Origin of the sequence: Streptacidiphilus jiangxiensis (assembly GCF_900109465.1) — a bacterium.
In the GTDB taxonomy this organism is placed as follows: Bacteria; Actinomycetota; Actinomycetes; order Streptomycetales; family Streptomycetaceae; genus Streptacidiphilus; species Streptacidiphilus jiangxiensis.
In genome coordinates, this window is record NZ_FOAZ01000009.1 from 1 (window position 1) to 55888 (window position 55888).

Sequence of the window (55888 nt, forward strand, 5' to 3'; positions counted from 1 at the left end):
GGCGGCGCCGATCGTGATCGGCCGCGACCACCTGGACTGCGGTTCGGTGGCCTCGCCGTACCGGGAGACCGAGGCGATGCTCGACGGCTCGGACGCGATCGCGGACTGGCCGCTGCTGAACGCGATGGTGAACGTGGCGTCGGGTGCGTCGTGGGTGTCGATCCACCACGGTGGCGGTGTCGGCATCGGGCGTTCGATCCACGCCGGTCAGGTGACGGTCGCGGACGGCACGAAGCTGGCGGGCGAGAAGATCCGCCGGGTGCTGACCAACGACCCGGGCATGGGCGTCATCCGCCACGTCGACGCGGGCTACGACCACGCCGTCGACGTCGCCGAGAACCTCGACGTCCGCATCCCCATGCGGGAAGGGGACGTGTGATGCCCGCCGTCGCCACGGCCCCCGTCGACGTCGCGCCGACCGCCTGGTCCGGCCGCGACGACGGTCCCGGCGCCGAACACCTGCGCTGGCACCACGTCGTCAGCGTCGACCCCGCCGCCGTCACCGCCGGTGACGTCGCGTTCGTCGGCTTCCGCAGCGACGAGGGCGTGCGCCGGAACAAGGGCCGCCCCGGCGCGGCCGACGGCCCGCGCGCGCTGCGCGCCGCCCTCGCGTCGATGGCGCTGCCGTCGCGTCAGCGGGCCCTGGACGCGGGCGACATCGAGGTCGCCGACGGTGACCTGGAGGGCGGCCACGCCCGACTCGGACGCGCGGTCGCCGACCTGTTGGACGACGGCCACCGCGTCGTCGTCCTCGGCGGCGGCCACGAGGTCGCCTACGGCAGCTATCTCGGGCTGACCGGCAGCGGCCTGCTGGACGACGACACCCGGCTGGGCGTGCTCAACCTCGACGCCCACTTCGACCTGCGCGACGAGCCGGTGCCCAGCTCCGGCACGCCGTTCCTGCAGATGGCCCGCGACGAGCAGGCGGCCGGTCGGCGGCTGAACTACTGGGTTCTCGGCGTCAGCCAGCCCAGCAACACCACCACGCTGTTCCGCACCGCCGACCGCCTCGGTGTCCGGTACCTGACCGACACCGAGTGCGGCACCCTCGACCGCGAGCGGGTGGACGCGTTCGTCGAGGAGTTCCTCGCGAGCTGCGACGTCGTGCACCTGACGATCGACCTCGACGTGCTCCCGGCCGCCGCGGCCCCGGGAGTCAGCGCTCCGGCCGCCTACGGCGTGCCGATCGAGACGGTCGAACGCGTCTGCGCGGCGATCGCGTCGAGCGGCAAACCGCTCCTGGTCGACGTGGCGGAGCTCAATCCGTCGCTCGACGTCGACCAGCGCACCGCGCGCGCGGCCGCCCGTCTGGTCCACCGACTGCTGGTGACCTCGGCGGCGGCTCCGGTCCGGGCCACGCCCGAACTCCCGGAGCCTCAGCGGCCCGAGACGGACTGAGATCCGTCCCCGCCCCTGAACCGGTCGCCAGGCTGTGTGACCCGGACAGCAGCCACAGCCTGGCGACCACCAGTCCCTCGGCCCCTTGACCCCTCGGCCCCTTGACCCCTTGACCCTCAGTCCCTCTGTCCCTCACTCCTGGTGCGGCTCCAGCGGCTCCAGCGGCCGCAGGCGCGGGGGCCACGGTGCTCCGGAGAGCCTGGTGTCGACCCCGGGTGAGCAGCCCCGGCTCGTGCGCCCGCTGGGCGGAAGGATCTCGATGGGCAGCAGGGCCGTCGTACGAGGCCGTCGCCATCGTGCTCCGGTACGGCGTCAGAAGACCAGAGCGCACCAAGGCCCGCTCGGCTAGGGTCTGCTGCCATGAGACCGCCCGAAGAGGTCGACCGTGTCGAGTGGGCAACGTTGTCCGACGCGATGGGCGAGGCCGAGCTGGTCCCGCAGTACCTCCGCACCGTCTACGCGACCTACGGGGAGCCGGGGGAGGCGAGCGAGGACGCCCTCAGTGATCTGCTGAGCTGCCTGTGCTGCGACTGGCGGGACACGAAGCCCTTCCCGATCGCCGTGGAGCTCGTCCCCTTCCTGGCGCACACGGCGTTGCACCTGCCGTCGCGTCGGGAGGACGTCCTCTTCGGTCTGGCCACGGTGGCCGAGCAGACCCAGCGGCCCAGCCCGTTGTCGGGGCCGGTGGCCGCCGTCCTGCGGGAGGCCGGAGCCGAGCTGCTGCCCTGCCTGGCGGACCCGGATGTGATGGTGCGTCTGGCGCTGTTGCGCCTCCTCGCCCTGGTGGGCGGGCCGGTGCCCACCGCGGTCGTCGACGCGGTGCGGGGCGTGCGCGAGAACGACGACGAGGAGGAGGTCCGCGCGACGGCGTTCGGCGCACTGGCGCGGTTGGACCCCGACCCCGGGCGGGGACTCGCGCGGGAGCGCGAAGCGCTCGGCGACCCTTCACCGTCCGTGCGGCTCACCGCGTCCCTCGCCGCCCTGCGCCGCTCCGGCCCGCCCTACCCGGAGGATGTGCTGGCCGAGATAGCCTCCACCGGAGCGAAGGCCGACGAGCCGGGCCACCGCACGCACTTCCTCGGCGGGCCGGGCCGCCGCCGGCAGACGATCGACACCCTGACCTCGGACCCCGATGCCGCCCTCGCCGTGGCGGAGCGGTGGATCGCGGGCGGAGACCTGGACCGGCGGGGGTCGTCGCTGGCCGAGTCCGTGGACCACGTCTGGCGCGATCGCGAGGCGGAGGTGGTCCCGCTGCTGGTCGCCGCCGTCGGACAGGCCGGGAAGCGGGAGGAGCTGTACCGCGGGATCGTGGCTCTCGGCCGTACCGCCGGGCGGCTGGCCGATCCTGGGCCCCAGGTGCGCGAGGCGCTGATGTCCTGCACCGACCACGCCGATCTCCACGTCAGGGATGCCGCGCTCACGTCTCTCGCGCGGTTCGGCGACGAGCGGGTGCTGAGCGAGCGTTTCGCGCTGCCCTCCTCCGCGTTGGTGCCCTTCGCCGGTCGGCTCGACGCCCTGCCGCAGATCGGCGCGGCGCTGCTGCACGCCTCGAGAGAGGTGCTCGGCAACCCACCCGAGGACACCGGCGGGTGGCCGAACGAGCGGTCGCGATACCTGGCCGAGCAGAAGGCGGTCGTCGAGCTGGTCCAGGCGCTCGCGCCCGAGCCGGCCGCACGGCTCGTCCCCGAGCTCACCGACCTGCTCGGCCACTGGTCCGTGAAGGAGGCCGCGGCCCAGGCACTGGGCGGGATCCGGATGAGCGGGAACCGGGCGACCGCACCGGAGCTCATCGGGCTGCTGCGGACACTCGGCAGGGCGACGCGCCCGGACAGGACGGGCGGTCTTCGTGTCGCCGCGGCCGTCGCCGTCGCCAGGCTGGTCGACCGGACCATGCCGGACGGGGTCCACGGCCTCCGGGAGGGCGGCGCGGGCGCTCGTGACCAGGCCCTGGCGTTGGTGGGCAAGCTCGTGGCGGGCGAGGTCTCCCACGAGGTCCGGGCGCTGGAACAGGTGCACCGGTTGGGCGCGGTCGGGCTGCCGCTGCTTCCGGTGCTCCGCGACCGCCTCGCGGCCAACTCGGGCAAGACTCGTCTTGCTGCCGCCGTCGCCTACTGGCGGATCAGCCGCGATCCCACGCACCCGACCCCGGTCGCCACGGCGCTGGTGGAGGAGGCGCTGTTCCATGTCGGTGTGACGCGACAGTCGGGAGACATCGACACGGCGCTCGGGGCGCTGGAGCTGCTCGCGGAGATGGGCGAGGCGCCGGAGCAGCTGCGGGAGCGGCTCGACCGGGCCGTCACCGCGCCCGGCCGGTTCGTGCAGCCGATCGCCGACAGGCCTCTGGGCGCCGAGCTGGACGAGCGCCTGCGCTCGGCGGGGCGACTGCTGTTGGAGGAGTAGTCGGCCCGCCCGGCTCCCGCGCCCGATTTAAGTGATATCTCTATAATGGCGCCATGGGGGCCCGCGGCATCCGAGCGCGCGGGCGGGCGGTGGAAGCGAGGCGGGCCGGAATGGACGGGGCAGGGGCGATCAGCGAGCGGGTGGCGCGCAGCGTGACCGGGGCCGTGATGCTGCCCGTCGGGTTGGCGGTGGCCGGTGTCGGGGTCGCGTTGCTGTCGACCTCGCGGCCGGCCGGTGGGGTGCTGGTCTTCGTCGGGGTGCTCGTGCTCGCCGGCCTGGTGGCGGTCGCGCCCGGACAGGCGCGGGTGGTCTCCCTCTTCGGTCGCTACGACGGGACGGTGCGGACGACCGGGCTTCGCTGGGTCAATCCGCTGACCAGGCGGCAGCGTGTCTCGACCCGGATCCGCAACCACGAGACGGCGACCCTCAAGGTCAACGACGCGGACGGCAACCCGATCGAGATGGCCGCCGTCGTCGTCTGGCAGGTCGCCGACACGGCCAAGTCCGTCTACGACGTCGAGAACATCGTCTCCTTCGTGGCCACGCAGGCCGAGACGGCCGTCCGGCACGTCGCCGGGGCGTACCCGTACGACGCGCGCGGCGAGGAGCGGCTCTCGCTGCGGGAGAACGCGGAGGAGATCACCTCCCGGATGTCCGCGGAGATCGCCGATCGGGTGGCCCTGGGTGGCGTGGCGGTGGTGGAGTCGCGGATCACCCGGCTCTCCTATGCTCCCGAGATCGCGCAGGCGATGCTGCGCCGCCAGCAGGCCGAGGCCGTGGTCGACGCGCGGCGCCGGGTGGTCGAGGGCGCCGTCGGCATGGTCCGCATGGCACTGGACCAACTCGCCGAGGAGGATCTGGTGGACCTGGACGAGGAGCGCAAGGCGGCCATGGTGTCCAACCTGCTCGTCGTGCTGTGCAGCGAGACCGCGACCCAGCCGGTGGTCAACACCGGCACGCTCTACCAGTAGGCGCCCCGTGGGGGAGCGCAAGAACATCCTGCTGCGGCTCGATCCGGCGGTGCACGACGCGCTGGCCCGCTGGGCCGGCGACGAGCTGCGCAGCACCACGGCCCAGATCGAGCTGCTGCTGCGCCGCGCGCTCGCCGACGCCGGTCGGCTGCCGGGCAACGTCGGTACCCTGCCGCGGCGCGGCCGCCCGCCCAAGCGCGCCCCGGCCGACGAGGCCGCGGCTGAAGGAGCTGCGGTTGAGGAGGAGGGGCCGACCGAGGGCTGATCGCTGACGGCGGGCCATGGACCTGCCGCCGACAAAGTGATATCACTTTAATTGTGACCGTTGAATCAGACAGCGCCGCGACGCGCACCCGGGCGGTCCCGACCGGACCCGCCATCGTCGTGGACGGATTGACCAAGCGCTTCGGGCAGCGCACCGCGTTCGCCGACGTGACCTTCTCGGTCGACTACGGCGAGGTGTTCGGCTTCCTCGGGCCGAACGGGGCAGGCAAGACCACGACCGTCCGCACGCTCGGCACCCTGCTCGCGCCCAGCGCCGGCACGGCCACCGTCGCGGGCCTGCCGCTGACGGAGGCCAACGGCGTCGCCATCCGCAGCAGGATCGCCGTCATGCCCGAGCAGCCCGGCCTGTACCTGCGCCTGAGCGTCGCCGAGAACCTGGACTTCTTCGCCGGCCTCTACGAGCTGGACGACCGGCGCGGGCGCATCGAGCGCGCGCTGCGGGCCGTCAACCTGCTCGACCGCGCCGACGACCCCTGCCGCTCGCTCTCCAAGGGCCTGCGTCAGCGCGTCGGCCTGGCCCGCGCCCTGCTGAGCGACCCGCAGATCCTCTTCCTGGACGAGCCGACCTCGGGTCTCGACCCGCTGGCCGCACGCGACGTGCACGACCTCGTCGACGGCCTGCGCCGCCGCGGCGTCACCATCTTCCTGACCACGCACCGCCTCGCCGAGGCGGAGGCGCTGTGCGACCGCGTGGGCATCATGAACACCACGCTGCGCACCATCGGTCGTCCCGACGAGCTGCGCGAGCGCCTGTTCGCCAAGACCCTGCAGGTCGCCACGGCCGCCCCGCTGGCCGATCCCGACCGCGTCCTGGTCGGCCTGCCCGGCGTCGAGGGCTGGCACGCGAGCGAGCAGGGCTACGTCCTGGCCGTCACCGACCCGGACCTCGCCGCACCGGCCGTCGCCCGCGCAGTGATCGGCGCCGGAGCCGACCTGCTGGCGCTGACCCCCTCGCGGCACTCCTTGGAGGACGTCTACCTCCAGCTCATCGACGAGGACGTGGAGGCACAGGCGCGATGACGACCGACCAGAAGCTCAGTTGGACGAGGATCCGGGCCCTGGTGCGCAAGGAGGTCAACGACTTCCGGCGCAACCGCTTCATCGCGACCACGATGGCGGTGCTGCCGCTTCTGTTCATGATCGAGCCGGTGATCTCCGTCTTCAAGCTCCCCGCGGACGCACCGGCGGGGAAACTCGACGCCCTCGTCGGGGTCTCCACGCTGGAACTCATGCTGATCCCCGCGCTGATCCCGGCGGTGGTCGCCTCCTACGCCGTGGTCGGCGAACGCGAACAGGGCACCCTCGAACCGGTGCTGACCACCCCGATCCGCCCGGCCGAGTTCCTGCTCGGCAAGGCGCTCGCCGCGTTCCTGCCCACCGTGGTGATCGCCTACGTCATGTACGGCGTCTTCCTGGGCGCCGTCGGGCTGTTCGCCCACCCCAACATCGCCCATGACATCTTCGAGCCCTCGCGGGTCCTCACCCAGCTCCTGTTCACCCCGGTGGTGGCGGGCTGGGCGATCTGGGCGGCCATCGCCATCTCCACCCGCACCAGCGACGTCCGCGTCGCCCAGCAGTTGGGCTCGCTGGCCAGCCTGCCGCCGGTGGCGGTGATCGCGCTGATCGGCTTCGACGTCATCCAGCCGAGCGTCGGACTCGCCGTCGGCCTGGGCGCCGGCCTGCTCGTGATCGATCTGATCGCCTGGCGGTTGGTGGCCGCCATGTTCCACCGCGAACGACTCGTCACCGGCGCCCGAGCCTGAGCATGAGCCTCGGCCGAGCCCCGGTGGACCCGGTCACCAGCGGCGCTTGCGCCGACTGAAGAACCAGCCCGCCGGCGGCTTGTCCGACCGCCACGGCTGCGGCGCCGGCGCCTCCCGCCGCCACCGGGCGGCCAGCATCCGCGCCCGCGCCGACGGCTCACGCTCCGCCGCGCCCCGGACGAACCCCTCGTCCAGGACGACCGCGTCCCAGTCGTCCTCCTGCATCCGGCCCTCCCACTGACTCACCCGTTGCGGCCAGTGTGCAGGAGCGCCCGTCAAGCCCGCGTGAAGCCCGGCCCACCGGGTTGGCGACCGACGCGCCCCGCCCCGTCAGGGCACTTCGGTCGTACCGTCGAGGGTGTGAGGACCTCATCGGGATCCGGCCCGCCGCGGCGAGGTCGGGCGCGTGGAGCGTGGCGCGTGCTCGTGATCGTCGTGGCGGTCGCGTGCTTCGTGCTGCTGCGGGCCTGGTGCGTGATGCTCGGCCTGGCCGCCGCCCTGGTGCTGGTACCGCTCGCCGTCGGCCTCGTGGCGAGGGCCCGTCGGCGTCCCTGACCGCGCCCGCTCACTTGCCGGGGTGACACGGAGATGGCAGCCTGGCCCGTCATGATCATCGGATGGAGGGGGACACGATGACGGTCATCGCCATGGGCGGCGGCGGGTTCTCGATGGAGAGCACGCCGTGGCTGGACGACCTCGTCCTGGAGGAGGCGCGGCGCCGCAACCCGCGGCCGCGGGTCGCGTTCCTCGGGACCGCCTCCGGCGAGAGCGAGAACTACCTCCTGCGCTTCTACCGAGCTTTCGGCGCGCGGGCGGGCTCCGTGCAGGACATCTCGCTGTTCCGGCGCACGGGTGACCTGCGCTCACAAATCCTGGAGCAGGACGTCCTCTACGTGGGCGGGGGCAACACCGCCAACATGCTGGCGGTCTGGCGCCTGCACGGCGCGGACGCGATCCTCGCGGAGGCCCACGCGCGGGGGGTCGTCCTGGCCGGGGTGAGCGCCGGAGCGATGTGCTGGTTCGAGGGCGGCGTCACCGACTCCTTCGGTGATCTGGCCGTCTTCGAGGACGGCCTCGGCCTGCTCCCCGGCGGGCTGTGCCCGCACTACGACGAACCGGGCCGCCGCGAGCTCTTCCACGCCTGGGCGGCGAAGGGCCCCCGCACCGGCCACGCCGCCGACGACGGCGCCGCACTGGTCTTCCGCCCCGACGCCGCCCCCGAGGCGGTGGCCACACTCCCGCACGCCGCGGCCTACCGGGTCACGGCCGACGCGTCCGGCACGGTCACCGAGGAGCGGCTGCCCACTCGGCAGTTGGGCTGACGCGACAGGACGGCTCGATTCCGGGAACCGCACCGCCGCCCGAAATCGACTCGCGGACGCGGGCGGTGGCGGGCAGGCTGTCCGGCGATGACCGACGACCACCCGACCACCGCTGACCGCACCTCCCGAGCCCGCCTGTCCGCCGCCCGGGACTCACTGACCGGCCTCGCTGCCGGCGACGCCTTCGGCGCCCAGTTCTTCGTGCCCGACAACCACCGCGCGCTGCAGGCGCGCCGACTCCCGTCCCCGCCATGGCCGTGGACCGACGACACCGAGATGGCCTGCTCCGTCGTCCACGTCCTGCGTGGCCACGACACCGTGGATCAGGACGCGTTGGCGCGCTCGTTCGCCGCGCGCCACGACGTGGATCGCGGCTACGGCCCCGCGACCAACCGCATGCTGCGCCTGGTCCGGCAGGAGGGCGGTGACTGGCGCGCCCTTGCTGCAGGGCTGTTCGACGGGCAGGGGTCGTGGGGGAACGGCGCCGCCATGCGGGTCGCCCCGCTCGGAGCCTGGTTCCGCGACGACCTCGCACGCGCGGTCCGGGAGGCCGAGCTCTCCGCACGGGTGACGCACACGCACCCCGAGGCCGTCGCAGGTGCCGTCGCCGTGGCCGTTGCCGCGGCCGTGGCGGCATGGGAGTCCGGGGCGCCGGCAACGGGGGAGGAACTGCTGCGGCTGGTCCTGCAACTGACACCGCACAGCCGCGTGCGCGACGGTCTCGCGGAGGCGCTGGACCTCCTGCCCCAACCGCACCCCGCGTTCGCGGCCCACCGCCTCGGCAACGGCCGACTGGTCAGCGCCCCCGACACCGTGCCGTTCGCCCTGTGGTGTGCGGCCCGGCATCTGGACCGCTACGAGGACGCGCTGTGGGCGTGCGCCTCGGCCGGGGGCGACGTGGACACCACCTGCGCGATCGTCGGCGGGATCGTCGCGGCGCGCGTCGGCGCCGGAGGCGTGCCTGCCCGCTGGCGCGAGGCGACGGAGGAGCTGCCGTCCTGGCTCGACCGGGGTTAGCGGCTGAAGGCGATGAGCCGCATGCCCCGGTCGAGGGGCGGAGGTGCGGTCAGACCGCCGACCAGCCGTCGTCGACCGGCAGGATCACGCCGTTGATGTCGCCGGCCGCGTCCGAGGCGAGGAAGACGATCGCGGCGGCCTGCTCCTCCGGGGAGGCCATCCGGCCGATCGTGGCGCCGATCAGCGCGCCGACGACCTTCGGGCCGTGGGCCTCGGCGTCGGCCTGGACCTGGATGTTCGTCATGGTCGGGCCCGGGGCGATGGCGTTGGTGCGGATGCCCTGGCCGCGGTACATGACCGCGAGGTTCTTCACCAGGCCGACGATCGCGTGCTTGGACGCGGTGTAGGCGGCGCCCGCCGCGCTGCCGCGCAGGCCGGCCTCGGAGGCGGTGAAGACGATCGCGCCGCGCCCGGCCGCCTGCAGGTGCGGGAGGACGGCGCGGGTCAGGCGGAACGGTGCGGTGAGGTTCACGTTGATGACGCGGTCCCACTCGGCGTCGTCGGTCTCGCCGAGTGCGGACATCCGGTCCATCACCCCGGCGTTGTTGACCAGCACGTCGACGCCGCCGAAGGCCTCCACCGCGCCGGCGACGACCCGGTCCACGACCTGCTGGTCGCTCAGGTCGCCGACGACGGCGACGGCGGTGCCGCCCGCGTCGGCGATCTCCTTGACGACCTGCTCGGCCGCCTCCGCGTTCAGGTCCGCGACCAGGACCCGGGCGCCGCGCCCGGCGAAGGCGAGGGCGGCGGCCCGGCCGATGCCGGAGCCGGCTCCGGTGACGACGACGCTGCGGTCCTCGAATCCGGTGGTGATCATTGAGCTACTCCTTCGAGCTTTCGAACGGTGCGCACGGGTGGGTGCGGTGGGTCAGCGGGCCTCGCCGGCCTCGGCGGGGACGTGAGCCGGGTCGTTCGCCCCGTCGGTGGCGTCGGTGGCGTCGGCGGTGGGCGTGGGTCGTCGCAGCGGGATGCAGGCGGCGACCGCCGCCGCGACGACCGCCACGCCGCATCCGATGAGCATGCCGGTGCGGAAGCCGTTCAGCGACGGCAGGGAGTACGGGCCGAACCGGGTGGTCATGTGGGACAGGACGACACCGACGACCGCCGCGGACAGCGTGGTCCCGATGGAGCGCATCAGGGTGTTGAAGCTGTTGGCGGAGCCCGTCTCGGAGAGCGGCACGGCACTCATGATGAGCGCCGGCATCGCGCCGTAGGCGAGAGCCACGCCGCTGTTGGTGACGATCGAGACGACCAGCAGGCCCCAGACCGAGCCCATCAGGGCAAGGGACGAGCCGTAGCCGGCGGCGATGACGAGGCTGCCGACGACGAGCGTCGTCTTCGGGGTGCGGGCGGCGGAGAGCTTGGCGCCGAGCGGGGAGACGAGCATCATCATCAGGCCCGCCGGGGCCATCCACAGACCGGCGGCCTGCATGGACTGGCCCAGGCCGTAGCCGGTGGCCTTGGGCAGCTGCAGCAGCTGAGGGGAGATCAGGGCCGCGGCGTACATGGCGAAGCCGACGACGACGGACGCGGCGTTGGTCAGCAGCACCTGGCCGCGCGCGGTGACCCGCAGATCCACCAGCGGGGACGTCGAGCGCAGCTCCCACCAGCCCCACCCGAGCAGCACGACGACCGCGGTCGCGAGCAGCCCGAGGGTGGTGCCGCTGGTCCAGCCCCAGTCGGCGCCCTTGGAGATGGCGAGCAGCAGGCAGACCAAGCCGGTGCCGAGGCCGAGCGCGCCGGGCAGGTCGAAGCTGCCGGTGGCGCGCGGCGGCACGGCCGGGATCAGCGTCCAGACCAGGGCGGCGACGAGGAGGCTCAGGGCGGCGGCGGCCCAGAACAGGACGTGCCAGTTGGCGTGCTGGGCCACGGCGGCCGAGATCGGCAGGCCGAGTGCGCCGCCGATGCCGAGGGAGGAGCTGATCAGAGCGATCGCGGAGCCGAGGCGCTCCGGCGGCAGCAGGTCGCGCAGGATGCTGATGCCGATCGGGACCATGCCCGCGCCGATGCCCTGCAGGCCGCGTCCGACGATCATGGCGGCCAGCGAGCCGGCCGTCGCGCAGACCACGGAGCCCGCGATCAGCGGGACGGTGCATGCGATGAGCATGCGCTTCTTGCCGTGGAGGTCGGCCAGGCGTCCGATCGCGGGGGTCGTGACGGCGGCGGCCAGCAGCGTGGCGGTGACCGCCCAGGAGGCGTTGCCGGCGGTGGTGTGCAGCAGTGTCGGCAACTCGCCGATCAGCGGCACGATCAGCGTCTGCATCAGCGAGGCGACGATGCCTGCGACTGCCAGCACACCGACGACGACGCCCGGGCGGGGTGCCGGCTGTGAGCCGTCCATGCGGTTCTCCTTGCGATGAGGTGCGGCGGTGCGAATGGGAGAGATATGCACAGTACATATCGCGTGCACAATGCACAATGCGCGCATCGCCGCGCTTCGGCGGCGCAGGACGGCCGAGTGAGGGAGTTGCTGCCCATGTGGAGGTTTGTGGGAGCTTGCATAACGATGCAGCTGACCGCCCGGTAAGGATCTTGTGTGCCATGGCGACGGAGCCTTAGGTTCCGGTGTCGTGTTCAGCTCACCCCTCATCAGCGTCATCGTGGCCGCTCACGACCTCCAGGGAGGCCTGACGACCTGCCTCCAGTCGGTCCTCGCCCAGGGCTTCCGCGACATCGAAGTGATCGTCGTCGCCGACGCCTCCCCTGACTGCCCCTCCGGCGTCATCGGAGCGGCGGAGTCGGACGACGACCGCGTCACCGTCGTGCGCCTGGACTTCGTCGCCGGAATCGGCGCCCTCCGCAACGCGGGCGCCGAGCGGGCCAGAGGGAGCTACCTGCTCTTCCTCGACAGCGACCACGTGATCTGGGACGGCATCCTCGAGGCGATGGCCGACCGCGTGCGCACCCTGGACAGCCCCGACGTGCTGCTCTTCGGGCACACCCGCCTGCACCGCGGCCGCTCCTGGCCCGGTGGGGCCGCCGAGGTGCTCTCCGTGCAGGACGCCAAGCCGTTCTCGTCCGTTGAGCAGCCGCAACTCTTCGGCGTCCCCGCCTACATCTGGGACCGCCTGATCCGCCGCGAGCTGTGGACCGCCACCGGGGTGGCCTTCCCCGACGGCATGCACGAGGAGATCCCCGTCGTGCACCGGCTCATGCTCGACGCCGCGAGCGTGGGCGTGCTCAAGTGGGACTGCGTCCAACTCCGCCGCCGGCACACCGTCCACCCCGCAGGCGGCCCCGAAGGCAGCCAGTTCGACGTGTTCGGCCGCTATGAGGAGAGCTTCGCCTTGCTCGCCGAGCACGGCCGGGTCGACGCCGTCCCGTTCCTGTTCACCCGGATGGTCCGTCAGTACCTGTTCCTGCTGAACCTGTCGGGTTGCCTCGGACGGTCGGAGCGGTCGCGCTTCTTCCAGCGGGCCGCCGAGCACTACCAGCGCTTCCAGCCCGAGGGCTACGAGCGCCCGGCGGGTCGCGAGGGCGTCAAGTTCCAGCTGCTGGGCAACGGCGGGTACGCCGCGTTCCAGACCGCCCGACTCCCCAATGTCGCCCGGGGCGTGCTGTCGCGGTCGTGACCTGTCCGGGCGCGTGGGCGCCTCAGTCGCCGACGCAGGCCGGGGCCGTGTCCGACCGGTGTGCGCTCGCGTAGGCGACCGCGGCCGCGGCGACGTCCAACGCAGCGTGTCCGGTCGACTTGAAGACCGTCAGCTCCGCGTCGTCACGGCGACCGGGGTGGGTGCCGTCCAGGACGGAGCCGAGCAGGGTGACCCGCTCGGGCGGAAGGCCCTGCAACTCGTGGGCGCCGGCGGGCGGCGCGGCGCCCGCCGCCCCTGGCCACTCGGCGAACACGGAGGCGTCGCGGATCGTCCCGGCGTCCAGCTCGGGACCCTCCGAGCCGCCGACGGACCCGACATGGGCCCCCGGGGCCAGCCACTCGCGTCGCAGCACGGGGGCGTGCGCGCCGGTGCAGCACAGCACGGCGTCCGCACCACGCACCGCCGCCTCTATGGACTCCGCCGCCCGCACCCCGAACCGCTCGGCCAAGGTGGCGACCTGAGCGGCCGTCCGGCCCGCGAGCACGACCTCGACGTCACCGGGGGCGCCACCGGCTCTCGGGGCGCTCTGGCCGACCGGGCCGCGCGTCAGCAGGGCGAGCTGGGCGGCCGCCTGCGTGCCGGTGCCGATCACGGCGATCCGGCGGGTGTCGCGGCGGGCCAGTGCGCGCAGGGCGAGCGTGGCCGTGGCGGCGGTGCGCAGCGCCGTCAGCGGTTCCGCGTCCAGGATCGCGAGCAGGCGGCCGTCCTGCTCGTCGAAGTGGGCCACCAGGCCGCGGTGACTGCTGCGGCCGGGCCGCGCGGGGTCCGGGAACACCGTGATCAGCTTGGCGGCCAGACCGAGCCCCGGGACATGGCCGGGCATCGCGCCGAGCAGCCCGTGCGGCGACCGTGCGGCGATCCGCGGCGGGCTCGACGCCTCCCCGCGCGCGATCGAGACCAGCGCGCGCGTCAGCGCGGCACCGAGCGCCCCGGCATCGGCGAGCGCCGCCTCGGTGCGGGCGCGGTCCAGGACCAGGAACGGTTCGGTGGTCATGCGTTCCCCTCGGCGGAGGCGTCGCTCCCGAGCCGGGTGGCTGTCGCCCCCGGCGCGGTCAGCCGCAGCAACTCGTCACCCAGGCGGTCGGTGGCCTCCCGCAGCCGGCGCTCCAGCGCCGTCAGCCCCTCGTCGTCGAATTCGCCCACCGGCCCGACCAGGGTGATCGCGCAGACCGGCGGCGCGTCGGGAGTCGGTCGGACCGCCCGACCGACCGAGGCGATGAGCCGCTCGGCGCGCCCGCGTTGGACGGCGAAGCCGGTCGCCGCGGCGCGGTCCAGCGCGTCGAGGAGCCCGTCGGGCCCCTCCATCTGGTAACCGTCCGCCCGGGCCGGGCCGAGGTAGGGGGCCCGGGCCTCCGGGGCGAGGGCGGCCACCAGGGCCAGTGGGCCCGCGAAACGGTGGACGGGCAGCAGCTCGTCGCGCAGATCGCTGATCATCTCCAGCCGGTTCGGCCGGACCACGTCCACCACCCTGGCCCGATCCGCGGCCAGGACCTGGAGGTTCACCATCATGCCCGTGCCCTGGGCGAGCTCCTCCAGCACCGGCCGGGAGACGCCCGCGAGCGACGTCGCGGCGGCCGAGCGGGAGAGCCGCAACACCGCCGTCCCGGGCAGGTAGTGGTCGCCCACGCGCATCACCCAGCCGCGGCGGACGAGGTCCACCAGGACGCGGTAGGCGGTGCCGCGGTGCAGCCCCACCCGGTCCGCGATCTCGGCCAGGCGCAGCGGACGGTCCGAGCCGGCGACGGCCTCGATCAGGTCGAGCGCCTTGTCGACGGCGGAGCTGGAGGACGCGGGCACGGCGCTCCTTTCGGGTCGCGGCGGACTGTCCGGTTGTCGGAGGGGTCCGTTAGGGTGTGAACCACTGTTGCAAGTATTGAACCAGATGTTTCAGCTGATGCAACAGTCTTGATGCAGCAGTCACTCGATCGAGTCTGTGGACAACCGGAACTGGAAGGGGAGGCCATGCAGGTCGCATACCGCGGCGCCACGCTCCTGGACGGCACGGGCGCGCCCGCCCGCGCCGGCGTCACGATCCTGGTCGTGGAGGGGACGATCGCGCGGGTGGCACCGGACGCGCAGTTCACCGCGGCCGACCTCGACGGCGTCGAGGTCCTCGACCTGGGCGGGCGGCACGTCATCCCCGGTCTGATCGACGCCCACCAGCACATCGCCACCCCGCCCGACCGCCCCCTGGCCGAGGCCACCCTGCGGCGCGACTTCTTCGGGGGCGTCACCGCCACCCGGGACATGGCCGACGACCTGCGTCAGGTCGCGGACATCGCCCGCGCCGCGCTGGTCGGCGAGCTGGCCGCCCCGGACATTCACTACGCCGCGCTGATGGCCGGTCCCAGCTTCTTCGCCGACCCGCGCACCTGGCAGGTCTCCCAGGGCGCGACCCCGGGTGAGGTCCCGTGGATGCAGGCGATCACCGCCGAGACGGACCTGCCCCTCGCCGTCGCGATGGCCCGCGGCACCTACGCCACCGCCGTCAAGATCTACGCCAACCTGCCCGGCGAGCTCGTCGCCGCGATCACCGCCGAGGCACACCGCCAGGGCCTGGCCGTCTGGGCCCACGCCGCCGTCTTCCCGGCCACTCCCGGCCAGGTCGTCGCCGCCGGAGTCGACTCGGTCTCGCACGCGCACCTGCTCGTCCACGAGGCCGCCGACCGCCCGCTGACCACGTACCAGGACAAGCCCCCCGTCGACTTCGCCCGGTTCGCCGGCGCGGACGACGCCGAGCTCGGTCTCCTCCTCGCCGAGATGCGCCGCCGCGGCACGGTCCTGGACGCCACGGCGAGCCTGTGGGCGACGCTGGGCCGCGAGGCGGCCGACAAGGAGAGCCGCGCCCGCGCCGCCGAGCTCGACGGGCTCAACGCCGCACTGACCACGCAGGCTCTGCGCGCCGGTGTGTCGGTCTGCGCCGGCACCGACCGCGATCCGGATCCGACCGACCCCTGGCCCCCGCTCTTCGACGAGCTCGACTACTTCGTCGACCGCTGCGGGCTCACCCCCGTCGAGGCGCTGCGCTGCGCCAGCCACGGCGGCGCGCTCAGCCTCGGTGCCCAGGAGCGCCTCGGCACCGTCGAGCCCGGCAAGCAGGCCGACTTCGTGGTCCTCGACGAGGACCCGGCCCACTCCCTGGCCGCCCTGCGCAGCGTCGTCCACGTCGTCAAGCGCGGACGGCGGTACGACCGCGCCGAGTTCGACGCCGAACGGCGCTCCGCCTCGACGGCCGGCACCACCCTCGCGAACGGAGCCCCCGCGGTATGAGCACCACGAGCAGCAGTGCCACCAGCCCCGGACGCCCCGGGCGCCGCACGCTGGGCTTCCCGGTCGTCAACGCCCTGGGCGGCCTGGAGAACCCGAACGCCGTCCCGGAGTCCGCCGCGCAGCTCCAGCAGACCAGCGAGGAGCTCGTCGTCGACGAGCGGGCTCTCGCCGAGGCGCACGCCTCCGGTCTGACGGCCGTCAACATCACCCTCGGGTACACCCTGGGCGACCTTCCGCCCTACCCCCACACCCTGCGCGAGCTCGACGTCTGGGACGAGATCATCGCGGCCCGCCCCGACGACCTGGTCAAGGTGGTGCGGGCCGACGACATCCGGCGCGCCCACGCCGAGGGGCGCGTCGGCGTGATCTACGGATTCCAGAACGCCGTCCAGGTCGGCGAGGAGCCCGAGGTCATCGCCGAGCGGGTGGGCCGGTTCGCGCGGCGCGGCGTCCGTGTCGTCCAGCTGACCTACAACCAGGCCAACCATCTCGGCGACGGATCGATGGCCCCGGAGAACCGAGGCCTGACCGATCTCGGGCGTGCCACCGTCGAGGCGCTCAACGAGCACCGCCTGATGGTCGACCTGTCCCACAGCGGTGAGAACACCTGCCTGGAGGCCGCTCGGGTGTCGCGGCAGCCGGTCTCCATCAACCACACCGGCTGTCGGGCCCTGGCCGACCTGCCGCGCAACAAGACCGACGAGGAGCTGCGCCTGGTCGCGGAGCGTGGCGGCTTCGTGGGTGTCTACTTCATGCCCTTCCTCACGCTCTCCGGTCACGCCGGTGCCGCCGACGTGGTGGAGCACATCGTGCACGCGGTCGACGTCTGCGGCGAGGACGCCGTGGGCATCGGCACGGACGGGCCGGTCACCGCCATCGACGACCTCGACGCCTACCGCGTCCTGCTCGCGGACCAGGTCGCCGAGCGGGCCCGCGCCGGAGTCGGCGCGGCCGGGGAGCGCAGCGACACCCTGCCCTTCGTCGAGGACCTGCGGGGAGTGGACCAGTTCCGCGACCTGGCCCGCCTGCTGGAGCAGCGTGGCTACGGCGAGGAGCGCATCGCCAAGATCATGGGTGGCAACTTCCTGGCCTACGCGGACCGCGTCTGGGCGCCCTGACGCGGTCCGCCGCTGCGACCGGCCGGCCGGTCAGGATGCCAGGTGGCAGTTGGTCAGGCGCATGCCCAGGAACGACGGCATGACGGCCGAGGCGCCGTCGATGTCCGTGGTCTGGACCGTGGCGGTGGAGTCGGAGTCGCCGACGTTGCAGACGTACGTCTGCGACTGCGAGCGGTTGTCGCCCGAGTCGGCGGACGCCGTGGTGGGCAGGGTCGTCAGGCCGACGATGGTCAGCAGCAGCCCGCCCGCCAGCACGGTTCCAAGACGACGGATCATGACCTAGACCTCTCAGGAGAAAGAACGGAGCAAAGCGAGGAATCGGTCAAATCTTGCTGGTCGGCCGGGGGCAAACGACCGTGCGACACGGGTGAACCTCACCCGGATGGAGTTGACGGTCGGACGATCCGAAGAGCGGACCCGGACCGCCCCGGCTCACTCCTCGGCGTCCTCGTTCTCGCCGTCCTTCGCCTCTTCGGCGTCCTGGTCGGCGTCCTCTTCGATCGCCTTTTCGGCGGTTGCTTCGACCGTCTCCTCGGCGGCGTCCGACGAAGCCTCCGCCGGGGCCTCGTTCGGAGCCTCGTTCGGGGCCTCTGCCGCCTCGGTGGCAGGCGTGTCGGCGACGGCGTCCCTGGCGACCAGAGCGGCACGGATGCGCTGCAGCAGGGTCTCGTCCACCGGCGACGCGTCGCGCAGGGACGCGGCCTCGGCGGGGGTCATGGGGGAGTGCGAGGAGTCGTGCATTCGTGCACTCTACCCAAGCAAACCTGCTGTTCAGCGACCCGGGTGCGGAGAAGCCGTGCGCTGCCCGTGGAGATGCCGCGCACCCGCACCAGGTCGCCTCGCTAAGGGTGGATTTGCCGCTTCCGCGTGAACGCAAGAGCGGTTTCAGCCATGGTTCAAGCCATCGGCACCAGCACCTGGTCCAGGAACGGGCTGCCGAAGACGCCCCCGGGGTCGAGTGCGGTGAGCGTCGCCACCGCCGCGTTCCAGCCGTCACCGGAGGCCTGGCCGTCGGTGAAGGACGCCGGGATCGCGCTGCCGATCGCCGTGGTGTCCGTCCAGGCACCCGAGGGGCTGTTGGCCCACTCCTTGGGCCACTCGTGGTGGACCGCGCCGACGCCCGCGTAGTGCGAGCGGAACCACGCCTCCATCTCGCCCGTGAACTGGTGGCAGCCCGGCGTGATCGGCACCGTGGTCATGTCGAACCAGACCGCCGTGTCCCACTCCGGGTGGTCGGTACGGGGCCGCAGCGGCGAGAGCTGCGCGCCGAGGGCGCCCGGCACGTTGCAGTCGCCGGTCTGGTCCAGGCCGGTGACCCGGATCTCCAACGGGGCGTTCATCGGGTAGAGGCCCTGGGCGGCGTAGGCGGCGAGCTTCGCGCTGTACTCGGCGTAGAAGTCGCTGACCACCCGCTGCACGTTGGCCCGGGTCGTCACCACGTTGCAGCAGGTCGAGGTGATCCGCAGGGTCGTCGGGCGGACGTAGAGCAGGACGTCGCTGGACCAGCCCCAGATGTCCCAGGTTCCGGTGGCGACCAGGCCGGCGCTGATCGCGTCCATCTGCGCGGCGGTGAACTGCGGGGTCGCCGCCGCGTCACCGGCGACGATCTGGGAGAGCAGGTCCGAGACGTTCTTCGGGACGATGTCGTTGAAGGTGAAGTCGTACGGACCGGTCACCGCCCGGGACACCCACGGCTGATTCGGGGTCGGGGTGAACAGCCGCAGCCAGGGCGAGCTGGTGAAGGGGAACCAGATGCAGACCACCCGCCCGCACTGGTCGACGTAGGAGGCCAGCGACTTGGACCCGGCCGAGGCCGGCGGGGCGAACAGATCGGTGGCGGCCACGTTGAACCAGCTCTGGCAGCGCAGACGCTGGTCCGGGCCCACCCGCAGGGTCGCCTCGGTGACCAGCACCCGCCCGAGGTTGACCAGCAGCGCCTGGATCTGCGAGTCGGTGCGCTGGAAGGTGCGCAGTGCGTAGGCGCCCTGAGCCGGGTCCCAGACGACGGCGGTGAGGCTGGTGATCAGGTTGCTGACCGAGCCGTAGGTGTGTCCCGGCAGCCGGGTCTCGCCCACCGCGGGCACGCCGGTGCCGCGCCCGCCGGTCGCCAGCACGCCGCCGACCGTCGCCGCGCCGAGGACGGGGAAGCCGGTCAGGCCGAGACCGGCCGACTTGAGCGTGCCCAGCACGTTGTCCATCGTCGCGCCGGGTTGGACGGTGACGCTGGCCTGGCCGGAGGAGGCGCCGGTCGCGTTCACGCTGATGCCGGTCAGATGGGTCGTCGTGTCGACGAGCAGCACGTTCGCCGGGGTGCCGGCCGGGGCGACCAGCGGTGACCAGCTGTAGCCGCCGCCGCGGGGCCGCAGCCGCCAGCCGTTGGCGTGGGCCCAGTTGGCGAGAGTCACCACGTCGGCGGCGGAGGCCGGCGAGGCGCTCCACAGCCCCTCGACGACGACCTCCTCCGACCAGTTCTGGAAGGTCTGCTGGTAGAGCGCGATCCCTGCCGGGAACTGCGGCGGAGCGGGGATCGTCGTCGCCGCGCTCGCGGCGGCGATACGCCCGAGGGGCGTCCACTGCGCCGCGGTGGCGGCCAGCGCCGCGGCGCCCGCGCCGAGCAGCGCGCGGCGCGAGAGCGTGGGGGAGTCCGGGTGGTCCGAGTCGTTGCGCACCTGTCCCATGGGTTGCCTCGCCGTCCCTCCTGAGGGGCCGCGCCGGGCTGTGTGCGGTCAGCTGACTGCGGGGGCCGATAAAATCTGATGGAGCGTCAGACGGTACGGTGGGGCGGGGTGGACGAGAAGTCAAGAGTCCCCCGATGGTGGGATCCTTGCGTGCTTCCCCTGCTGACCGGCCGCGGCCGGGGCCATACTGGTTCGTGTGCGTGTGGCGTTGATGACGGCGGGATCGCGGGGCGACGTCGCCCCCTACACGGGCCTCGGCCATGCCCTGGCGCAGGCCGGTCACGAGGTGACCTTGGTGACCCACGAGCGGTTCGCCGTCCTCGCGGCCGAGGCGGGCCTCGCCTTCCACGGGCTGCCCGTCGACCCGCGCGCCGAGCTGGAGTCGGCCGCCGGGCGGGGCCTGCATCGCAGCAGCACGGGGCTGGGCAAGCTGGCCAGGATGATCGCGATGGCGCGCGCCCACGTCGCCGAACTCGCCGACGCGCTCGTCGCGCCCGCGCAGCAGGCCGACGTGCTCCTGCTCTCCGCCGTCCTCGCACCCCTCGGGCACGTCCTGGCGGAGGGGTGCGGCCTGCCCAGCCTCGGCGTGTACCTCCAGCCGCTCGCGCCCACGGCCGAGTTCGTCGCCCCTGTCACCGGCACGCGCTCGCTCGGGTCGGCGGGCAACAGGCTCAGCGGCCGGGCCGTCAACGCCGGCCTCGACCTGATCTTCATCGAGTCGGCCCGGGACCTGCGCCGCCGCCTCGGCCTGCCGCCCGGCGGCGTCCGCGCGACCAGGCAGGCGCGCGAACGACGTCAGTGGCCGGTTCTGCACGGGTTCAGCCCGCTCGTCGTCCCGCGCCCGCGCGACTGGCGGGCCGGCCTGGAGATCTCCGGCTACTGGTGGCCCTACTGCCCGCCGACGGCGCAGCTGCCGCCCCAGGTCCGGGACTTCATCGCGGCCGGCCCGCCGCCGGTGTTCGTGGGCCTGGGCAGCGCCACCGTCCCCGATCCCGCCCGCACCAGCGCCACCCTCGTCGCGGCGCTGCGCGCGGCCGGGCTGCGCGGGCTGATCCAGCGCGGCTGGGCGGGCCTGCGGGCCGACGGGGACGACATGCTCACCGTCGACGAGCTGCCGCACGCCCTGGTCTTCCCGCACACCGCCGCCGTCGTCCACCACGGCGGCGCCGGCACCACGGCGGCCGCGCTGCGCGCCGGGGTCCCGGCGGTCCCCGTGCCCGTGCAGTTCGACGCCGCGTTCTGGGCCGCCCGGCTGCGCGCGCTCGGCGTCTCCCCGGGCGCGGTCCCCCTGCGCGGCCTCGACGCACGGGCGCTCGCGCGCCTGCTGGAACAGGCCGCCCGCGCCGACCGCTTCCGTGACCGCGCCCGCCACTTCGGCACGCTGATCCGCGCGGAGAACGGCTACGCGTCCGTCCTCGCCCACCTGGACCGCCTCGCCTGAAGCCGCCGACCGACGTCCCGCTCGCTCGCCGGTCGCCCCGCCGGGAGGGCCGTTCGGCTCCCGCCGGGCGCTGTCAGTGCCGTGTGCCACGATCTGGCCATGATCGACGCAGCCCCGGTCGCCGGGATCCCCGACAACAGCGTCCTGGACGCGGTGCGCGCGGCCGCGCTGGCCCGGCTGCCCTGGCTTGCCGACTTCCTGACCGAGCGTCTGGCCGACCCTCGCGACGGCTTCACTCCCTGGCCCGGCGACGCGGTCCACACGGAGCTCCGCGCCCGCAAGGAGGCGGGCTGGGCCGAGGTCGGGCGGCGGCTCGCGGTCCTTCCGGAGGAGGAGCTGCGCGCCGCGGTGATCGCCGTGGTGACCTGCGCGGAGCTCCACCATCTGGACCAGGGTCCGGCCCGCGAGGTGGTGGCCCCGCTGGTGCCGCTGATCGACGGCTGGACCACGGACGAGGTCGGCGTGCTGCTGCGCCACGCCTGCGCCCGCCGCTGTCCCTTCCACAACGGTCAGGACCTGGCGCTCGCCCTCGACGCCGCCGCGCGACTGGACGCTGACGGCTGCCGCGCGGTCACGCCGTGGCTGCGCCGAGCCCACGAGGAGGCGGTCGAGTTCGAACAGCACCAGCGGGACCGGGAACAGCTCCTCGCGCGGTTGCAGGCCCTGCTCGGTCGGGCGGACGGCACGGAGGCCCTGCGGGCGCTGATTCCGGCTCAGGCCCTCTGGGCCGCGCCGCTGCGCGACGAGGTCGACCGTGCGCCCACTCCCGCCTTCGCGGCGCTGGTCGACCATCTGCGGAGGCTGTCGAGCCCCCGTCCGACGCAGCGGTGGCGACGTACCTGCGTCGAGCTCACCGACGCCGTGTCCGGGCGCGTCCGGCTCACCGAGGTGCTGCGCTCCATGGCCGAGGACGAGCCGCTGTGCAGCGAGCGGAGCGGTCCCCACGATGCCCACATGGGCGCGGGGTACCACTACCACTACCTCGTCCGGCAGGACGACGGTGACCTGGCCCGGGGCCTGGTCTGGGCCGCGGCGCTCACCGGCGGCGCGGCCGCCGTGCCGCACCTCACCGCGCTCGCGCTCCGCGTCGGCCTGCGCGGCGGCGGCGTCTTCGAGGACCCCAAGCTGGCAGGCGCGGCCGTCAACGCACTCGCCGGGGTCGAGGACGAGTCGGCGCTGGAGGCCCTGTGGCGGCTCCAGGCCCGGATCAAGAACCGCGGGCTGCGCAAGCAGGTCGACACCGCCCTGGTCACCGCCGCCGAGCGCCTCGGCGTCACACCCGAGCAGCTCGTCGAACGCAGCGTGCCCCACCACGGCCTGGCCCCGGACGGCTCTGTCGAACGCGTCGTGGCCGGCGGTCACCGCATCCGCCTCGCCATCGAGTACGGCAAGGCCGTCCGGGTCACCTTCACCGCCCCCGACGGCCGGGTCTCCCGCACCGCGCCCGCCGTCGTCAAGGAGCAGAGCGCGGACGAGCTCACGGCGATGAAGGCCCTCGCCAAGGAGGTCCGCAGCACCCTGTCCAGTGAACGGGCCCGGCTGGAGGCGCTGCTGTCCACGGAGCGCACCTGGCCCCATGACGACTGGCGCCGCCACTACCGCGACCACCCCGTCACCGGTGTGCTGACCCGAGGCCTGATCTGGGAGTTCGCCGACGCCAAGGGCGTCTGGACCGCCGCCGCGCCCGGCACCGGTCCGGCGCGGTCCGCCGTCCGCGTCCGCCTGTGGCACCCGCTGCGCGCTTCCGTCGACGACATCCGCGCCTGGCGTGAGCGGATCGTCGCCGACGAGCTGCGGCAGCCCTTCAAGCAGGCTTTCCGTGAGGTCTACCTGCTGACCCCGGCAGAGGTGGAGACGGGCACCTACTCCAACCGGTTCGCGGGGCACATCGTCCACTACCAGCGCCTCTACGCCCTGATGAAGGAACGCGGCTGGCAGGCCACCTACCTCTCCAACCACGACGGCGGCTTCGACGGCGAGGCCCGGGCCGTGCTCGCCGGCGGGGCCTGGCGGGTGTGGTTCCACCACCAGCCCGCCGACCTGGAGTTCCGATACAGCCCCGACCACGCCACCACCGACCAGGTCCGCTTCGACCGCCGCGTCGGCCGACGCTGGGAGCCCGCCCCCGTCGCCGAGGTGCCCGCGGCGGTGTTCAGCGAGGCCATGCGCGACGTCGACCTCTTCGTCTCCGTCACCTCCATCGCCGCCGACCCGACCTGGTCCGACCGCGGCGAGGACCGCCACTCGGCGTACTGGCATGCGGCGAGTACGGCGGAGCTCACCGCGTCCGCCCTGGTTCGTCGTGAGGTGTTGGGGCGGATCGTGCCGCGTCTTCGGATTGCGGGGCGTTGTGTGGTGGAGGCGCGGCATCTGGTGGTGCGGGGTGAGTTGGCGACGTACCGGATCCATCTGGGGTCGGCGAACGTGGTGATGGAGCCGAGTGGGGCGTACGTGTGCATCGTGCCGTCCGCGGGCGCGGGTGCGGGGAGGGTGTTTCTGCCGTTCGAGGACGAGCGGTTGTCGCTGATCCTGAGCAAGGCCCTGTTGCTCGCGAACGACACCAGGATCACGGACGAATCCATTCTCGCCCAGATCCGCAGGGGCGCCTGATGGTGGACCACACATCTCTTCCGGCCGGTCCCGTGGACCTGTCGCGGGTCTCCGACGAGGAGCTGGGCACTCTCCTCGTGGCCGTCCAAGAGGCCAAAGGAAGGGGCGACCTCGGCTACTCCCCGGTCCGCTACGCCATCGAGACCGCCGTGCGTGAGCGGCAGCCCCGCTACACACCGGACGCTTGCCGCCGCCTCTTCGAGGCGATCGTGACGCGTGGGCCCGACGCCGGAGGGCTCAACCTGACACAAGCCGCGGGTGCGCTCCTGCGCTGCACCGGTCCCTTGCCGTCGGATCTCGTGCCCCTCGCCGACGCCCTGGTCGCAACCGCCCTCGAAGCCGGCCATCGCGGTGCCCCCTACGCCCTGCTCGCCTGGCGGGGCTGGCGGGGGAGTCCCGGCTGCACCAGGTGACGGAGCGGCTCGGCACCGGCGCGGGCCCCATCGTCGTGGACGAGCTGACGGCGCTGGCAGCGCTCACGCCTGAGCAGCAGGCTCTGCTGTGCGAGGCCGCTCGGGACCGCCGGTACAGCGCGCCGCCGCAACTCCCCGACGTCTGGCCCAGGCTCTCCGCGGCCGACGGCTACGTCGAGTACGCCCGACACGCACTGGAGACAGCCGCCCGGCACATCGAGGCGATCCACGCCGGAACGGTCCCGTACCGCGCGGACAAGGCCTTCACCGCGCCTGAGGTCGATGCGCTCGGCAACGCCGTTCGTGTCGCGCTGCTGCGCGACGAACCGTGGTTGCCGTCACTGCTCGATCGCCTGCTGCCGGGTGTCGTCGTCGCCCCCACTGCTGCCAGGACCCTGCCGTCGCAGGCGCTGCTCTACGAGATCGCCAGGGCGGGGGAGGAGTTCCCCACCCCCGAGCTCGTGACAGCCCTCCGCTCGGCACGCGCGACCACCCGGCATGCCGGGGTGCCGAAGCAGCTCGAACGGACACTGCGGCGCGTCGAGGCGGCCCTCGCGGAACGCACTGACGTCGCGCTGCGCCTGCCCGACTTCCAGCTCGACGCGGACGGAACGCTGCGCCGAGAGGTGGGCGGTTGTGCCGGAGTCGTCCGGGTCACCACTCGCGCCGAGCTCGGCTGGGAGCGGGACGGACGGACTCTGCGCAGCGTTCCCGCCACCGTCCGACAGGGCCATCCGGACGTGGTGCGGGAGCTGCGCGACCTGGTGAAGCGGCTGAACACCCATCTCGACACCCTGACCCGCGCCCTGGAGGGCGGCTACGCCGTCGACACGGTCCATCGCTACGACCGCTGGCGCGCCCACCTCGTCGGCCACCCCGTGGCCGTGGCGGTCGCCGGTCGGCTCGTCTGGGAGGTCGAGTGCCGCCCCGGGGTCTGGCAGGCGGTGCTGCCCGCACTGGACGAGCTACCGGACGCCGCCGCGCAGGCGTCCGTGCGCCTGTGGCATCCACTGCGCTCCGAGCCGGAGTCGGTCCTGTCCTGGCGGGACCGACTCGTCTCCGCCGAGCTGCGCCAGCCGTTCAAGCAGGTCTTCAGGGAGAGTTATCCGCTCACCGCGGCCGAGCGCGCCTCGGGCGACCACTCGCTGCGGTTCGCCGCCCATCTCGTGCACTACCGGCGCCTGTTCGCGCTCTTCCGCGCCCGCGGCTGGCGCAGCAACCTGCTGGGCCCTTGGGACGGAGGCGGCGACGACACGGCCAAGCGGACGTTGGCAGGCGGTGCCTGGCAGGTCCGTCTGGCCCACGCCCTCTCGGACGACGATCCGGAGCTGGCCGTCACCGGCCGGGTCCGCTTCGCGCGCCGTACGCAGAGCGGTTGGTGTGACGCACGGCTGGAGGAAGTGCCGCCGCTGGTGTTCAGCGAGGCCATGCGCGACGTCGACCTGTTCGTGGCGGTCACCTCCATTGCGGCGGACCCCGATTGGATCGATCCCGACGGACCCGATGCCGAGCGGCGACGCAGCTACCGTGAGCGGTTCGGCCTCGCCGAATTGACCGCGTCCGCCCTGGTTCGTCGTGAGGTGTTGGGGCGGATCGTGCCGCGTCTGCGGATTGCGGGGCGTTGTGTGGTGGAGGCGCGGCATCTGGTGGTGCGGGGTGAGTTGGCGACGTACCGGATCCATCTGGGGTCGGCGAACGTGGTGATGGAGCCGAGTGGGGCGTACGTGTGCATCGTGCCGTCCGGGGGCGCGGGTGCGGGGAGGGTGTTCCTGCCGTTCGAGGACGAGCGGTTGTCGCTGATCCTGAGCAAGGCCCTGTTGCTCGCGAACGACACCAGGATCACGGACGAATCCATTCTCGCCCAGATCCGCAGGGGCGCCTGATCCGTCCAGCCGTGCACGACCCTTTCGGGTGGGTTCCGGCGCGCCCTAGCCTTGACGTCGCACGACTCTCCGCTCCACCCGGCCCAGCGAGGAGTCAGATTTGGCCACCACACAGCCGTCCCAGCCGCCGCAGTCATCCCTCTCCCACCCTCCCGCTCCGGGCCTGCGCCGTGAGGCGGTCGGGTTGCGGGAGGTGCTGTTCCAGAGCGTGACCTCGATGGCCCCGGGCGCGGCCATCGCCGCGTCCATTCCGGCAGGCGCCGCGTTCGCGGGCGGGAGTCTGCCGCTGTCGGTGCTCATCGCCCTGGTCGCGTGCCTGTTCACCGCTTCCTGCGTCGCCGAGTTGGCCCGCCATCTGCCGGCGGCGGGGTCCGTCTCCGTCTATGCGGCGAGCGGGCTGCATCCCGCCGTCGGCTTCGTCGTCGCCTGGGGATACGTGTTCGTCGAGGCGCTCGTCCCGACCCTGCTCCTGCTCCAACTCGGCTTCACCACCGCGACCACCCTCCACCAGGAGTGGCCGGGCTACCCCGCCGACCTGTGGTGGCCCTGGGCGCTGCTCGGTGCGGCGATCATCGGCCTGGCCGGCCTCTACGGGGTACGGGCCTCGGCGCGGCTCGGCACGGTGCTGGGCGTCTTCGAGATCACGGTCTTCGTCCTGTTCGCGTTCCTGTTGATCGGCAAGGCGGCCGGACACAACACCGTCTCCGTCTTCGGCACCGGCCATGTCGCCGCCGGGCAGAGCGCGCTGGGCGGGGTCGTCGCCGGGTCCGTCTACACCGTCCTGGCCTTCGCGGGCTTCGAGGCCGCCGCGCCGCTGGCCGAGGAGGCGCGTGACCCGCGACGCACCGTCCGCCGCGCGGTGCTCGGGGCGACGATCGGCATCGGTCTCGTCTACGTCCTGACGACCTATGCCATGTCCGTCTACTTCGGCCCCGACAAGCTCTCCGGCTTCGGCACGACCGGTGCCGCGTCCTGGGAGGGCGTGGCGCGCGCCTCCTTCGGGCTCTTCTGGGTGCTCGTCTTCTTCGCCGTCGTCAACTCCACCATCGCCAACGCGAACGCCGGTCTGGTGGTCTCCACCCGCACCGCGTTCGCGCTCGGTCGCATCGGCGTCCTGCCGCGCGCGTTGGCCCGAGTCCATCCGCGCCACCGCTCGCCGGTGGTCGCCGTCGCCGCGCAGACGGTCGTCGCCGTCGGCGCGACGCTCGGGTTGGGCCTCGCCTACGATCCGACGACGGCGTTCAACCTCGTCGCCACCGTCATCGTGATCGTCGTCGTGTGCGTCTACATCGTCACCAACCTCGCCTGCGCGGGCTACTTCCTGCGCCGGCGCCGGGCCGACCTGCGGCCGGTGCGGCACCTGCTCTTCCCGCTGCTCGGCATCGCGGCCTTCGTCCCCGCGTTGCTCACCGCAGCCGGCATCCCCGCCTTCTCCTTCGTCAGCAAGCTGACCACACCGGTCTCCTATGCCGGCCCCATCGCCGGCGTCTGGACGGCGGCGGGCCTGCTCCTGCTCGCCGTCCTCTGGCGACGCAACCGCGCGGCGGTGCTGGCGACCGCCCAGGTCCACCTCGACGACCCCGAGGAGGTCCTGACGGAACCGGGCTCGCCGACCGCTCCGTGACCGGCCCGACCGAACGGTCTGCGTCCGCCGGTAGGGTCCCGTTATGGCTTACTCCGCTGTGGTCTTCGACTTCTTCGGCACGCTGACGCCGAGCACTCCGGCCGCCGTCTGGGACGAGCACGCGGCGCGCAGCGCGGCGCCGTTGGGGATCCCCGTGCCGGAGTGGCGGCGGGTCCTGGACGAGTCCTTCCCCGAGCGGGCGGTCGGAGCGCTCGGGGATCTGTCGCAGACCTTTCGCGTGCTGGCCCGGCGCTGCGACGCGGAGCCCACCGAGGCCGCGCTGGCGGCGTCTGTCGCTGCACGCCTCACCTCCCAGCGCGAGCTGTTCGTGCTGCGTGCCGACGCGATTGCGACGCTGATGCGGCTGCGCGAACACGGGCTTCGGGTGGGCGTGGTGAGCGACTGCACCGTCGAACTGGAGCAGAGCTGGCCGACGCTGCCGCTGGCACCGCTAGTCGACTCGGTCGTGCTGTCCTGCCACGAGCGGCGCCGGAAGCCGGACCCGGAGCTGTTCCGCCAGGTGGCTCGCGAGCTGGGTGTGACGCCGAGCGCCTGCCTCTACGTCGGCGACGGCGGCGGCAGCGAACTGACCGGCGCGACCCGCGAGGGCATGACGGCTGTGATGCTGCGCGCGGACGACTGGGCCTCCAACGACGCCCACGCCCGCGAGGACTCCTGGGGCGGCCCGTCGTTCTCGTCCCTCTCCCAGGTGGTGGCCGTCGCAGTGGCTTCTGCCGGCTGAGGCGGCACAGGGCAGGCGCGCCGGTGCGCCCCTCCCGGTGGGGCAGCGGGTGTGCGATCGTCGGAGCATGGAGACGATCAGTGGCGTGGAGCGGCCGCAGGTGGTGGTGGTCGGGGCCGGGGTGATCGGGCTGACGACGGCGGTGGTGCTGGCGGAGGCCGGCCTGCAGGTGCGGGTGGATGCCGAGCGGCCGCCCGGAGGGACGACATCCGTGGCGGCCGGGGCGACCTGGGGGCCGTTCATGATCGGGCCCGCCGAGCGGGTCGCGGACTGGGCACGGGTGAGCCTGGCCGTCTTCGGTGAGCTCGCTGAGGAGTCGTCGGAGACCGGCGTCCGGCTGATGACCGGCAGTCACCAGTCGCTCGCGCCGCTGGCGGCGCCGGAGTGGGCCGTGGCGGTCGGGGCGCGGCCCTGCGAGAAGGGCGAGCTGCGCCCCGGGTATATCGGCGGGTGGCAGTTCCGGGCCCCGGTCCTCGACATGCCACGTTACCTCGAGTGGCTCCGCAGACGGTTCGAGCGGGCCGGGGGACAGGTGCGCGCCCACCGGTACGCCGACCTTGCCGAGGCCCGCACGCAGGCGCCGGTCGTCGTCAACTGCACCGGTGCGGGCGCCCGCACGCTCGTGCCGGACCCCGAGGTGACGCCCGTGCGCGGGCAGGTGGTCGTCGTGGGCAGCGGTGCACTGCGGGAGTTCTTCGTCGACGAGACGCCCGACGCGGAGCTGCTCTATGCGTTCCCCCACGGCGACACCGTCGTGCTCGGCGGCACGGCCGACCGAGGCGACGCGAGCCTCGCGCCTTCGCCGGAGACGACCGAGGCGATCCTGCGGCGCTGCACGGCCGTCCTTCCGGAACTGCGCGGCGCGGAGGTGCTGGGCACCCGCGTCGGCCTGCGTCCCGCGCGCGAAGAGGTCCGTCTGGGGACGGAGCGCGGGCCCGACACCGCCAGGAGTGGGCTGCTTGTGCACAACTACGGGCACGGCGGTGCGGGCGTCACCGTCTCCTGGGGCTGCGCCGAAGAGGTGCTCGGTCTGATCAAGGCCGACGGCGCCGACGCGTAGTCAAGACCGCCGGCCGACGGGGCCGAAGGGTCGGCGCCGTCAGCCGGTCAGCTGGTGCACCGTCACGCCTGCGGCGCGCCGAAGTGCGCGAGGTAGTGCCAGACCTTCTTCAGCGCCTGCGGATCGTCCGCACCGGCCCGCACCGCGTCGCCGACGACCCGCGGATCCAGCACGCCCGCCTCCGCGATCCGCGCGCCGAGCTCGACGAACCGGGGCCCGCGGTAGTCGGGATGGCGCCGCAGCTCGGCCACCGTGAGGCGGAAGCCGCCGTGCCACTCCAGCGGCACCGGCAGCAGCCGGGCCCGGGCCTCCACCTCGGTGTCTCGGAAGCACGGATCGAGCACCAGCGCCTCGACGTCCCGTTCCAGCAGGACCGGGCCGTGAACCTGCGCCTCCACGTAGCCGTCCATCGGATCCGTCTCGACCGCATCCGCGAGGGCCGCCTCGACCACGGCGGACCCGGCGGCGGCGACCCCGAAGGTCGACGGTTCGTAGAAGCTGTCCGGGTAGCAGAACGTCGCCCGGCCCACGGCCTCGGCGGTGAGCCGCAGGTGGGCCGAGCCGAACCGTGGTGCGCCGCCGACGCTGCGACCGCGCACGTTGAGCGCTCCGTAGACCGGGCGCGCCGTGTCCGGCTCGGTGTCGTAGGCGCCGCCGAAGATCCGGCTCTCCCAGCGCCAGCGGTCCCCGCCCGGGTGGGCGGTGAGGCCGCCGTTGCTCGTGCCGGTGACGAACTGGGAGTGGTAGACGCCGTCCTCGGCCAGCCTCGCCAGCAGCGGCACACCAGTGGCGGTCAGCCGGTCGGGGTGGAAGTTCAAGGTCACCCGCAGCGTGTCGTCCACGGCCGCGCCGAGCGAAAGCGCCGCGACATGGGCCATGGCCCGCTCGACGGCGTGGTCGTTGCCGTCGGCGGTGGTGGACGGTGCGTGGTGGTGATCGTCTCCGCTCATGGGCCCTTCCTACCAGGGGCCAGGACGGGGAGGCCAGGGAATCCGCGGGCCCGGCCCGGGACGGGTCGTGTCCGATCAGGCCCGGCCCGGCCCGATCGGACACGACGCTCACAGGGGCCGGATCACACCAGCCGTTCCAGGTAGCCGTTGTCCACGAGCCAGAGGACGTTCAGCCGGGCGGGCGCTCCGGGCACGAGCGTGGAGTCGAGCTGGTACTGCCAGCCCAGGCCCGGCTGGTCGAACCACGGCGCGACGGGGCCGCCGTCCACCGTGAACGGCTTGAGCACCTTGTAGGTGTGGTAGTTGCACCCGGCGGGCGGCTGGCCGTCGAGGCTCTGCGGCGGGATGGAGCGCGAGGCGTAGGCGGAGCCCTCGGGGGCGAGGAAGGCGCCGTACTCACTGCCGTACCGGTCGAGGTCCTGGCCGGGGGCGAGGCGCTCGTGGGTCTCGATGGGGGAGCCGTCGGGCCGCAGCAGGTAGCCGTTCTGCGGAGGGTAGATCCAGCCCCCGGTGCCGCCGTTGGCCGTCGGATCCCAGAACTGGGCGAGGAAGGACGGCACGGAGGCGCCGCCCGTACGGTGGTACCCGTGCAGCTCGCGGCCGACCGGGCCGACCGTGGGCAGGTGCGCGGGGCCGAGGCGGGCGTCTCCGTTCTCGAAGGCGGCGGAGCAGGAGTCGCTGGGGTGGGAGTCGGTGTGCGCGGCGGCCGGCGTGCCGGTGAAGGCGCAGGTCGCGGCGAGCAGGGCCAGGCCGGCGCCGAGTTTCGCGAGGTTCTGAACAACCGTCATGTCAGTGATCCAACCGCCCGGTCGGCCGCTCCGCGCACGAATTGAACTTCGATCACTCGAAAGAGTGCGCGGCCCGGCCGGGGCGCCCGTGTGGGCGTGCCCGGACGGGCCGCGTCGGTGCGTCCGTGGGTCGGCGCCGGTCAGCCGCGGTGCTCGACCAGCGGGATCCGCCCGTTCGCGCCCTTTGCGTAGCCGACCGCCCACAGCTCGCCGTCGGGTGCGGCTGCGACACCGCCGAGGACAGTGTCGCCGGAGCCCGGATCGGGCGCGGCGAGCGCGCGCCAGGCGCCGTCCGCGCCCGGCCTGGCGACCAGCGGGGTCTGGTTGCCGGTCGCGGCGTCGTACCAGCTGCCGACCAGGTACGGCACGCCGTGCGAGAGGGCCACCCCGGTGACGTTGCTGAAGCCCGAGCCGAGCCCGGAGGGCTGCTGCGCGGACCAGCGGTGACCGTCGAAGTGGACCACCAGCGGACGGGCCTGGTGCCTGGCGTCGTCGCTCTGGCCGACCGCCCACACCTGGCCGCCGGCGCCGAGCGCCACGCCCTGCAGCAGCGCACCGGTCGTGCCGGCCGCCGGGACGTCCACCACCGACCAGCGGTGGCCGTCGAAGTGCAGGACCAGCGGCCCGTCACCCGCGACGCCGTCGCGCTGCCCGACCGCCCACACGTCGTCCGCGCCACGCGCGGTGACGCCGTACAGGTGGTTCCCGGTCGCGCCCGGGTCCGCGACGGGGACCACCGACCAGACGCGGCCGTCGAAGTGCTCCACGAGGTTGCCGAAGGTGCCGTCCGCGTTCTCGCGGTCGCCGACGGCCCACACGTCGTGCGCGGAGACGGCGGTCGCGGAGTAGAGCGTGTCGTGGACCGCGTCCAGCTTCGGCAACGCGACGGGGTGCCAGGCGTGGCCGTCCCAGGCCTGCACCAGGCTGTGGGTCCGGTCGTGCGCGTCCACGGCCACGCCCACGGCCCAGGCCCGGCCCGGGACGGCCGCGACGCCGAAGAGCGTGTCGAAGTTGCTGCCCACGTCGCCGATCGGCGTGGAGGTCCAGCGGGTGCCGTCGAAGTGCGCCGCCTTGTTCAGCGTGGCGTCCTGGTTGCTGTCCGGCGTGTCCGGCATGAAGTTGCCGACGGCCCACACGTCCGTCGGCGAGACGGCCGCGACGGCGCCGAAGGAGTTGTCGGCCGTGCCGAGCATCGGCGCGGGCTGCTCGGTCCAGCCCGCGGCGGAGGCGCTGTCGGTGGTCATGGTGACCGGCTCGGGTGGCAGCGGCGAGGGCGTCGCGTACGAGGGCACGGGACGCGGCCGGAACGCCTGCGCGGGCGACCCGTGGCCGGTCACCGCGTACAGCGGTCCCATCGACGCGGTGGCCGCGTCGCACGAGTGCTGGAGGCAGGCGACGCCGAAGTCGTCCTGAAGGGTGCGCAGCAGCGAGTAGTGGCTGTACGCCGTCGCGTCCTGGACGTGGCGCGGGCCGTGGCTGGTGACGACGACGTTCACCGTCCGCCCGCCGCCCGCGCCGCCGTTGTCGTCGCCCTCGTCGTAGACGATGTCGATCGCGTTGTTCCCGTGGGCCCAGAACGAGGCGCCGGTGATCTGCGCGACCAGGTGTCCCAGTTCCGCGTCTCCCTGGGCGACCAGGCGCTGGTCCTGCGGGTCGCCGCCACCGGTGTTGCCGGAGTCGATGCAGAACGGCGGGTCGCCGTGCTGGTCCTGGCACTCGCTCGGGATCACGTACCCGAAGGCCGGCACGTGGCCGCTGTGCAGGTCCTGCGCCAGCTGGTCCAGCGGGACCTGGCGGGCGCGGTCGGCGGCGTTCCACGAGGAGGTGAAGTTGGTGATCCCGTTGTGCTTGGAGACGTACAGCGGGTCCTTGTCGGGGGAGCCGTTGCAGTTGGCCGGGTAGCAGATGCCCTGGTAGCCCGGGTGCGGCAGGTTCTGCAGGTAGGCCTTCCAGCCGACGTGGGCCCTGTCCAGCTCGCTGATCAGACTGGGCGCGTGGACCTGGTTGACGTAGTACGGGTTGTCGTCCTGCACGCCGAAGGTGCTGCCGCCGAGCATGGCCACGTAGTTGGGCTCGCTCGGGTGCGTGACGGCGCTGTAGTCGGTCGCCGAGCCGTAGGTCGTCGCCAGCGCGTTGAGGTTGGGTGCGGCCGGGTTGCCGATCACGTCGGTGTAGCCGTGGTTCTCCTCGACCACGACGAACACGTGGTCGTAGTGCGGCGCGCCGGGCGCGTGCGCGGCCGGGGCGGTGCTCTGCGCGGACGCCTGGGGCGCCAGCAGCAGCCCGGCGACGACCGCGCCGGTGGCGCACAGGGCCGCGGCGGCCCGCCCGTGCGGGCGCGCCCGTGTCGCTGTCGGAGCTGTTGTGGTCGCCGTCCTTGCCGTGGGTGCAACGGACATGGTCCGATCCCCTCCGTACCGTCGGATGCCGTGCCGGACTCGTGCAAGCGATCTGTGAGCGATCGGTGAGCGAGGCTGAGCGATCTGCGAGCGATGTCGGTGCGGTTCGGCATCATGGCGCCGGGAAGGGTCGCCGCGGGCGGCCGGGGCGCGCCCGGGCGGCGAACTCTTCGTGAACGCAGGGGTCCTGTCCTGCCGGGGCGAGCCGGGCGCCGAGCAAGGCGCCGAGCAAGGCGCCGAGCCGCGCACCGAGCAGGGCCCGGCAGGGCCGGGCACAGGCGAACAAGGACGAACAAGGGCCTGCCGGGGCGGGGCCGGGGCCGGGGCCGGGATCGGGCCGGGTCAGCCCATCCAGTCGAAGGTGTCCGGGTCCGGGCCGATGCGGCCGCCGCGGTCGAGCTCGGCGATCGCGGCCAGGTCCCCGGCGTCCAGGACGAAGTCGAACACGTCGATGTTCTGCCGGATGCGCTCCGGGGTGACGGACTTGGGGATGACGAGGTTGCCGAGCTGGAGGTGCCAGCGCAGCACGACCTGGGCGGCGGTCTTGCCGTGCTTGGCGCCGATGGCGACGAGGGAAGCGTCCTCCAGCAGGCCGCGGCCCTGGCCGAGCGGGCTCCACGCCTCGGTGGCGATGCCGTGCTCGGCGTGCAGCGCGCGCAGCTGCGCCTGCGGGAAGTAGGGGTGCAGCTCGACCTGGTTGACGGCCGGGACCAGTCCGGTCTCGGCGAAGAGCCGCTCGAGGTGCTTGGCGTTGAAGTTGGAGACCCCGACCGCCCTGGCGCGTCCCTCGGCGGCGATCTTCTCCAGCGCCCGCCAGGCGTCGACGTAGCGGTCCCGGGAGGGGACCGGCCAGTGGATCAGGTACAGGTCGACGTAGTCGACACCGAGCCGGTCGAGGCTCGCGTCGAAGGCGCGCAGCGCGTCGTCGTGGGAGTGCTCGGTGTTCCACAGCTTGGTGGTGACGAACAGGTCCTCGCGCGGCACGCCGCTGTCGCGCAGGGCGAGGCCGACGCCCTTCTCGTTGCCGTAGATCGCGGCCGTGTCGATGCTGCGGTATCCGGCGGCGAGCGCCTCCGCGACGACGCTGCGGGCCTCGGCGTCCGGCACCTGCCAGACTCCGAAGCCCAGCTGGGGCATGGTCAGACCGTTGTTCAGCGTGATCGTCTGCATGGTGACCAGTCTGCCAGCGCGGGCGGCTCGCGCCCGCCAGGCGCACCCCGGTCCCCGGGAGCGATGCTCACGGGGACCGGGGCGGTGGGGGAGCCGGACGGAGGGGACCGAGGGGTGGGCCGGCAGGTGCCGGTCAGGCGCAGGCGTTCACGTACCAGACGGGCTGCCAGTTGTAGTCGCTGTTCCAGAAGACCGGGGCCGGGGTGGTGTAGATCGTGCCGTGGCCGCTGTTCTTGAAGTAGGCCACCGTGCCGGGCGTCTCGTTGTTGAGCCAGGAGCCGCCGGTGTTCCAGCCGGAGCCGGGCAGCTCCTGGTCGAGGTTGCACTGACTGACCCGGAAGAGCGTGCCGGTACCGTTCTGGCCCTGCCACATGCAGATGTACTGGTAGAAGCAGGAGGTGCCGTTCCAGTACCAGGTGCCGCCGTTGCTGGAGCCGCTGCCGGTGTAGTTCGGCGTCACACCGGCGGCGGGCACCGGGTGGGTCATCGGGGCGGTGCGGTCGTCGTTCGGGCTCGCCACGGCGAAGCCGAGGTTGACGGCGCCGGGGATGACCCGGGCGTAGCGGTGGCCGGGCAGGGCGAGGAGCACGGCGCCGCCGTGCGGCAGGGAGATCTCGTTCGCGGCGACCTGCTGCCCGCCGTCCTTGGCGATGATCGCGTCGACCTGCCGCTGCAGGGCGGTGGCCTGCGTCGCCGTCAGGCCTGCCTGGCGGGCCTGGGCGGCGAACGTCCGCACCGCGACGCTGTGCACGGTGTGGGCAGGGCCGGCGCGGCGGGGTGCGCCGTGGCCGCAGCTGTTGCGGCGGTGGCGCCGACGATCCCGACGACGGTCACCGCGGCGACCGCGAGGGTGCGGAGACGTGCGAGAAGAGCCATGTCCGTCCTCTCTGCGAGGCGGCCCGCCCGACACGGCGGCCACCTGAAGGCGGGTCATCCGGGGAGCCGGCGACGGCCCTGCGGGTGTCCCGGCGACGCTGGGCGCCGCTGGGGAGGATCCTTCGCCGGGCCGGCCGGTCAGGTCGACCTTTTGCGGGCAACTCACGGGATTCCGGTACGAACAACGGGCTGACCAGCGTCGATCCGTCGTCCCATGACGATGCAGCGGTACGGATCCCGCGCCATGTCGTCAGGTACAGTACAAGTTCGTCGGTGAACCCGGGGGTGGGACGTGGCTCGTTGGAAGGCGCTACCCGAAAGCCTGGACCCGGTGGCCGTGCGACTGGTCGTACGACTGCGCCGGATGAAGGACGACAGCGGGTTGAGCCTGGCTCAGCTCGCCGAGCGGACGGGGTACAGCGCCTCGTCCTGGGAGAGGTACCTGGGCGGGCGCACCCTCCCGCCGGGCGAGGCCGTCGAGGCCCTCGCCGCGCTCGTCGGCGCGGACGTGGTGCCGCTGCTGGTGCTCCACGAGACGGCGCGGGGCGCCTGGCGCGAGCCCGTTGCGCAGCCCCACGCCCGGGCCGCGACGCCGACGGTGGCTCAGATCCCGGCGGACATCGCGGACGCAGCGGACATCAAGAACGCCGCGAACGCCGCGAACACCGCTGACCCGGCGGACACCTCGGGAACTCCGGGCTCCGGGGACGCAGCCGGCGCGGAGGGCGTCGTGGAGGAGGGGGACGGCGAGGGGGTGCAGCGGAGCGGCGCGGCCGACGTCCCGGAGTCGGCCGCTGACGCGCCACCGCCGGCACCTCCCGTCGCGCGTTCGGCACGGACGTGGCTGCCCGCCCCGAGGACGGTCCTGGTCTCGGTGGTCTCCGCCCTGGTCGGCGCCGTCGTCGCACTGGCCGTCGCTCCGACGTCGGCGTCGACGCCCGCGCAGCCGTCCGCGCAGGCGTCCGCGCAGGCCGCGGGCGCCAGGATCCCGGCCGTCACGGCCTCGCCCGTCCACTACACCTGCCACTACACCCGCACCGACGGCCGTTGGTATGCGGGCAACAGCGCTACCAGCAGCGACACCGTCATCGACGGGATGGACGGACCGGACGTGGCCGAGGTGCAGTGCCTGCTGCAGCGGGTGGGCATCTCGCCCGGCGGCGTGGACGGGTCGTTCGGGCCGATGACCCTGCGCGCGCTCCTCGCGGAGCAGCAGGACCGGCATCTGTCCATCGACGGGCAGGTGGGCCCGCAGACCTGGGCGGCGTTGCGCGGGTGAGCGAGTCGCCCGCCGCGTGTCGCCGTCTGACCGAGGAGCTCCGCTCCCTGCGCGAGCAGTCCGGACTGAGCCTGGCCGCCCTCGCCGCCAAGACCCCGTTCAGCAAGTCCTCCTGGGCCCGCTACCTGAGCGGGGCGGCGCTGCCGCCCTGGCCGGCCGTGCTCGCGCTCGCCGAGCTCGTCGCCGCGCCGCAGACGCGACTGCGGGCGCTGTGGGAGCTGGCCGAGGCCGAGTGGAGCCGACGCGGCGCCGTCGGGTCGGCCGCGTCGCGGGCGGCGACCGGCGTGCTGGCGGACCGTGAGGCCGGCTCGAAGGCTCCGCCCGCCGCCGCCCCGGGCGAACAGTCGCGGGCCGGACGGGAAGCAGGACGTCAGCCGGCCGGCGTGCCGCTGCCGTCGGCCGCGCCGCAGTCGACCGGCGCGCCGCAGTCGACCCGCCGGCCTGAGCCGACCCTCGGGCCCGAGCCGACCCCCGGGCCCGAGCCGACCCCCGGGCCCGAGCCGACCCCCGGGCCCGAGCCGACCCGCGGGCCCGGGCCGACCCGCGGGCACGGGCCGATACGCGAGCGACACCAGGTGGGGGTGCCTGCCCCGGGGCCGGATCGGGCAGCCGTCCCCGACCAGCCGCAGCGGGTGCGATCGGGGGCGACGCGGCGCGCGCTGCGCATCGGCGTAGCAGTGGGCTGTGCCGCGATCCTCGGCCTCGCCGCAGGTCTGATCTGGCCCGGTGTGGTCGGTCGGACCGTCGCCGGCGACGGGCCTGGCGGGGCCGCGACGGCCCCGGGCGCGACGCCGGGCACGGCCGACGGTACCGCCGCAGGCCCCGCCGTGGGGTGCGTCGGGGTCGCCTGCGGCGGCGCCGACCCGACGGCGATGAACTGCGGCGTGCTCCCGCAGAGCTTGGGCGTGTTCCGGACCACCGCGGGCGCCGGGATCGAGATCCGCTACAACCCGAAGTGCCGCGCCGCCTGGGCGCGCGTGTGGCACAGCGACGTGGGCGACGTGCTGACCATCACCACGGCGGGGGAGCCCGCCAGATCGGCACGCGTTCCGGACGCGTTCACCGCGCAGGACTTCCTCTACACCCCGATGGTCCCCGTGCTCGGCCGGGGCGGCTCCCTGCGCGCCTGCCTGACGAGCCCGTCGAGCCGGGGGAGGCCGGAGTGCTTCGCCGTCCCCGCACCCTGACCACCCGTCAGTCGCGCTCGTCCACGGCCGCTGCGCGCCGACCTTACCCACGCGTCGTTCGTCAGGGCTTCGCCCAACCGCCCCCGAACGGCCCCGAACCGTTCCGTCAGACCTGTGAACAATCCTCCGGGCGACGCGAACTTGTCCAGACAGGTTCACCCTCGCCCGGATCCGAAGCCGGACGCACCAAACCCCCCGGAGCCGACATGTCCTCGCTGAACCGCCGCCGATTCCTGCAGCTCGCTGGAGGGACGGCCGCCGCCACCGCGCTGTCCTCCAGCATCGCCCGCGCCGCTGCCATCCCGGCCAATCGGACCACCGGCAGCCTGCGCGATGTCGAGCACATCGTCGTGCTGATGCAGGAGAACCGCTCGTTCGACCACTACTTCGGCACCCTGCGCGGCGTCCGCGGCTTCGGTGACCCGCACCCCGTCACGCTGCCCTCCGGCAAGCCCGTCTGGTACCAGAACGACGGCGGGGCCGGCGGCGGCAAGGACGTGCTGCCGTTCCACCCCGACGCCCCCGACATGGGTCTGCAGTTCCTCGAGGACCTCCCGCACGACTGGAACTCCACCCATGGCGCGCTCAACCACGGCCGCTACGACCGCTGGGTGCCCACCAAGAGTGCAACGTCCATGGCGCACCTGACGCGTGAGGACATCCCCTTCCACTTCGCCCTCGCGGACGCCTTCACCGTCTGCGACGCCTACCACTGCTCCCTGCTCGGCCCCACCGACCCGAACCGCTACTACATGTGGACCGGGTACACGGGCAACGACGGCAAGGGCGGCGGGCCGGTCATCTCCAACGCCGAGGCCGGCTACGCGTGGACCACCTACCCGGAGCGCCTGGAGTCGGCCGGTGTCTCCTGGAAGATCTACCAGGACATCGGCACCGGGCTGGACGCGAACGGCTACTGGGGCTGGACCAGCGACGCCTACATCGGCAACTACGGCGACAACTCGCTGCTCTACTTCGACCAGTACCGCAACGCCAAGCCCGGCGACCCGCTCTACGACAAGGCCCGCACCGGCACCAACGCCAGCGCGGGGGACGGCTTCTTCGACGCGCTGCGCGCCGACGTCAAGGCGGGCACGCTGCCGCAGGTCTCCTGGGTGGTCGCTCCGGAGGCGTTCACCGAGCACCCGAACTGGCCCGTCAACTACGGCGCCTGGTACATATCCCAGGTGCTCGACGCGCTGACGGCCGACCCGGAGGTGTGGAGCCGCACCGCGCTGCTGATCACCTACGACGAGAACGACGGCTTCTTCGACCATGTCGTGCCGCCGTTCGCGCCCGAGAGCGCGGCCCAGGGCGCCTCGACCGCCGACATCAGCGCCGAGCTCTACACCGCCGGCGGCGGCGTGGCGGGCGCGTACGGGCTCGGGCCGCGCGTGCCGATGCTCGTCGTCTCGCCGTGGAGCACCGGTGGCTACGTCTGCTCGCAGACCTTCGACCACACCTCGATCATCCAGTTCATCGAGCAGCGGTTCGGTGTGCAGGAGCCCAACATCTCGCCCTGGCGTCGCGCGGTCTGCGGTGACCTGACGGCCGCGTTCGACTTCCGCCGCCACGACGCGGCCACCCCGGCGCTGCCCTCCACCGCCGCATACGTGCCGAAGGACGCGAACCGTCACCCCGACTACGTGCCGACCCCGCCGGCCAACCCGGCCGTGCCGACGCAGGAGCCCGGCACCCGCCCCGCGCGCCCGCTCCCGTACGACCTGACCGTGGACGGCTCGGTGGACGCCAAGGGTGCGCTGACGCTCGACTTCGCTGCCCACGGACACGCCGGGGCGCAGTTCCTGGCCACCTCCACCACGCGTTCCGACGGCCCGTGGAGCTTCACCGTCGAGGCCGGTCGGAAGCTGTCGAACACCTGGACCGCGCCGGCTTCCGGCCCGTACGAGCTGACCGTGCACGGCCCCGCGGGCTTCCTGCGTCAGTTCCGTGGCGAGCCGGCCGACCGGGGCGTGGAGGTCGGCGCCCACCACGACGGCGCCTCGGGCGAGCTTTGGCTCACCCTCACCAACCACGGGAGCACACCGCTGCGCGCGGTCGTCGTCGACGCCTACGGCGCACAGCACCCGACCACCGTGGACCTGCGTCCCGGGGCCCGCAAGGAGCACCACATCGGCACCGGCCGCACCCACGGCTGGTACGACGTCTCGGTGCTGACCGAGCAGCACCCCTCCGCGCTGCGCCGTCTCGCCGGCCACGTCGAGACCGGCCGCCCCTCGACCAGCGACCCGGCCATCGGCCACAGCTGACGCACAGCCACACCTGACGCCCAGCCTGAGCTGAGACCCAGCCAGAGCTGACGCCCCCGCCCGACGTATGAGGCCCCGGTCGGATCCCGCCATGGATCCCGCCGGGGCCTCGCGCGCTCGGGGAGAGCTCGCGCGCCAGGGCCTACGCCGTGGTGCCGCCGTCCACCACCAGGTCGTGCCCCACGACGTACGCGGAGGCGTCGGAGGCGAGCCAGACGACGGCGGCGGCAACCTCCGACGGGTCGCTGACACGGCCCGCCGGGACGCCGACCGCGATGCGGGCGTCGCGGTCGGCGCGTGACTCGCCCGGGCGGAAGGACATGGGGGTGTCGCTCGCGCCGGGGCTGACGGCGTTGACGCGGACGCCGTCGCCGATGTGGTCGCGTGCGGCGGCGCGGGTGAGGGCGCTGACGGCGGCCTTGGTGGCGGCGTAGGCGGCCAGGCCCGGACGGCGGCCGTGGGCGCCGATGTTGGAGGCCATGTTGACCACCGTGCCGCCGCCGTGGGCGCGCATGTGCGCGATCTCGTGCCGCATCGTCAGGAACACCCCGGTGAGGTTGACGTCGACGACCGACCGCCAGCTCGCCTCGTCCAGGTCGGCGAGCGGTCCCACCGGGCCCAGCACCCCGGCACAGTTGAACGCGACGTGCAGGCCGCCGTGACGGCGCACCACCTCCGCCACCAGGTGCGCCACCCGGGCGTCGTCGGTGACGTCCGTGCGCACCCAGTCCACGGCCCCCGCCCTGCCGTCGGCTTCGAGCTCCGCCGTGATCCGAGCGGCGGTGGTGGCGAGGCGTTCGGCGTCGCGGCCGGCGAGGACGACGGTCGCGCCGAGGGCGGCGAAGGTCCGCGCGGTCGCCTCGCCGATGGCGCCGGCCCCTCCGGTGATGAGTACGACCCGGTCGTCGAAGCGTGCGGACGTCATGGTGATCCTCTTCTGATGCTCCAGTGACTCTCAACTGGAACGTCCGGTCTCAATAACGGGCAGGGAAAGGTCATCGCAGGGCGGCCAGCGCGACCACGGTCGCATCACGGAGTCGGGCGGCGGAGCCCGGCGCGCGACCCAGCACGCGCACTCCCTGGAGGAACACCAGCAGGAAACGGGCGAGCGCCCGAGGGTCGGCGGCCCCGGTCAACTCGCCCTGGGCCCTTGCGCGCAGCAGCGCCGAGGTGAGTGCCACCTCCAGGTGTGCCCAGCTGGCCTCGACGCGGCGCGCCACCTCCTCGTCCCGGCCCGCGAGCTCGACCGCGCTGTTGACCACCAGGCAGCCGCGCAGCCGCTCGTCCTCGGCGGACGCCGCGGCGTAGCGCTCCACGAGCGCCCGCACGGGCGGCAGGGCCGGGCCCGGTTGGGAGAGCTGCTCGAGGATGCCGGGGTCGGTGAGGTCGAGGTAGCGCTGCAGCGCCTTGGTGAACAGCTCGTGCTTGCCGCCGAAGGTGGCGTAGAGGCTGGCCTTGGCGACGCCCAGGTGGGTGACCAGGTCCGCCATCGAGGTCGCCTCGTACCCCCGCTCCCAGAACAGTTCCATCGCCCGGGTGAGCGCGTCGTCGGGGTCGAACTCCTTGGTCCTGGCCATGATCCGACCGTAGCTTCAATGAGAACGATCGGTCAAGAAAAGGAGGGGTCGGCGACACGGGCGATGAATCGTGTCAGGACTCTTGCTCTCTGTTGAACCACTCGGTAACTTCCCGGCCAGTAACTTAGCGGAAACGTCGGAGACACCTGCCTGCCCGCCTGGTGTCGCCGTCTTTTCTCCTGTCACGGCCCCACCCCCGGTTCAAGGAGACCCCGCATGTCGCTCTCTCCCCGCTCCCGTCGGCTGGTCGCGGCGGCCGCCGCCGTCTCCGCCGTCGCAGGCGTCTGCCTCGCGCTGCCCGCCCAGGCGCAGGCCGACTCGGCGCTCAACTACGTTGCGCTCGGCGACAGTTACAGCGCAGGCTCTGGCGTCCTGCCGCTCGACCTGAGCGCGCCGCTCGAGTGCGCCCGCTCGGTGCTCAACTACCCTCACGACCTGGCGAACAGACTCGGGCTCAACCTGACCGACGTCACCTGCGGCGGCGCCAAGACCCAGGACTACTCCGGCTCCCAGTACCCCGGCGTGGCCCCGCAGCTCGACGCGCTGAACGACGGCACCGACCTGGTCACCATGACCATCGGCGGCAACGACAGCAACACCTTCATCGACGCGATCCTCGCCTGCGGCTCGGCCGGCATCGCCACCCTCGGCTTCGGCCACCCCTGCCAGAGCCTCTACGGTTCGTCGTTCGACCACACCATCGACACCACCACCTACGCGTCCCTCGACGCGACCCTGGCCGCCGTCAAGGCCAAGGCGCCGAACGCCAGGATCGCGATCCTCGGCTACCCCTGGATCGTCCCGGCCCAGGCCGTGTCCGGCTGCTACGCCAGGATGCCGATCGCCTCGGGCGACATCCCCTATCTGCGGGACCTGGAGAGCCACCTCAACGCTGCGATCCAGCGCGCCGCCGCCGACAACGGCGTCACCTACGTCGACATGTCCGCCGTCTCGAACGGTCACGACGCGTGCGAGCCGGTCGGCACCCGCTGGATCGAGCCGATCCTCTTCGGTACCAACTACGTCCCGGTCCACCCGAACGCCACGGGTGAGTCGGCGATGGCCGACCAGGCCGCCGCGACTCTCGGCCTCGGCTGACGGCCGCCCCGAACGGGGACAGACTCCGGGCCGGCCCTGGGATGGAGGGCCGGCCCGGCCTCGTCTATGCTCCCGTGGGCCCCGTCGCGCGGAGCGGACCGAGGAGGACTCGTCGGGCATGCGGCGCACTGATCTGACCTTTTCCCTCGCCGACGCGCTTGCCGGTCGGCGTGCGCTCTGCCTCGAACCGACGGGACCGCACCGGCCGCAGCTGCGCGTGGAGATGGGTGAAGGCGGTCGGCTGCTGGTACGCCAGGGCGGCCGACCGCTGTTGCTCGGCCGGCTCGCGCCGGGCAATCAGGGTGTCCACCTCGGCCGCCTGCCCGGCTATCGACCAGTCCTCCCGCCACTACGCGCCACGACGGTGCGCCGGCAGCCGGACTGGACGCACTGGTGCGCCGACCGTCTCGCGGAGAGCGCCGACGGTCCGCTGCATGTCGATCGCTGGCTGCTGCGTGAGGGGTCGCCACCGGAATACGCCTGGCACGGCCGCGGTGGCGACCTGGTCACCGACTGGCCGTACTCCTACCTGGACTGGGGCGACGGCTGGAACGGCATCGTCCCGCTCCGTCCGCTCAGCGCGCCCGACGACGGTCGGGTCGCCGCGTACCGGCGCCAGATCCGCGAGGGCGCCGTCGCGCCGATCCTGCTCTGGTGGATCACCGGCCTTGACGGCTGGCTGCTGCTCGACGGCCACGATCGCCTGGTCGCGGCGCGGGAGGAAGGCGTGCGCCGTCCAGCCGCGCTGATCCTCTCGCGCGGTCTCGATGCGGCCCGGCAGAGCGAACTCCTCGCGTGCGTCGACGAGTTCCACACGGCCCGCCGCGCCGAGCTCGCCGCCCACGGCGACGTCGCGCAACGGGCGGCGGAGCGCGCGCACGCCGACACCGTCATTGGCGTGATGACGGAGAGCGCCCCCACGACCGCCTGGCCACTCGCCGGCGGCCCCACCGCCTTCGACGCCCTCGCGGCGCGGTGCGCACCGGAGTTGGTCGGCTGACCTGCCATGCGCCGGAATCGGCGGAATCGGTGGAAACGGCGGAGCGTCAGCGGCCCGCTCGGGCCTCGACCCGATGGTGTGGTCCCGCGTGTCTTGTCCGTGCACGGAGGATTGCTTTGCGTAGTGTCATGAGCGCGGAAAGTAATCAACCCTGCAAGGGAGTCCCCATGAAGCTCCGCGCCAAGCGTCTGCTCGCGGTCCTGCTCGCCGCGCTCGCCGCGCTGGCGGTCACCGCCGCACCTGCCGCCGCGACGGGCGTCCCCACCGCCCGCACCGCACGGCACTTCGTCCTGCCCGAGACAGATCTGTACGACCGGGGCAGCTATGCCGGCTGAGAGTCGGCGGACCCGCTGACCGGGTGGCGTCGTGCGGTGCGGCCGCGAGGGGGCTGTGCCGCCCGACGTCCCGAGTTCACCCACTCGCCGTTCGACGCTCATCCGAACTGGGAGGGCATGCCTCCGGATCTCGCCTAGGGTACGGCGCGAGACGTACGGCACGGCCCGACGGGCAACGCCTGCGTCCGTCGTCGTGCCTCCCCTCCCAGGACGTCCGAGCACGTCCAAGGTCGACGCCCCGGCTGTCCCGCCGGGGCGTCATCGTCGAGCGGAAGACCCATGCAGGCTGTGCAGACCCCCGTGCCCCCGGCCGTCCCCTCCCTCCCCGTGCAGGCCCTCCGGCCGCGCCGCGCCCGTCGTGGCGGTGACGGCTGCGAGCTCCACCCCGCCTCCGCGGACCGGCCGCTCCGCGCGCTCGTGGTCACCGGCAGCGTCGGCGCCGGACACAACGGAGCCGCGAACGAACTGACCCGCCGGCTCACCGCGCTCGGGCTCGAGGTCGACTGCCGCGACTTCCTCGACGCGCTTCCGCGCCGTTACCGCCGCCTGCTGCAGGACGGCTACGAGTTCAGCGCGGGCAAGCTGCCGCGCTTCTTCGAGTGGCTCTTCCAGAACGAGGAGCACGACTCGGTCGTGCGCTCACTCACCCTCCACCTGTGCCGCCTCGCCGCGCGCCAGCTCGGGAGCTGGACCGACGAGGGCTGGGACGTGGTCGTGACCACCTTCCCGTTCGCCGCGCAGAGCCTCGGCATGCTCACCGAGGACGGCGCCCTCGACACTCCGACCGTCTGCTACCTCACCGACCCGGCCCCGCACCGACTCTGGGTGCACCCGCAGGTCTCGGTCCACCTCACCGTCACCGAGGCCACCGCCGTCGAGGGCACGGCCCGCTACGGCGTTCCGATGGCGGCGGCCGGACCGCTCACGCCGGACACCTTCGCCGTCCCCCTCTCCGCCGCTGAACGCGCGGCGCTTCGCGCCGAGTTGGGCGTGGCGGAGGGCCGACTGCTGGCACTGCTCAGCACCGGCTCCATGGGCCTGGGCGACGTCACGTCCAGCGTCGAGGCGCTGCGCACCGTCGACGGCGCCACCCCCGTCGTCCTGTGCGGCCGGAACGAGCGGCTGCGCCGCCGCCTCGCCGCGCTTCCCGGCGTCGTCGCGCTCGGCTGGCGCACCGACGTGCCCGCCCTGATGCGCGCCGCGGACGTGCTGGTCCACAACGCCGGCGGCCTCTCCCTCACCGAGGCCCTGGTGGCGGGCCTGCCGGCGGTCAGCTACGAGGTCATCTCCGGCCACGGCCGGGCCAATGCCGCGACCCTCGCCGCCTGCGGCCTCGCCCCCTGGCCCCGTGAGGCCGGCGCGCTCGCCGAGGCGCTGGCCGCGCAGGCCGCGCGCGGCCGGGTCCACCTGGAGCCCCTCCCGGAACACCGCCAGGCCGCCCATGTCGTCGCGGACCTCGCCCGCGCCCACCGGCGCGCCCGTCAGGCGCCGAGCGCGTCCGGCGGTGGTCCCGCCCGGGGTCTCTCCTCCCGCCTCGCCGCACTGGCCCGCCGCTCCTGACGGGGTTCGCGCCCGGCCGTCGCCGACGGGCGCATGCTGGGAGCATGACCGACGACGTTCCCGCCCTGCTCCGGGTCGCCCACACCGCCGAACTCGAGCCGGACGAGCTCCTCGCGGCCCGGGCCCTGCTGTACCGCGCCTTCGACGACATGACGGAGGACGACTGGGAACACTGCCTCGGCGGCGTCCACGTGCTGCTGGAGCAGACCGACGGACTCGTCGTCGCCCACGCCGCCGTGGTCCAACGGCGGCTGCTGCACCGCGGACGCGCCTGGCGTGTCGGCTATGTCGAGGGCGTCGCGGTCGAGCCCCGACTGCACCGACGTGGCCACGGCACCGCCGTGATGCGGGAGGCGGAGCGGGTCGTCGCACGCGCCCACGAGTTCGGCGCGCTCGCCTCCACCGACGAGGGCCTGGCCTTCTACCGGGCCCTCGGCTGGCAGCGGTGGCGCGGGCCGACCTCCGCGCTGACGCCCACCCGCGGGGTCGTCCGCACCCCCGACGCGGACGACTGCGTCTTTGTCCTGCCCGGCGCCGCCCACCTCGACCTGACCGACGAGCTGACCTGCGACTGGCGTGACGGCGACCTCTGGTGACCCGAGCTGGGGGACAGCGGACGAAACGGGTCAGTAGAGGAAGGGGACCAGGCGCTTGGTCCTGGTGCGGTAGTCCGCGTAGGCGGGCCCGAAGGCGGACAGCAGCAGTTGCTCCTCGGCGGTGATCCGCCAGACGTACGCGGTGCCGAGCAGCGCGGCCACGACCACCGTCGCCGGCCAGCTGCCCAGGCCCAGCGAGTAGCCGATCCAGACCAGCAGGCTGCCGCAGTAGCCGGGGTGACGGATCAGCCGGTACGGGCCCTCCTGCACCACCCGCTGGTCGTCGACGGTCCGCAGGGTCCGCGTGTAGTACGCGTCCAGCGTCCGCATGCCCCAGCGCCAGCACCGCGACGCCGCACCAGCGGACCCAGGTCGGCACCATGCCGAGCGAGGCCGCCCCGCAGACGACGTTGACCACGACCGCCGCCATGTAGGAGGCGATCAGCAGTCGTGTCGACCCCTGGTCCCGCTCGTCGGCCTCCCAGGTGCCCGCGTCCGCGTCCCGGCGACGACGCAGCAGCAGCTCGTAGGCGACCCAACACAGGATGCCCACGACGGAGAAGAGACTCGGCAGACTCACGGACACGCTCCCCACGCTCGACGGTGCCTGCCTCAACGGTCCCCGACCGCAGGTCCGGACGCACCCCACCGCGGGTGGACACACCAGCCTCCACCCGCGGGTGGACGAACGCTCCCGCCCCGCCCCGCCGCGCCTCAGCTGCTCGCGACGATCCCGGCGACGACGGCTCCCACCGCCGTCGCGCCGAGCGGCGTGTACAGGCCCACCACCACGTCGCGGACCGCGCGGGCAGCCCGAGCAGCTCCGGTCAGCGGCGGTTCGAGACCCAACCCGATCGCCGCGTAGCGCGACACCCGCGCGCCGGGGGTGGTCCTGACCGAGGCGGACACACGCTTCGCGAGGGCCTTGTCCGCGAACCAGAACGCCACACCCGAACGGTCCTTGATCCAGAGCTGGTCGATCCACCCGGCCTTCGTGGGCACGCGGGTGCGCCGCACCCGCGCCAACCGGTCCAGGTCCACGGTCCGCGGGCCCGTCCAGGTGCGCCCGGTGACGAGCCGCGCACCGTCGCCGTGGTCGACGGTCCGCCAGGCGATCGACAGCCCCTGCCCCACCATGGTCGCGGCGAACGCCGCCAGCCCGCCCGCGACCGGCGCGCCGGTGCGTATCGCGTGGAACCGCTCGAGCAGCCCCGGGCCGAGGACACCTGCCAGTGCCAACGCACCCACCACTCCGTACGCCAGCCACATCCGTCGCACGGCGCCGGCCGCCGGCACCCCGTCGGTCCCGACCCGCGCGCGCAGCTCGGCATCCCGCTCCTGCCGCCGCTTCTCACGCTGGGTCAGGGGCGCCGGCTGGGTCCGCTTCCGCCCGGGCTGGGGGCGTCTCCTGCGCTGGGTCCGGCTCGTCACCGCGCCATGGTGGCACGCAGGGGCCCTCCTGCCCACTGCGCTTCCCCGGCTTCTTCGGCGACGTGCACGATCGGCCCGGATCGGCCCGGGCGGCCCGGGCGGCGCGGACGGCGCGGACGGCGCGTTCCGGTGCGGCCCGGCGCGAGTCAGTTCAGCGTGTCGCGACGCGGCGTGCCCTGCACGCTCTCCCATGCGGCCGGCCCGTAGACCAACTCGATCGCGGAGCCGACGTCGGACCCCGGGTTGCCCTTCCACACCACGAGCGCACCGCTCGGCAGCACCTCGAAGACGAACTCGACGTCCAGTCCGTCGTTGTAGTTCAGCTGCCTGGTGATCTCCTCGGTGCGCAGGTGGGGCGGGATCGCAGCCGGCATGACGGTGACGTGGACGCTCATGCCCCGACCGTAGGCCGCCCTCTGCCGCCCCGCCCCCCGAGCGGCCCGCCCGGGTGACGGCGTTGGGGTGTGTAGGTTGATCGTCGACGGCGAAGGCTCGGCATGTCGGGGGACTGGGTGGCCACGTTCACGTTCTTTCGCTTCCAGGCGACCGTGCCGAATGCCCGCGGCCGCCATCCGGGCGTCTTCGCGTTGGCCAACGGGCTGGGCCGGGAGGGGCGGTTCGACGGGGACCAGCACCGCGCCTGGCGCGAGGGCAACGACTGGTACGACGCCAACCTGACGAACCCCTCGACGGTGGACCCGTCCGTCTACGACCGCTCGGTGCATCCGGACGCGACCGCCTGGTTCAAGTCGACCGCGGGGGAGGCGCTCGACCGTGTCGCGGGCTACCTGGACCTCCTGTCGGCGCACGGGGTCGGCTGCGAGCGCCTGGAGTCCACGGACCCGGGGACGGTCGTCTACGAGGACGCCCATCAGGTCGTGGTGGTGCCGCACCGGGCGTAGCCGCGGTCGGGGGCCGCGGGCGGGCGGAGGCTTTGGGAGGGCTCCGCGCGGGGGGACCGCGGAGCCCTCATGGACAGTGTGCGCCGGCGGGCGTCGGACCGCGGTGAGCGCAGCCTGTCAACGGCGCGGGTTCCGGCGCTGCCGGTACGGGCTTTTCGCACGTCGGGGCTCGTCCGAGGGGCGGTGCGCGAGTAGGGTGCGGCCATGGACCTCTCCTGGGACCGGCTGCGGCCCGTGATGCGCGTTCCGTACGTCCCGACGCTGGGACCGGTGCACGCGGACGCGCTCACGCCGGAGCTGATCGCCGACGTGTTCGCCGTTGCGGGCACCGGGCGCTTCCTCCCGCACGACCTGAACCAGCGCTGGTCGGGGTCGAAGGACGAGAGCGTCGTGCGTGAGGCCGTCGAGCAGGGGCCGGGACGGACGGTGATCCCGACGCTCAGCACTCTGGGGCGCGGCGCGGTGAAGGTCCACTACTACGGTGCTGCCGGCGACGACGTCCCCGTGGACGAGCTGCTGCAGCTCGCCCGTAGGCTCGCCTCGCGGGCGGACGTCGACCGCGCGTACGTCGTCTGGTGCGACCCCGACCAGGCGCGCCCGCAGGCCGACGCCACCGTCGCCCGGCTCCACCTGAAGACCTTCCGGCCCGGCGAGGACGACCCCGCCGTCGAGGGCGTCGACGACCTGCGACAGCTCCCCGAGCAGGTGCGGGCCCGGTTCCCCGTCTTCGCGGAGCAGACGGCGGCGGACGGCATGGCGTTCCTGTGGCGCCGTTTCCAGTCCGACGCGCTCGGGGGTCCGATCCTCACGGTCGCCTCCGGCGAGCGCGTGGTCGGTGCGATCGGCCCGCTGGAGACGATGAAGGACCCGGCCGGCGCGGTCCGCCTCCTCCCGCCCCACCTCGGCGTCCTCCCGGACCAGCGCGGCCTCGGCCACGACCGTGCCCTGTGGCGGGCGGCGATGCACTGGGGGCAGACCACCGGCGCGGACTACCAACTCCTCCTCACCGACCTCGGCAGTCCGTCGGACACCCTCTACCAGGCCGAAGGCCTGCAGACCCTCGGCTACGTCCACACCCTCACGGCGGCCTGACCCACCTCCCCGCGCGCGTCCTCCCCGGCGCCGGGGGCCCGCCGTGCGTGCGTCCGATGACGCGGTGCACGACCGGCACCTCGCGTCCACCCGGACCATCGGCACACTCCACCTGGACAGCCTCAGCGACGGCCAGTTCCTCACCTTGTGGGGTGTGCTCGGCTTCGTGATCGTCCTCTGCTTCGGGGTGGCGTTCCAGGCCTGGCAGGGCGACAACCGTCCCGGGCAGTTGCCGATCACCTTCACGGGTGCTGCGGTCATCTCCGGCCGGGGCCTTCTGGCGGCGATGGTGATCACGGTGGTGTCGTCGGTGCACCGCGCGTCGTGATCGACGGGCACGGGACTGGCTTGCCCGGGGTCGCACCGACTCACGTGAGTCGGTGACCGAGTCGGGCCGCGACGATTCGCTCAGCTCAGCTGACCTGCCGTCGGCTCCTGGCCTCTGCCCGGTCCTGCCACGCCACAGCGATCCGCGAAGTGCCGTTCAGCCACCACGTGCAACCCGCGACCAGTAGCCAGAGGGCAGCGACGACCACGAGCCCGATCCCGGACACATGGCCGAACCAGAGATCGAGGAGGAGGAGCGCAGCGAGCATGACGGTGCCCTTCAACAGGGCGCCCAAGGTCTTCTTCAGGCGGAGAGACATACCGCGAACTGTAGGGCCCGGGATCTGCTCTGGCGAGGCGTTAAAAACTGGGCCTGATCTGCCGGAACAATCCCGAGCGATCATGAATCGTTGTCGGTCCTTCACCGGTTCTTGCGCGACTACGAGGCCGCCGCGGCCCTCACTCGCCGCCAGAGCAGCGACCGCGCCGAGATGTTCCGCCGGGTCGTCCCGGACGCCGTCGCCGACAGCGGTGTGTCACCGTTGGACGTTTGTGGCTTCCAATCTTCGATTTGACTTTCTGGCCTGCGGAAGCGCCCCGCTGTCAGACCCGAGCCCTACCGTCGAAGACGCGCACCCTTCCCGCGAGCACTGCGGGCACGAACACCACAGCGCGAAGGCCGGGCCGGCTTGCGACACACGGCAGGCAGGCCCGGCCGAACTGCAGCTCAGTGTTCCTCAGGCCGCCAATGCACGCGGTCCACGGCCGACGGGGCTGGATGGCGTTACCCGAGGATGAACGTCCAGGTGGGCATGCTTGCTCCTTTGCTCAAGGTGGCCGGTCTGGGACAGTTCTGAAGGGGTGTGGTCAGCCGCCCACGTAGGTCGGGTCCGGGATGCCGTACGCCACCGTGACCATCCCCGGCGCGTGGCCCCCCGTGTAGTTGGGGTCGGTCTGGTGAACCGGCGCGAGACCCCCGACATAGTCCGGATCGGGCTGGACGACGTGCACGAACCCGATCACACCAGCCACGCTCAGTCCAGCCAGCGCAGCCACGGCCGCCGAGCGTCTCATCTTCGTGAAGAACTTCATGGTCCCCCTGTCGTGCAACGAGGACACCAGTCTGCGTCGGGGCGTGCGGCGGACGGAACGGTTCCGCTGGAAGCGATAGGGGAGCCTCCAGTGCTTCACGTTCGGCCTCGTCGAACAGCTCGGAGCGGTCGTCCTCAGACGCTGGGTCGTCACCGGTGGACCGTCGAGGCGCACCGTGTTTTGGCTGTCCGGCTATCGACGGCTCAGCACCCGTCCGGCCTGGTAATTCGATGGTGCAGAGCGAACCCGCCGTCGAGTCTGGTCACTGTGTCAGAACCCAAGCATCAGATCCGCGCCGTACATACGGCCTCAACGGTGACCGTCTACCAGGCGTACGCACCGGAGATCGGCCTTCCCGCTGCGCAGGACGGGCGCTTTCCGGCGGCCTGGCAGAGGGACCGAATGACGTGGGTCAAGCCGTCCTTCCTCTGGATGATGTATCGCTGCGGGTGGGCTCGCAAAGAGGGCCAGGAGACCGTCCTCGCGATCCGGATCACCCGTGAGGGCTTCGAATGGGCCCTGGAACACGCCTGCCTGGCCCACTTCGAGCACGGGCTGCATCCTGACCGCGCCACCTGGAAACGACAGCTGAAGCGAGCCCCGGCCCGAGTGCAATGGGATCCCGAACGAGATCTGCACCTGCAGCCCCTTCCGCACCGCTCCCTGCAACTCGGACTCACCGGCGAAGCCGCCCAGCTCTACTCAGAGAAGTGGATCGTCTCGATCAGCGACATCACGGGGCTCGCGCACTCGATCCACGCTCACGTGAGAGACGGGGCTCTGGACGCAGCCCAACGGCTCCTTCCTGCAGAACGCCCCTATCCAGCAAGCGACGGGGTTCTGGCTCATCTGCGTGATTGGACCGCCCCTGGCCAATTGAGATGACCTCTAAGCCCACGTCTGAACGTAGGCCTCGACGGACCGGTACTGATCCGGGCACAGGCTACTGAACTGCCCCGCCGCCGAGACCAGCAACATCTGCGCGCTCGGGCGAGTCCATGCGCCCTCCAACTCCTTCTCCACCTTCGCCGGCGGCACCTGGCTCCGCAGCTCTGCGCACACGTGCCGGCCGACCTGAAGCAGCTGTGCGTCCGAAGTGACCGCCGTGCTCAGCTGAGCCAGATCATCGTGCGGAATCCTGGTCATCATGCGGATCAACAGAACGTAGTCGGAAGGGTCGGGCGACGGCAGGGCGACGGAGGTGTTCGCGGAGGGAGCGCCCGGGTGGGCCTGCGGGGTGGTCGAGACGGTGGCGGTGGCCGTCTTCGGCCGCGGAGCGGCGGAGGGCCCGACTGCAGCGCAGGCCGTGCCGGTGAGGAGGACGGCGAGTGCGTAAGTGCCGGCGGTGAGCGTGGATCGGAAGTTCACAGGCGGTCACGGTAGACGCTGGATCGAAGGGTTGGCGAGGCGTTTACGACGGGCTTGATCTGCTGGAACACCTGGAACGCGAACGCCGCCGCCTGCGGCCCGGGCGCGGTGCGCGCCGGGCCGCAGGCGGACGGGGAGGGGCCGGGTCATCGGTAGCGGGCGCGGAGTTCGCGCTTGAGGACCTTGTGGCTCGGGCCGAGCGGGTAGGCGTCGGTGAACTCCACGCGGCGCGGGTACTTGTGCTTGGCCAGGTGTTCCTTGGACCAGTCGATGACGTCCTGCGCCGACGGCGCGGGGGAGTAGGACGGGTCCAGCACAAGGACCGCGCACACCTCCTCGCCGTGGGTGTCGTCGGGGAGGCCGATGACGGCGGCCTCCGCGACGGCGGGGTGGCGCAGCAGGGTCTCCTCGACCTCGCGCGGGTAGACGTTGAAGCCGCCGCGGATGACGACGTCCTTCTTGCGGTCCACGATGGAGATGAAGCCGTCGGCGTCCTTCACCCCGAGGTCCCCGGTGCGGAACCAGCCGTCCACCAGGGCCTGTTCGGTGGCCTCGGGGCGGCCCAGGTAGCCCTGGAAGACGTTGTGGCCGCGGACCACGACCTCGCCCAGCTCGCCGACCGGCAGCAGCTCGATCGACTCCTCGATCTCCGCCCGCGCGATCTCGACGTCGACGCCCCACACCGGGTGGCCGACCGTGCCGGGGCGGGTGCCGAGGTCGGGTTGGTTCACCGAGGCGGTCGGGGAGGTTTCCGACAGGCCGTAGCCCTCGAAGACGTTCGCCTCGAAGGCCGCGTTGAACTTCTCCAGCACCGGGACCGGCAGCGACGCGCCACCGGAGATGCACAGGCGCAGCTTCGGCAAGGGGCCGTCGCTGCCCTTCGCGGCCTCCAGCAGGGCGATGTACATCGTCGGCACGCCGTGGAAGGTGTTGACGCCCTCGCGCAGCATCAGCTCGATCGCCTGCCCGGCGTGGAAGCGCGGCAGCAGCACCAGTGCCGCGCCCGCCCGCCAGGTGGAGTTCATGCTGACGGTCTGTCCGAAGGTGTGGAACAGGGGCAGTGAGCCCAGCACCACGTCGTCGGCCTCGACATGGTTCGCGTCGAACGCGTTGACGGTGGCGTTCATGACCAGGTTGAGGTGCGAGAGCACCGCGCCCTTCGGCTGCCCGGTCGTGCCGCTGGTGTAGAAGACGACGGCCGGATCCTCCGCCTGACGCGTGACGAAGTGCGCCAGCGGCACGGCGCCGTCCGCGGCCGCGAAGTCCTCCAACCGGCCCAGGGCGCCCGGCACTTCGCCGACCTCCGGGCCCATGGTGACCAGCGGGACACCGGCTTCGGCGGCGGCGCCCGCCGCCACCGCGGCGTTCGCCGCGTGGGCGAGCAGCAGGCCGGCGCCGGAGTCGCGCAGGACGTAGGCCACCTCCTCGCCGGTCAGCAGCAGATGAACCGGCACGACCACACCGCCCGCCGCGAGGATCGCGTAGTACGCGCGCGGGAACTCCGCCACGTTCGGCGCCATCAGCGCGACCCGGTCGCCGGGCCGGACACCCAGCTTGACCAGGGCGGCGGCCTGCGCCAGCGACTGCTGCCACAACTCGCCGAAGGTGAGCCGGGTCTCGCCCTCCACCAGGGCGACCCGGCCGGGACGCCGCCGCGCGTTCTCCGCGAGTACGGAGGCGAGGGAGAGCGTCGTCACCGCGCGCCGCCGTTCACGTACAGGGTCTGGCCGCTGACGTAGGAGGCGTCCTCGGAGGCGAGGAAGGTGACGACCGCGGCGATGTCCTCGGGCTGGCCGACGCGCCGCAGCGGGGTGCGCGCGGCGACCTCCGTCTGGTGGTCCTCGGCCGAGGCGCCGACGCGCTCCGCGGTCGCGGCGGTCATCGAGGTGGCGATGTAGCCGGGCGCGACGGCGTTGACGTTGATGTTGAACGGGCCGAGCTCGATGGCCAGCGTCGCGGTGAAGCCCTGGATGCCGGCCTTGGCGGCGGCGTAGTTGGCCTGGCCGCGGTTGCCCAGCGCCGAACGCGACGACAGCGAGACGATCTTGCCCCACTTCTGTGCGCACATGTACTTCTGCGCCACGTGGGAGCAGTTGTAGACGCTGGTCAGGTTGACCGTGAGGACGGCGTCCCAATCGGTCTTCGCCATCTTGAAGAACAGGTTGTCGCGGGTGATGCCGGCGTTGTTGACCAGGATGTGGATCGTGCCGAAGTCGGCGGCGATCTGCGCGAAGGCGGCCTCGACAGCCTCGTAGTCGGTCACGTCGCAGCCGTAGGCGCGAGCGGTGCCACCCTTGGCGGTGATCGCGTCGACAGTGGCCTGCGCCCGCTCGGCGGTCAGGTCGACGACGGCGACGGTGGCGCCCTCCTCGGCCAGACGCTGCGCGGTGGCGGCGCCGATGCCCTGGGCTGCGCCGGTGACGACGGCGACGCGGTCGGTGAAGCGGCTCATGCGGAAGACTCCTCAGCGGGGTGCGGTCAGTGAGGTCGGTCAGGTCAGTCGGGTCAGTGAGGTCGACGAGGCGGATGCGGCCGGCTGGCCGGCAGGCCGCTGGGCCTCGGCGTGGGTGCGCCCGCCGACCTAGCCTGCCGTGCCGGTAGGCCAGCAGGCCGGTGGGCCGGGGGGCCGGGGGCCGGTGACGGTCGCCGCCCCGGCGCGCGCCACCCGAGCGGGAGCGGCGCGCGCCGGCGCGGGAGCGCTCAGTCGCGGTCGACGAGGACGGCGGAGCCCTGGCCGACGCCCACGCACATCGTGGCGAGGCCGCGGGCGTCGCCGGTGCGCGCCATGCGGTGCAGCAGGGTGGTGAGGATGCGCGCGCCGGAGGCGCCGAGCGGGTGGCCGATCGCGATCGCGCCGCCCTGCGGGTTCACCAGCGCGGGGTCGATGCCCAGCTCGCGCACGCAGGCCAGGGCCTGCGCCGCGAAGGCCTCGTTGAACTCGGCCGTCCGCACCGACTCCAGGGTGCGTCCGGTGCGGGCCAGCACCCGCTGGACCGCCGGAAC

Annotated in this window: 55 protein-coding genes and 1 pseudogene (1 of these 56 cut by a window edge); 32 read left to right on the forward strand and 24 right to left on the reverse strand. The window is 73.0% G+C overall.

All coding sequences use genetic code 11. The features are described from left to right. The 7 genes and pseudogenes from BMY61_RS18170 to BMY61_RS18200 all read left to right on the forward strand — a co-directional run. A pseudogene (locus BMY61_RS18170) lies at positions 1 to 379 on the forward strand (urocanate hydratase); the annotation flags it as partial. Next, positions 379 to 1398, forward strand: a complete 1020-nt coding sequence (gene hutG / locus BMY61_RS18175) for a formimidoylglutamase (protein WP_042459883.1) — start codon at positions 379 to 381, stop codon at positions 1396 to 1398. The pseudogene BMY61_RS18170 and the gene hutG, both read left to right, overlap by 1 nt. 360 nt (positions 1399 to 1758) lie before the next feature. Then, the gene (locus tag BMY61_RS18180; RefSeq protein WP_143094414.1) at positions 1759 to 3798 is read left to right on the forward strand and encodes a hypothetical protein; all 2040 of its coding nucleotides are present in this window, start codon (positions 1759 to 1761) and stop codon (positions 3796 to 3798) included. Between the two features lie 110 nt (positions 3799 to 3908). After that, the gene (locus BMY61_RS18185) at positions 3909 to 4769 is read left to right on the forward strand and encodes an SPFH domain-containing protein (protein WP_052439507.1); all 861 of its coding nucleotides are present in this window, start codon (positions 3909 to 3911) and stop codon (positions 4767 to 4769) included. A 7-nt stretch (positions 4770 to 4776) separates the two neighbouring features. After that, positions 4777 to 5034 carry a type II toxin-antitoxin system antitoxin gene (locus tag BMY61_RS18190; protein ID WP_042459890.1) on the forward strand — a complete coding sequence of 86 codons (258 nt, stop codon included), beginning with the start codon at positions 4777 to 4779 and terminating at the stop codon, positions 5032 to 5034. Positions 5035 to 5087: 53 nt separating this feature from the next. Continuing rightward, positions 5088 to 6074 (forward strand): ABC transporter ATP-binding protein, encoded by a 987-nt coding sequence (locus BMY61_RS18195; RefSeq protein WP_161791361.1) that lies wholly within the window; start codon positions 5088 to 5090, stop codon positions 6072 to 6074. After that, positions 6071 to 6817, forward strand: a complete 747-nt coding sequence (locus BMY61_RS18200) for an ABC transporter permease (RefSeq protein ID WP_042459891.1) — start codon at positions 6071 to 6073, stop codon at positions 6815 to 6817. The genes BMY61_RS18195 and BMY61_RS18200 overlap by 4 nt, the downstream gene beginning before the upstream one ends. Before the next feature lie 33 nt (positions 6818 to 6850). Here BMY61_RS18200 and BMY61_RS18205 read toward each other — a convergent pair whose 3' ends face one another. Continuing rightward, complete coding sequence (locus tag BMY61_RS18205) at positions 6851 to 7042, reverse strand: SGM_3592 family protein (protein WP_042459893.1); 192 nt, start codon at positions 7040 to 7042, stop codon at positions 6851 to 6853. Between the two features lie 195 nt (positions 7043 to 7237). Between BMY61_RS18205 and BMY61_RS48410 the strand changes: the two genes are divergently transcribed. From BMY61_RS48410 to BMY61_RS18215, 3 genes are all read left to right on the forward strand, one after another. Continuing rightward, a complete protein-coding gene (locus BMY61_RS48410; protein ID WP_269083996.1) occupies positions 7238 to 7372 on the forward strand; it encodes a hypothetical protein in 135 nt (44 codons plus the stop codon). Positions 7373 to 7434: 62 nt separating this feature from the next. Beyond that, positions 7435 to 8139: a Type 1 glutamine amidotransferase-like domain-containing protein gene (locus BMY61_RS18210; protein WP_042459896.1), complete on the forward strand. Its 705-nt coding sequence runs from the start codon at positions 7435 to 7437 to the stop codon at positions 8137 to 8139. 87 nt (positions 8140 to 8226) lie between these two features. Then, on the forward strand, positions 8227 to 9156 hold the full coding sequence (locus tag BMY61_RS18215) for an ADP-ribosylglycohydrolase family protein (protein WP_042459899.1): 930 nt from the start codon (positions 8227 to 8229) through the stop codon (positions 9154 to 9156). Positions 9157 to 9205: 49 nt separating this feature from the next. Here BMY61_RS18215 and BMY61_RS18220 read toward each other — a convergent pair whose 3' ends face one another. Then, positions 9206 to 9973: an SDR family NAD(P)-dependent oxidoreductase gene (locus tag BMY61_RS18220; RefSeq protein WP_042459901.1), complete on the reverse strand. Its 768-nt coding sequence runs from the start codon at positions 9971 to 9973 to the stop codon at positions 9206 to 9208. Positions 9974 to 10024: 51 nt separating this feature from the next. After that, complete coding sequence (locus BMY61_RS18225; RefSeq protein WP_042459904.1) at positions 10025 to 11497, reverse strand: MFS transporter; 1473 nt, start codon at positions 11495 to 11497, stop codon at positions 10025 to 10027. Between the two features lie 229 nt (positions 11498 to 11726). On the opposite strand from BMY61_RS18225, the gene BMY61_RS18230 reads away from it, so the two are divergent. After that, positions 11727 to 12728, forward strand: a complete 1002-nt coding sequence (locus BMY61_RS18230) for a glycosyltransferase family 2 protein (protein ID WP_042459907.1) — start codon at positions 11727 to 11729, stop codon at positions 12726 to 12728. A gap of 22 nt (positions 12729 to 12750) precedes the next feature. On the opposite strand, the gene BMY61_RS18235 is transcribed toward BMY61_RS18230, so the two are convergent. Then, a complete protein-coding gene (locus BMY61_RS18235; protein WP_042459910.1) occupies positions 12751 to 13743 on the reverse strand; it encodes a hypothetical protein in 993 nt (330 codons plus the stop codon). After that, the gene (locus tag BMY61_RS18240; RefSeq protein ID WP_042459913.1) at positions 13740 to 14546 is read right to left on the reverse strand and encodes an IclR family transcriptional regulator; all 807 of its coding nucleotides are present in this window, start codon (positions 14544 to 14546) and stop codon (positions 13740 to 13742) included. Before BMY61_RS18240 ends, BMY61_RS18235 begins: the two co-directional genes overlap by 4 nt. A 165-nt stretch (positions 14547 to 14711) precedes the next feature. Between BMY61_RS18240 and BMY61_RS18245 the strand changes: the two genes are divergently transcribed. Both BMY61_RS18245 and BMY61_RS18250 read left to right on the forward strand, forming a co-directional pair. Further along, positions 14712 to 16019 carry an amidohydrolase family protein gene (locus BMY61_RS18245; protein WP_063773405.1) on the forward strand — a complete coding sequence of 436 codons (1308 nt, stop codon included), beginning with the start codon at positions 14712 to 14714 and terminating at the stop codon, positions 16017 to 16019. Then, positions 16016 to 17137 (forward strand): dipeptidase, encoded by a 1122-nt coding sequence (locus BMY61_RS18250; RefSeq protein ID WP_052439509.1) that lies wholly within the window; start codon positions 16016 to 16018, stop codon positions 17135 to 17137. Before BMY61_RS18245 ends, BMY61_RS18250 begins: the two co-directional genes overlap by 4 nt. A 30-nt stretch (positions 17138 to 17167) precedes the next feature. Here BMY61_RS18250 and BMY61_RS18255 read toward each other — a convergent pair whose 3' ends face one another. The 3 genes from BMY61_RS18255 to BMY61_RS18265 form a co-directional block, all read right to left on the reverse strand. Continuing rightward, positions 17168 to 17413 (reverse strand): hypothetical protein, encoded by a 246-nt coding sequence (locus BMY61_RS18255; RefSeq protein WP_143094415.1) that lies wholly within the window; start codon positions 17411 to 17413, stop codon positions 17168 to 17170. 156 nt (positions 17414 to 17569) lie between these two features. Then, positions 17570 to 17878, reverse strand: coding sequence for a hypothetical protein (locus BMY61_RS18260; RefSeq protein WP_042459923.1), 309 nt, complete (start codon positions 17876 to 17878; stop codon positions 17570 to 17572). Between the two features lie 155 nt (positions 17879 to 18033). Beyond that, a complete protein-coding gene (locus tag BMY61_RS18265; protein WP_052439510.1) occupies positions 18034 to 19815 on the reverse strand; it encodes a cholesterol oxidase substrate-binding domain-containing protein in 1782 nt (593 codons plus the stop codon). A gap of 211 nt (positions 19816 to 20026) precedes the next feature. Between BMY61_RS18265 and BMY61_RS18270 the strand changes: the two genes are divergently transcribed. From BMY61_RS18270 to BMY61_RS18300, 7 genes are all read left to right on the forward strand, one after another. Then, positions 20027 to 21256, forward strand: a complete 1230-nt coding sequence (locus tag BMY61_RS18270; RefSeq protein WP_042459950.1) for a glycosyltransferase — start codon at positions 20027 to 20029, stop codon at positions 21254 to 21256. A 99-nt stretch (positions 21257 to 21355) separates the two neighbouring features. Further along, the gene (locus tag BMY61_RS18275) at positions 21356 to 23866 is read left to right on the forward strand and encodes a DUF4132 domain-containing protein (protein WP_052439511.1); all 2511 of its coding nucleotides are present in this window, start codon (positions 21356 to 21358) and stop codon (positions 23864 to 23866) included. Then, positions 23866 to 24279, forward strand: coding sequence for a hypothetical protein (locus tag BMY61_RS46275; protein WP_042459926.1), 414 nt, complete (start codon positions 23866 to 23868; stop codon positions 24277 to 24279). Before BMY61_RS18275 ends, BMY61_RS46275 begins: the two co-directional genes overlap by 1 nt. Further along, on the forward strand, positions 24276 to 26162 hold the full coding sequence (locus BMY61_RS18285; protein ID WP_052439512.1) for a DUF4132 domain-containing protein: 1887 nt from the start codon (positions 24276 to 24278) through the stop codon (positions 26160 to 26162). The genes BMY61_RS46275 and BMY61_RS18285 overlap by 4 nt, the downstream gene beginning before the upstream one ends. Before the next feature lie 100 nt (positions 26163 to 26262). Next, on the forward strand, positions 26263 to 27786 hold the full coding sequence (locus tag BMY61_RS18290) for an APC family permease (protein WP_236656656.1): 1524 nt from the start codon (positions 26263 to 26265) through the stop codon (positions 27784 to 27786). Positions 27787 to 27829: 43 nt separating this feature from the next. Then, positions 27830 to 28528 (forward strand): HAD family hydrolase, encoded by a 699-nt coding sequence (locus tag BMY61_RS18295; RefSeq protein WP_042459929.1) that lies wholly within the window; start codon positions 27830 to 27832, stop codon positions 28526 to 28528. 67 nt (positions 28529 to 28595) lie between these two features. After that, a complete protein-coding gene (locus tag BMY61_RS18300; protein ID WP_342342526.1) occupies positions 28596 to 29588 on the forward strand; it encodes an FAD-dependent oxidoreductase in 993 nt (330 codons plus the stop codon). 62 nt (positions 29589 to 29650) lie between these two features. Here BMY61_RS18300 and BMY61_RS18305 read toward each other — a convergent pair whose 3' ends face one another. The 5 genes from BMY61_RS18305 to BMY61_RS18325 all read right to left on the reverse strand — a co-directional run bounded on the left by BMY61_RS18305 (position 29651) and on the right by BMY61_RS18325 (position 35631). Beyond that, positions 29651 to 30538, reverse strand: coding sequence for a DUF3626 domain-containing protein (locus BMY61_RS18305; RefSeq protein ID WP_082015656.1), 888 nt, complete (start codon positions 30536 to 30538; stop codon positions 29651 to 29653). Between the two features lie 122 nt (positions 30539 to 30660). Further along, a complete protein-coding gene (locus BMY61_RS18310) occupies positions 30661 to 31326 on the reverse strand; it encodes a TNT domain-containing protein (protein WP_042459932.1) in 666 nt (221 codons plus the stop codon). A gap of 140 nt (positions 31327 to 31466) precedes the next feature. Continuing rightward, positions 31467 to 33725, reverse strand: coding sequence for an alkaline phosphatase family protein (locus tag BMY61_RS18315; protein ID WP_042459936.1), 2259 nt, complete (start codon positions 33723 to 33725; stop codon positions 31467 to 31469). Positions 33726 to 34067: 342 nt separating this feature from the next. Then, positions 34068 to 34895 (reverse strand): aldo/keto reductase, encoded by an 828-nt coding sequence (locus tag BMY61_RS18320; RefSeq protein ID WP_042459939.1) that lies wholly within the window; start codon positions 34893 to 34895, stop codon positions 34068 to 34070. Positions 34896 to 35028: 133 nt separating this feature from the next. Further along, entirely contained in the window at positions 35029 to 35631 is a 603-nt protein-coding gene (locus tag BMY61_RS18325) for a peptidase inhibitor family I36 protein (protein ID WP_052439513.1), read from the reverse strand. Positions 35632 to 36102: 471 nt separating this feature from the next. Here BMY61_RS18325 and BMY61_RS18330 point away from each other — a divergent pair, with 471 nt between their 5' ends. The 3 genes from BMY61_RS18330 (at position 36103) to BMY61_RS18340 (ending at position 40507) form a co-directional block, all read left to right on the forward strand. Continuing rightward, entirely contained in the window at positions 36103 to 37050 is a 948-nt protein-coding gene (locus tag BMY61_RS18330) for a helix-turn-helix domain-containing protein (protein ID WP_052439514.1), read from the forward strand. After that, on the forward strand, positions 37047 to 38237 hold the full coding sequence (locus tag BMY61_RS18335) for a helix-turn-helix domain-containing protein (RefSeq protein ID WP_075003963.1): 1191 nt from the start codon (positions 37047 to 37049) through the stop codon (positions 38235 to 38237). Before BMY61_RS18330 ends, BMY61_RS18335 begins: the two co-directional genes overlap by 4 nt. A gap of 206 nt (positions 38238 to 38443) precedes the next feature. Then, the gene (locus BMY61_RS18340) at positions 38444 to 40507 is read left to right on the forward strand and encodes a phosphocholine-specific phospholipase C (protein WP_042456982.1); all 2064 of its coding nucleotides are present in this window, start codon (positions 38444 to 38446) and stop codon (positions 40505 to 40507) included. Positions 40508 to 40649: 142 nt separating this feature from the next. On the opposite strand, the gene BMY61_RS18345 is transcribed toward BMY61_RS18340, so the two are convergent. Both BMY61_RS18345 and BMY61_RS18350 read right to left on the reverse strand, forming a co-directional pair. Beyond that, positions 40650 to 41432: an SDR family NAD(P)-dependent oxidoreductase gene (locus BMY61_RS18345; protein WP_042456985.1), complete on the reverse strand. Its 783-nt coding sequence runs from the start codon at positions 41430 to 41432 to the stop codon at positions 40650 to 40652. A gap of 70 nt (positions 41433 to 41502) precedes the next feature. Continuing rightward, on the reverse strand, positions 41503 to 42084 hold the full coding sequence (locus tag BMY61_RS18350) for a TetR/AcrR family transcriptional regulator (protein WP_042456988.1): 582 nt from the start codon (positions 42082 to 42084) through the stop codon (positions 41503 to 41505). 216 nt (positions 42085 to 42300) lie between these two features. Here BMY61_RS18350 and BMY61_RS18355 point away from each other — a divergent pair, with 216 nt between their 5' ends. The 5 genes from BMY61_RS18355 to BMY61_RS18370 all read left to right on the forward strand — a co-directional run bounded on the left by BMY61_RS18355 (position 42301) and on the right by BMY61_RS18370 (position 46673). Then, positions 42301 to 43182: an SGNH/GDSL hydrolase family protein gene (locus BMY61_RS18355; RefSeq protein ID WP_042456991.1), complete on the forward strand. Its 882-nt coding sequence runs from the start codon at positions 42301 to 42303 to the stop codon at positions 43180 to 43182. Positions 43183 to 43300: 118 nt separating this feature from the next. After that, positions 43301 to 44182 (forward strand): hypothetical protein, encoded by an 882-nt coding sequence (locus BMY61_RS18360; protein WP_042456994.1) that lies wholly within the window; start codon positions 43301 to 43303, stop codon positions 44180 to 44182. A 167-nt stretch (positions 44183 to 44349) separates the two neighbouring features. After that, positions 44350 to 44517: a hypothetical protein gene (locus BMY61_RS46280; protein WP_161791336.1), complete on the forward strand. Its 168-nt coding sequence runs from the start codon at positions 44350 to 44352 to the stop codon at positions 44515 to 44517. A gap of 279 nt (positions 44518 to 44796) precedes the next feature. Continuing rightward, on the forward strand, positions 44797 to 46077 hold the full coding sequence (locus tag BMY61_RS18365; RefSeq protein ID WP_052439312.1) for an MGDG synthase family glycosyltransferase: 1281 nt from the start codon (positions 44797 to 44799) through the stop codon (positions 46075 to 46077). A gap of 44 nt (positions 46078 to 46121) precedes the next feature. Continuing rightward, positions 46122 to 46673, forward strand: a complete 552-nt coding sequence (locus tag BMY61_RS18370; protein WP_042456996.1) for a GNAT family N-acetyltransferase — start codon at positions 46122 to 46124, stop codon at positions 46671 to 46673. 30 nt (positions 46674 to 46703) lie between these two features. Here the strand turns inward: BMY61_RS18370 and BMY61_RS18375 are convergent, their stop codons facing one another. The 3 genes from BMY61_RS18375 to BMY61_RS18385 form a co-directional block, all read right to left on the reverse strand. After that, positions 46704 to 47003, reverse strand: a complete 300-nt coding sequence (locus BMY61_RS18375) for a methyltransferase family protein (protein ID WP_052439314.1) — start codon at positions 47001 to 47003, stop codon at positions 46704 to 46706. 384 nt (positions 47004 to 47387) lie between these two features. After that, on the reverse strand, positions 47388 to 48104 hold the full coding sequence (locus BMY61_RS18380; RefSeq protein WP_042457000.1) for a hypothetical protein: 717 nt from the start codon (positions 48102 to 48104) through the stop codon (positions 47388 to 47390). A 146-nt stretch (positions 48105 to 48250) separates the two neighbouring features. After that, positions 48251 to 48499 (reverse strand): hypothetical protein, encoded by a 249-nt coding sequence (locus BMY61_RS18385; RefSeq protein ID WP_042457003.1) that lies wholly within the window; start codon positions 48497 to 48499, stop codon positions 48251 to 48253. A 102-nt stretch (positions 48500 to 48601) separates the two neighbouring features. On the opposite strand from BMY61_RS18385, the gene BMY61_RS18390 reads away from it, so the two are divergent. The 3 genes from BMY61_RS18390 (at position 48602) to BMY61_RS18400 (ending at position 50426) form a co-directional block, all read left to right on the forward strand. Beyond that, on the forward strand, positions 48602 to 49006 hold the full coding sequence (locus BMY61_RS18390) for a hypothetical protein (protein ID WP_042457006.1): 405 nt from the start codon (positions 48602 to 48604) through the stop codon (positions 49004 to 49006). 204 nt (positions 49007 to 49210) lie between these two features. Further along, a complete protein-coding gene (locus BMY61_RS18395; RefSeq protein WP_042457009.1) occupies positions 49211 to 50098 on the forward strand; it encodes a hypothetical protein in 888 nt (295 codons plus the stop codon). Between the two features lie 43 nt (positions 50099 to 50141). Further along, positions 50142 to 50426, forward strand: coding sequence for a hypothetical protein (locus BMY61_RS18400; RefSeq protein WP_143094419.1), 285 nt, complete (start codon positions 50142 to 50144; stop codon positions 50424 to 50426). Between the two features lie 85 nt (positions 50427 to 50511). Here BMY61_RS18400 and BMY61_RS18405 read toward each other — a convergent pair whose 3' ends face one another. Further along, on the reverse strand, positions 50512 to 50745 hold the full coding sequence (locus BMY61_RS18405) for a hypothetical protein (protein WP_042457016.1): 234 nt from the start codon (positions 50743 to 50745) through the stop codon (positions 50512 to 50514). A gap of 547 nt (positions 50746 to 51292) precedes the next feature. Next, positions 51293 to 51517 (reverse strand): hypothetical protein, encoded by a 225-nt coding sequence (locus tag BMY61_RS18410; RefSeq protein ID WP_143094420.1) that lies wholly within the window; start codon positions 51515 to 51517, stop codon positions 51293 to 51295. A 267-nt stretch (positions 51518 to 51784) separates the two neighbouring features. On the opposite strand from BMY61_RS18410, the gene BMY61_RS18415 reads away from it, so the two are divergent. Continuing rightward, a complete protein-coding gene (locus BMY61_RS18415) occupies positions 51785 to 52402 on the forward strand; it encodes a DUF4291 domain-containing protein (protein WP_042457021.1) in 618 nt (205 codons plus the stop codon). Between the two features lie 3 nt (positions 52403 to 52405). On the opposite strand, the gene BMY61_RS18420 is transcribed toward BMY61_RS18415, so the two are convergent. The 4 genes from BMY61_RS18420 to BMY61_RS18435 form a co-directional block, all read right to left on the reverse strand. After that, positions 52406 to 52885 carry a DUF732 domain-containing protein gene (locus tag BMY61_RS18420; RefSeq protein WP_042457024.1) on the reverse strand — a complete coding sequence of 160 codons (480 nt, stop codon included), beginning with the start codon at positions 52883 to 52885 and terminating at the stop codon, positions 52406 to 52408. Positions 52886 to 53031: 146 nt separating this feature from the next. After that, entirely contained in the window at positions 53032 to 54582 is a 1551-nt protein-coding gene (locus BMY61_RS18425) for a long-chain-fatty-acid--CoA ligase (RefSeq protein ID WP_042457027.1), read from the reverse strand. Continuing rightward, entirely contained in the window at positions 54579 to 55337 is a 759-nt protein-coding gene (locus BMY61_RS18430; RefSeq protein WP_042457030.1) for a beta-ketoacyl-ACP reductase, read from the reverse strand. Before BMY61_RS18430 ends, BMY61_RS18425 begins: the two co-directional genes overlap by 4 nt. A 248-nt stretch (positions 55338 to 55585) precedes the next feature. Further along, on the reverse strand, positions 55586 to 55888 hold the final stretch of the coding sequence (locus BMY61_RS18435; protein WP_042457033.1) for an acetyl-CoA C-acyltransferase. 885 nt of this gene lie beyond the right edge of the window; only the last 303 of its 1188 coding nucleotides appear in the window; the start codon falls outside the window, past its right edge — the gene reads right to left on this strand; its stop codon occupies positions 55586 to 55588.

Coding starts and splice junctions, on each gene's coding strand:
- BMY61_RS18310 (WP_042459932.1), bottom strand. CDS start 31,326: ATGACGGTTGTTCAGAACCTCGCGAAACTCGGCGCCGGCCTGGCCCTG.
- BMY61_RS18245 (WP_063773405.1), top strand. CDS start 14,712: ATGCAGGTCGCATACCGCGGCGCCACGCTCCTGGACGGCACGGGCGCG.
- BMY61_RS18375 (WP_052439314.1), bottom strand. CDS start 47,003: ATGCGGACGCTGGACGCGTACTACACGCGGACCCTGCGGACCGTCGAC.
- BMY61_RS18270 (WP_042459950.1), top strand. CDS start 20,027: ATGACGGCGGGATCGCGGGGCGACGTCGCCCCCTACACGGGCCTCGGC.
- BMY61_RS18405 (WP_042457016.1), bottom strand. CDS start 50,745: ATGTCTCTCCGCCTGAAGAAGACCTTGGGCGCCCTGTTGAAGGGCACC.
- BMY61_RS18385 (WP_042457003.1), bottom strand. CDS start 48,499: ATGAGCGTCCACGTCACCGTCATGCCGGCTGCGATCCCGCCCCACCTG.
- BMY61_RS18370 (WP_042456996.1), top strand. CDS start 46,122: ATGACCGACGACGTTCCCGCCCTGCTCCGGGTCGCCCACACCGCCGAA.
- BMY61_RS18355 (WP_042456991.1), top strand. CDS start 42,301: ATGTCGCTCTCTCCCCGCTCCCGTCGGCTGGTCGCGGCGGCCGCCGCC.
- BMY61_RS46275 (WP_042459926.1), top strand. CDS start 23,866: ATGGTGGACCACACATCTCTTCCGGCCGGTCCCGTGGACCTGTCGCGG.
- BMY61_RS18260 (WP_042459923.1), bottom strand. CDS start 17,878: ATGCACGACTCCTCGCACTCCCCCATGACCCCCGCCGAGGCCGCGTCC.
- BMY61_RS18295 (WP_042459929.1), top strand. CDS start 27,830: ATGGCTTACTCCGCTGTGGTCTTCGACTTCTTCGGCACGCTGACGCCG.
- BMY61_RS18215 (WP_042459899.1), top strand. CDS start 8,227: ATGACCGACGACCACCCGACCACCGCTGACCGCACCTCCCGAGCCCGC.
- hutG (WP_042459883.1), top strand. CDS start 379: ATGCCCGCCGTCGCCACGGCCCCCGTCGACGTCGCGCCGACCGCCTGG.
- BMY61_RS18225 (WP_042459904.1), bottom strand. CDS start 11,497: ATGGACGGCTCACAGCCGGCACCCCGCCCGGGCGTCGTCGTCGGTGTG.
- BMY61_RS18220 (WP_042459901.1), bottom strand. CDS start 9,973: ATGATCACCACCGGATTCGAGGACCGCAGCGTCGTCGTCACCGGAGCC.
- BMY61_RS18305 (WP_082015656.1), bottom strand. CDS start 30,538: ATGAGCGGAGACGATCACCACCACGCACCGTCCACCACCGCCGACGGC.
- BMY61_RS18360 (WP_042456994.1), top strand. CDS start 43,301: ATGCGGCGCACTGATCTGACCTTTTCCCTCGCCGACGCGCTTGCCGGT.
- BMY61_RS18185 (WP_052439507.1), top strand. CDS start 3,909: ATGGACGGGGCAGGGGCGATCAGCGAGCGGGTGGCGCGCAGCGTGACC.
- BMY61_RS18365 (WP_052439312.1), top strand. CDS start 44,797: ATGCAGGCTGTGCAGACCCCCGTGCCCCCGGCCGTCCCCTCCCTCCCC.
- BMY61_RS18395 (WP_042457009.1), top strand. CDS start 49,211: ATGGACCTCTCCTGGGACCGGCTGCGGCCCGTGATGCGCGTTCCGTAC.
- BMY61_RS18275 (WP_052439511.1), top strand. CDS start 21,356: ATGATCGACGCAGCCCCGGTCGCCGGGATCCCCGACAACAGCGTCCTG.
- BMY61_RS18300 (WP_342342526.1), top strand. CDS start 28,596: ATGGAGACGATCAGTGGCGTGGAGCGGCCGCAGGTGGTGGTGGTCGGG.
- BMY61_RS18265 (WP_052439510.1), bottom strand. CDS start 19,815: ATGGGACAGGTGCGCAACGACTCGGACCACCCGGACTCCCCCACGCTC.
- BMY61_RS18200 (WP_042459891.1), top strand. CDS start 6,071: ATGACGACCGACCAGAAGCTCAGTTGGACGAGGATCCGGGCCCTGGTG.
- BMY61_RS18315 (WP_042459936.1), bottom strand. CDS start 33,725: ATGTCCGTTGCACCCACGGCAAGGACGGCGACCACAACAGCTCCGACA.
- BMY61_RS18320 (WP_042459939.1), bottom strand. CDS start 34,895: ATGCAGACGATCACGCTGAACAACGGTCTGACCATGCCCCAGCTGGGC.
- BMY61_RS18340 (WP_042456982.1), top strand. CDS start 38,444: ATGTCCTCGCTGAACCGCCGCCGATTCCTGCAGCTCGCTGGAGGGACG.
- BMY61_RS18210 (WP_042459896.1), top strand. CDS start 7,435: ATGGAGGGGGACACGATGACGGTCATCGCCATGGGCGGCGGCGGGTTC.
- BMY61_RS18345 (WP_042456985.1), bottom strand. CDS start 41,432: ATGACGTCCGCACGCTTCGACGACCGGGTCGTACTCATCACCGGAGGG.
- BMY61_RS18180 (WP_143094414.1), top strand. CDS start 1,759: ATGAGACCGCCCGAAGAGGTCGACCGTGTCGAGTGGGCAACGTTGTCC.
- BMY61_RS18430 (WP_042457030.1), bottom strand. CDS start 55,337: ATGAGCCGCTTCACCGACCGCGTCGCCGTCGTCACCGGCGCAGCCCAG.
- BMY61_RS18255 (WP_143094415.1), bottom strand. CDS start 17,413: ATGATCCGTCGTCTTGGAACCGTGCTGGCGGGCGGGCTGCTGCTGACC.
- BMY61_RS18410 (WP_143094420.1), bottom strand. CDS start 51,517: ATGAAGTTCTTCACGAAGATGAGACGCTCGGCGGCCGTGGCTGCGCTG.
- BMY61_RS18250 (WP_052439509.1), top strand. CDS start 16,016: ATGAGCACCACGAGCAGCAGTGCCACCAGCCCCGGACGCCCCGGGCGC.
- BMY61_RS18205 (WP_042459893.1), bottom strand. CDS start 7,042: ATGCAGGAGGACGACTGGGACGCGGTCGTCCTGGACGAGGGGTTCGTC.
- BMY61_RS18390 (WP_042457006.1), top strand. CDS start 48,602: ATGTCGGGGGACTGGGTGGCCACGTTCACGTTCTTTCGCTTCCAGGCG.
- BMY61_RS18235 (WP_042459910.1), bottom strand. CDS start 13,743: ATGACCACCGAACCGTTCCTGGTCCTGGACCGCGCCCGCACCGAGGCG.
- BMY61_RS18350 (WP_042456988.1), bottom strand. CDS start 42,084: ATGGCCAGGACCAAGGAGTTCGACCCCGACGACGCGCTCACCCGGGCG.
- BMY61_RS46280 (WP_161791336.1), top strand. CDS start 44,350: ATGAAGCTCCGCGCCAAGCGTCTGCTCGCGGTCCTGCTCGCCGCGCTC.